Genomic DNA, 56,132 nt, shown 5'->3' with positions numbered 1-56,132 from the left:
CAGCCCGCCCCCGCCGCTCCGGCGCAGCCCGCCGCTCCGGCTCCCGCCGCGGCCTCCGGTGACGAGGGCGCGTACGTCACGCCGCTGGTCCGCAAGCTCGCGTCCGAGAACAACGTGGACCTGGGCTCGGTCAAGGGCACCGGCGTCGGTGGCCGTATCCGCAAGCAGGACGTCGTCGCCGCCGCGGAGGCCGCCAAGGCCGCCGCCGCGACTCCGGCCCCGGCCCCCGCCGCCGCCAAGGCCGCGCCGAAGCTGGAGGCGTCCCCGCTGCGCGGTCAGACGGTCAAGATGACCCGCATGCGCAAGGTCATCGGCGACAACATGATGAAGGCCCTGCACTCGCAGGCCCAGCTGACCTCGGTCGTCGAGGTCGACATCACCAAGCTGATGAAGCTGCGCAACCAGGCGAAGGCCGCGTTCGCCGCCCGTGAGGGCGTCAAGCTGTCCCCGATGCCGTTCTTCGTGAAGGCGGCGGCCCAGGCGCTGAAGGCCCACCCGGTCATCAACGCCCGGATCAACGAGGACGAGGGCACCATCACGTACTTCGACTCGGAGAACATCGGCATCGCCGTGGACGCCGAGAAGGGTCTGATGACCCCGGTCATCAAGGGTGCGGGCGACCTGAACATCGCCGGCATCTCCAAGAAGACCGCGGAGCTGGCGGGCAAGGCGCGCGGCGGCGGCCTGACGCCGGACGACATGTCGGGCGCCACCTTCACCATCAGCAACACCGGTTCGCGCGGCGCCCTGTTCGACACCGTCATCGTCCCGCCGAACCAGGCCGCCATCCTGGGCATCGGCGCGACGGTCCGCCGTCCCGTGGTCATCGACCACCCGGACCTCGGCGAGACCATCGCGGTGCGCGACATGACGTACCTCTCGCTCTCCTACGACCACCGTCTGGTGGACGGCGCGGACGCCGCCCGCTACCTGACCTCGGTCAAGGCGATCCTGGAGGCCGGTGAGTTCGAGGTCGAGCTCGGCCTCTGAACGCTCCCGCTGTAACCAGCCTCACCAGCGGCGCCCCCGTCCGGAACCCTTCCGGGCGGGGGCGCCGCCGTATTGTCTAACCACCACAGGGGGCCCACCGCCGCCGTGATGATGTAGGCAGCACCGGTCTGCCCTGAAGGAGCCCTCCATGACCCCGCCCGTCGTCCACTCGCTGCGCGAACAGATCCGCGAGCACATCGTGGAGGGGATCGTCAGCGGGCGCTGGAAGCCGGGCGAGCGGATCGTGGAGCGCCGCATCGCCACCGAGCTGGAGGTCAGCCAGACCCCCGTGCGCGAGGCGCTGCGCGAACTGGAGACGCTGCGGCTGATCGAGTCGGCCCCCAACAAGGGCGTCCGGGTCCGCAACCTCACCGCCGCCGACCTGGAGGAGAGCTACCCGGTCCGGGCCGGCCTGGAGCAGATCGCGGCCGAGCTGGCGGCGCCGGTGCTCGGCCGGGACTGTTCGGCCCTGGAACCCCATGTGGCCGCCCTGTACGAGGCGGACCGGCTGGCCGACGGCGAGGCCCAGGTGCGGCACACGGTCGGCTTCCACCGGGAGCTGGTGCGGGCCGCCGGGAACGCGGTGCTGCTGCACACCTGGGAGGGGCTGGGCATCGAGGTGTTCACGGCCCTGTCGATCCGCTGGCTGGGCACCGTGCAGAAGTCGTACGCGGAGGAGCACCAGGCGCTCATCGACGCCTTCCTCGCCGGGGATCCGCACATCGGTGCCCTGGTGAAGGCGCACGTCCTGGGGTGCGCCCCGGCCCCCGAGCACTCCGGGGCGGCCGCTCCCACCGCGTAGCCCCGCTCCCCCGGCCCCGCTTCGGGAGGGCTCACGGCTCGATCATCTGCCGGGGGGTCTGCTCTTCCGTGCAGGTCAGCGCCCCTTTTGCATGCATTTTCGCGTCACTCCGTGCCCCCTTTCGAGGCACCCCATGCCACTTTTCTTCGTATCGAGAAGTTTTACCGTCAATCCTTTGATCGATCATCGATCAGCGCCTTACAGTTCACTTCGCGGGCCCACCGGCCCCATCGCCCTGTCCTGCCAGCCAGGGCCTTCTCCACCCCCCTCCTCTCCGGAAGGCGGCGATCATGACCGACCCCGTAGGAAAGCTTCCGAGCGAGCTCGACCAGCTCCCGGACCGTGACCCCGAGGAGACCGCCGAGTGGGCGGCCTCCCTGGACGCCGTCACCAAGGCCGCCGGCCCGCACCGCGCCGCGTACCTCATGCGCCGGTCGCTGCAGCACGCCGAGGGCGCCGGTCTCGCGCTGCCCAAGCTGCTGGAGACCGACTACGTCAACACCATCCCGACCGCCGCCGAGCCCGCGTTCGACGGCGACCTGGAGATGGAGTCGCGGATCACCGCGTGGAACCGCTGGAACGCGGCCGCGATGGTCACCCGGGGCGCCCGGTACGGGGTCGGCGGCCACATCGCCACCTTCGCCTCGGCGGCCTGGCTCTACGAGACCGGCTTCAACCACTTCTTCCGCGGCAAGGAGGGGGACGGCTCCGGCGACCAGCTCTACATCCAGGGCCACGCCTCCCCCGGCATCTACGCCCGTGCCTTCCTGGACGGCCGGCTCACCGAGCAGCACCTCGACAACTTCCGCCAGGAGTCCGGTGGCGAGGGCCTGCCCTCCTACCCGCACCCGCGGCGGCTGCCCTGGCTGTGGGAGTTCCCCACCGTGTCGATGGGCCTCGGCCCGCTCTCGGCGATCTACCAGGCGCGCTTCAACCGCTATCTGGCCAACCGGAACATCAAGGACACGGCCGGCTCGCACGTCTGGGCGTTCCTGGGCGACGGCGAGATGGACGAGCCCGAGTCGACGGCGGCCCTCGCGCTGGCCTCCCGTGAGCAGCTCGACAACCTGACCTTCGTCATCAACTGCAACCTGCAGCGCCTCGACGGCCCGGTCCGCGCCAACTTCCGCGTGGTCCAGGAGCTGGAGGCGCAGTTCCGCGGGGCCGGCTGGAACGTCGTCAAGACGCTCTGGGGCAACGCCTGGGACGAGCTGTTCCAGCTGGACACCCAGGGGGCGCTGCTGCGCCGCCTGCGCGAGGTCCCGGACGCGCAGTTCCAGACGTACGCCACCCGCGACGTCGCCTACATCCGCGAGCACTTCTTCGGCGCCGAGCCCGCGCTCGTCGAGCTGGCGAAGCTGCTGACCGACGCGAAGATCGCCGAGTGCTTCTACACCTCGCGCGGCGGCCACGAGGCCCGCAAGGTCTACGCGGCGTACAAGGCGGCGGTCGAGCACAAGGGCGCCCCGACCGTGATCCTGGCCCAGACGGTCAAGGGCTACACGCTCGGCAAGGGCTTCGAGTCCAAGAACGCCAACCACCAGATGAAGAAGCTGTCGGTCGACGAGTTCAAGGGCATGCGCGAGCTGCTCGGCCTCCCGATCCCCGACAGCGCCTTCCAGGACGGCCTGGTCCCCTACGGCCACCCCGGCGCCGACTCCCCCGAGGTCCGCTACCTCCAGGAGCGCCGCGCCGCCCTCGGCGGCCCCGCCCCGGCCCGCCGGATGCACGCCTCCGCGCCGCTGCCGCAGCCCGAGGAGCGCGCGTTCAAGGCCCTGTACAAGGGGTCCGGCAAGCAGGAGATGGCCACCACCATGGCGTTCGTCCGCCTGGTGAAGGAGCTGATGCGGGACAAGGAGACCGGCAGGCGCTGGGTGCCGATCGTCCCGGACGAGGCCCGTACCTTCGGTATGGAGTCCCTCTTCCCGTCGGCCGGCATCTACTCGCCGCTGGGCCAGACGTACGAGCCGGTCGACCGCGACCAGCTGATGTACTACAAGGAGGCCAAGGACGGCCAGATCCTCAACGAGGGGATCACCGAGGCCGGGGCCATGGCCGACTTCATCGCCGCCGCCACGTCGTACGCGACGCACGGCGAGACGATGATCCCGTTCTACATCTTCTACTCGATGTTCGGGTGGCAGCGGACCGGCGACCAGATGTGGCAGCTCGCCGACCAGCTGGGCAAGGGCTTCATCGTCGGCGCCACGGCGGGCCGCACGACCCTGACGGGCGAGGGCCTCCAGCACGCGGACGGCCACTCGCACCTGATCGCGGCCACCAACCCGGCCTCGCTCAACTACGACCCGGCGTTCGCGTACGAGGTCGCGGTGATCGTCAAGGACGGTCTGCGGAGGATGTACGGCCACGCCGCTCCCGGCGAGGACCCGGACGTCTTCTACTACCTGACGGTCTACAACGAGCCGAAGCCCCAGCCCGCGATGCCCGAGGGCGTCGAGGAGGGCATCGTCAAGGGCCTGTACCGCTTCAAGGAGGGCACGCCCGCGAAGGCGGACGCGCCGCGCCTGCAGCTGCTGGCCTCCGGTACGGCGATCCACTGGGCCCTGGAGGCCCAGGAGCTGCTGGCCGCCGACTGGGGCGTCACGGCCGACGTCTGGTCCGCCACCTCGTGGGGCGAGCTGCGCCGCGACGCGCTGGCGGCGGACGAGGCGCTGCTCCACGGCGAGCAGCGGGTGCCGTACGTGACCCAGGCGCTCTCCGGCGCGCCGGGCCCGGTGCTCGCGGTCAGCGACTGGATGCGCCAGGTCCCGGACCAGATCAGCCAGTGGGTGGAGCAGGACTGGTCCTCGCTCGGCACGGACGGCTTCGGCCTCTCCGACACCCGCGACGCGGCCCGCCGCCACTTCGGCGTCGACGCCCCGTCGATCGTGGTGGCCTCGCTGGCCCAGCTCGCCAGGCGCGGCGAGGTCCCGGCCTCGGCGGTCAAGGAGGCCCGGGAGCGGTACGGCCTCTGAGCCCCGTTCCTCCGCCATGCCGAAGCCCCCGGTCACCGGGCGGGCGCGTCCGACAGCGCGCCTGCCCGGCGGCCGGGGGTCTTCCGTACCCGCTGCCGCGACAATGGGCCCATGCGTGCTGCCCGGCTGATCAAGATGGTGCTGCTCCTGCAGGCCCGCCCCGCGATGACCGCCGCCGAGCTGGCGGCCGAGCTGGAGGTGTCGGAGCGTACGGTCACCCGGGACGCGCAGGCCCTCTCCGACGCGGGGGTGCCGGTGTACGCGGAGCGCGGCCGGGCCGGCGGCTACCGGCTCGTCGGCGGGTACCGCACCCGGCTGACGGGGCTGGCCCGGGACGAGGCGGAGGCCCTGTTCCTCTCGGGGCTGCCCGCCGCCCTGCGTGAGATGGGGCTGGAGGACGCGGCGTCGGCGGCCCGGCTCAAGGTGTCGGCGGCGCTCCTGCCCTCCCTGCGGGACGCCTCCACCTCCGCCGCCCGCCGCTTCCACCTGGACGCGCCGTCCTGGTACCACGAGCCGGAGACCCCCGAGCTGCTGCCCGCCGTCGCCGACGCGGTCTGGGACGACCGATTGCTGCGGGTCCGCTACCGCCGGGGCGGGGGCCGTGAGCGGGAGCGTACGGAGGTGGCGCGGCAGCTGGCTCCCTACGGCCTCGTCCTCAAGGCGGGCGTCTGGTACCTCTGCGCGCGGGCCGGCGAGGACTTCCGGGTCTACCGGATCGACCGCTTCACCGCCGTGGAGCCGGCCGGGGAACGCTTCGAGCGCGACGATTCCTTCGACCTGCCCGGGTTCTGGGAGGAGCGCGCCGCCGCGTTCGCCCGCTCCCTGCTGCGCACGGAGGTGACCGTACGGGTGTCCGAGCGCGGGGCGCGGATGCTCGCGTACACCGGTGACCGGGCGGCGGCCGTGGCGGCGCTCGCGGAGGCGTCCGCACCGGACCGGGAGGGGTGGCGCACGCTCACGCTGCCGGTGGAGTCCCCGGACGTGGCCTACGGCCAGCTGCTCGCGCTGGGCCCCGAGTTGGAGGTCCTGGCCCCCGAGGAGCTGCGGGCCCGGTTCGCGGAAGCGGCCGAACGCCTGCGCGAGCTGTATCGCTGAAAGGCTTCAATTCGACGGCTGCGCGTGCGGGAGCACCCGGCAGGCTGGATGCTGTACCCGTGATGGACGAAACGGAATTCTGGGAGATCATCGACAGCACCCGCGAGGCCGCCGAAGGCGACCCCGAGGACCACGCGGAGCTGCTCGTGGAACGGCTGACGCAGCTCGACCCCGAATCCGTGCTGGACTTCGCCCGGCACTTCGAGGCCCGCTACAACCGGGCCTACCGCTGGGACCTGTGGGGCGCGGCGGCCGTGCTGCTGGGCGGGGCGAGCGACGACGCCTTCGACTGGTTCCGCTGCTGGCTGATCGGCCAGGGCCGGGAGGTCTTCGAGGGGGCCCTGCACGATCCGGACGACCTGGCGGAGCTGCTGGAGGAGTTCGACGAGGAGGTCGACGGGGACGGGGAGGAGCTGGGGTACGCGGCGGACGAGGCGTACGAGCAGCTCACCGGCGTGGTCGCGCCGGAGCTGGGGCTGGCGCCGCAGCCCGCCGAGCCGCTGGGCGCCCCGGTCGACTTCGAGGACGAGGAGGCGCTCGCCGCCCGCTTCCCCGAGCTGTGGGACCGCTTCGGGCCCCGCTGACCGGGGCCCGGCCCCCACCCGGGCCCCGCCGGTTCCGCGTCCTGTCAGGCGGGGTCGAGCGAGCGGCCCATGCAGACGTCGTCCACGTACCGCCCGTTCAGGAAGAACTCCCCGGGGAAGACCCCTTCGACGGCGAAGCCCTCGGAGGCGTACAGCGCGCGGGCGGGCTCGTTGTGTGCGAGGACCCGCAGGGTGATCCGGTTGGCGCCCTGGCGGCGGGCCTCGTCGAACGCGGCGCGCAGCAGGAGCCGCCCCGCCCCGGCCCCGCGCGCCCAGTTCGCCACGGCGAGCCCCCGTATCTGGCGGACGTGGGCGTTGGAGGCCAGCGGGGTGGCCGGAGCGAGGCGCAGGTACCCGGCGACGCGGGGGGCGCCCCCCGCCGACTCCGCCGACTCCGCCGCCTCCGCCACGAGGAATTCCTCCGGCGGGTGCCACTCCCCGAAGAAGGGCTCGTAGGGCGGTACGGGCGGGGGTACGACCGCGTGCAGGGACGACCAGGTGGACCGGTCGAGCTCGGCGAGTTCGGCCTCGTCGGCGGGCGTGGCGGGGCGGACGGAAAGGAGGGAGAGTGCGGCCATGGGAGCACTGTGCCACGCGGCGCCCCCCGTGTTCGAGCCATTTCATGGGGCAGGATGAGCCCATGCCGAGCTCCCGTATCGCCGTCAGCGGATCGTCCGGACTCATCGGAGCGGCGCTGGTGCGCTCGCTGCGCGCCGACGGGCACGAGGTGGCCCGCCTGGTGCGGCGGCCCGCGAGAACCGGCGACGAGGTCGAGTGGGATCCCCGGCGGGGTTACGTGGACGCGGCGGGGCTGGTCGGCTGCGACGCCGTGGTGCACCTGGCCGGGGCGGGGGTGGGCGACCACCGCTGGACCGACGCCTACAAGCGGGAGATCCGGGACAGCCGGGTCCTGGGGACCGCCGCCGTCGCCGAGGCCGTCGCTTCGCTCGACACCCCGCCCCGGGTGCTGCTCTCGGGGTCCGCCATCGGCTTCTACGGCGACACCGGGAGCTCCCCGGTGGACGAGAGCGCGCCGCCCGGCGACGGGTTCCTGCCCTCGGTCTGCGAGGAGTGGGAGGCGGCCACGGCCGCCGCCGAGGAAGCGGGGGTGCGTACCGTGCACGCCCGGACCGGCCTGGTCGTCGGCCGCGAGGGCGGGGCGTGGGGGCGGCTCTTCCCCCTCTTCAGGGCGGGGCTGGGCGGGAAGCTGGGCAACGGCCGCCAGTACTGGAGCTTCATCGCGCTGCACGACCAGGTGGCGGCGCTGCGCCACATCCTGGACACCGAGTCGCTGACCGGCCCGGTGAACCTGACGGGGCCGAAGCCGGTCACCAACGCCGAGGTGACCGCCGCGATGGGCCGGGTGCTGCGCCGTCCGACCCTGCTGCCCGCGCCGGCGCCCGCGCTGCGGCTGGTGCTCGGGGAGTTCGCCGAGGACGTGCTGGGCAGCCAGCGCGTGATCCCGGCGAAGCTGCTGGACTCCGGGTTCTCGTTCGCCTTCCCCGGTATCGACGGGGCGATCCGCGCCGCGCTGGACTGAACCGCTCCCCCCGCCGGGCGAGCCGCGCGAGGCCCGGGGCCCGGCCGGCCGGGGCCCGGGCGGGCGGCCCTCGGGCGGGGGCGTGCGACCCCGTGCCCCGGTGCTCCCCGGCGCGCATCTGACCCGGTATCAGCCATCCTCCTAGCCTCGATGCGAACTCCGGCTTTCCGGGGGCCCGTTGGGGGGAATAACCCCCCACCAGTCGCACCGACTCGGGGAGGGGCACGTGCGCAGCACGGCATACCACGCAGACGTGATCATCATCGGGGCCGGCATCGCCGGTCTGTCGGCGGCCCACCTGCTGATCAGGGCGGGGCTCGGCGTCAGTGTCCTGGAGGCCGAACCCCGGGTGGGCGGCCGGCTCGCCACCGACGAGGTGGACGGGTTCCGGCTCGACCGCCTCGGCCCCCTGCTCAGCGGCTCCTGGCCCGAACTGACCGGCACTCCGGGGCTCGGCCCCCTGGAGCTGCGGGAGTTCGCGCCGGGGGTCCTGGTCCACTCCGAGGGCCGCCGCCAGCTCACCGGCGACATACGGAGCGCAAGGGGCGCACTCAAGGCAGCACGCACCCGATCGAGCGCCCCTTGGCCCCATCGCGCCCCCCGCACGCCGGGCCTGTCCCGCGCGGCCCGCGCCTCCCGCACGGCCCTGGCCCCCCGGGCCCCGTGGGCTTCCCGGGCTTCGGGGGCCTCCGGGGCCGTCGGCGCTCCCGACGCTTACGGGTCGGTGCGGAGCGCGAACGGCCGGGAGCCCTGCGCTCCGGCGCGCGGCGGCGGCCGGGGCGGGGCGGTGACGGGTGCGATCGACCGGGCCCGGCTGGGTGCGGCCCTGTCCCGGCTGGCGGCCACCGACGAGGCCCGGCTGCTGGCCCGCCCGGAGCGGACGGTCGCCGACGCCCTGCCCGGTGTCGGGCTGCCCGCCCGCACGGTGGAGGGCGTCCTGCGCCCCTTGCTCACGGCGCTGCTCAGCGACCCCGCGCTCACCACGTCGAGCAGGTGCGCCGATCTCGCGCTGCGGGACTACGCGCGCGGCGGGCTCTGCGTACCGGCCGGGGGTTCGGCCGTGCTGCCGCAGCTGCTGGCGGCCTCCCTGCCTCCGGGAACGGTGCGTACGGGCGTCCATGTGACGGCCGTGGGCACCACATCCGTACGGACCAAGGAGCACGGCGAGCTGGGGTGCCGTTCCCTGCTGCTGGCGACCGGGGCGGGGGCGGCGGCCGAGCTGCTGCCCGGTCTGCGGGTGCCGGCCTTCCACCCGGTGACGGTCCTGCACCACACCGCGCCCGCCCCGCCGCCCACGGGCCGGTCGCTGGTGCTGGACGGCGACCGGTCGGGACCGGTGGCGCACACCGCCGTGATGAGCGAGGTCGACCCCTCGCGGGCCCCGGAGGGCCGGACGCTGATCACCTCGACGGTGCTCGGGGCCCCGCCCCCCGACCTGGACCGCTCGGTGCGGGCGCACCTGGCGGCGCTGTACGGGGCGCCGACGGACCGCTGGGAGCTGCTGGCGGCCCGCCACGACCCCGAGGCGGTGCCCGCGATGGAGGCCCCGCACGATCCGCGCCGGCCGGTGCGGGTGCTGGCCGGGCTGTACGTGTGCGGCGACCACCGCGACACCAGCACGGTGCAGGGCGCGCTGCACTCGGGCCGCCGGGCGGCGGACGCCCTCCTCGCCGACCTGGCCCTCCCGGGCGCCCGTGAGGGGAGCCCCCGCCTGCCGGAGGCCGCATGAGCCCCGGCGAGGGCGTGCGCTCCCGCCGGACCCGTCGGGGCACGCGGAGGCCGCCGGGGCGGTCCGGAGGCCACGTGCGACCCGGGGGCCGTGCGAGGAGCGGGCGGGGGTCAGCCGAGGGCGGCGACCCGGTCGCGGTAGCCGCGGACGGCGACCGCGTCCCGGTAGGGCTCCAGGCTGCGTTCAAAGGCGCGTACGTACTCCGCGGCGCGTACCGAGCGCATCTCGGCCGCCTGCCGGGCCGCCTCCGCGCCCAGCAGGCACGCCTGCTCCAGCTCGCCGAGGCCGAGCCGGGCCGAGGCGAGGACCACCCGGCAGAACAGCCTGCTGCGGGCGTACGCCGGGGCGCGCAACTGGAGCGACCGCTCGGCGTGCTGGGCGGCGGCCCGCCACTGCTGGAGGTCGCGGTGGCAGTGGCCCAGCTCGTCCGCGAGCTGGGCCTCGTCGAAGGTGCGGGCCCAGTGCGGCGTCTCGTCGCCGGGGCGCGCGGTCTCCAGGGCGTGCTCGGCCCGGCTCAGGGCGGCGGTGCAGGAGCGGGCCTCCCCCAGCACCCCGTGTCCGCGCGCCTCGACCGCGTGCAGCAGCGCCTGGACCAGCGGCGGGGCGGCCGAGCCGATGCCCTGCTGGGCCACCCGGGCGAGCTGGACGGCCTCCCTGCCGTGCCCCAGGTAGACCGCTTGGCGGCTCATCGTGATCAGCACGTAGGCGCCGTAGCCCCGGTCCCCCGCGGCCTGGGCCAGCCGCAGCGCCTGGACGAAGTACCGCTGGGCGAGGCCGTGGGCGGCGATGTCGTACGAGGTCCAGCCGGCCAGCCGGGTCAGCTCCGCGACCGCGGCGAACAGCCGCCTCCCGGTGGTCTCGTCGTACGTGCCCCGGAGCATCGGCTCCGCCTCGTGCTCCAGGTACCGCACGAGGGCCTGCCGGGCGTGGCCGCCGCCGTACGCGTGGTCGAGGGTGTGGAACAGCTCGCCGACCGAGCGGAGCGCGGCCACGTCCCCGGCGCCGACCCGCTGCCCGGCGCCGCGGTCCGTCCGACGCTGGCGCGGCACCACCGGCAGCGCCGCGGCCCCCGCGTGCCCTCCGGCGGGCGGATGCGCGCCGCCCGGGCGGGTGGCGGCCGGGCCGGGCGGTGCGGGCCGCTGGTGTCCGGCGGACGGGCGCGCCGGGCTCCGGGCCTCGGGGCCCCGAGGCCCGTCCGGGCGGCCCTGCGTGGCGGCCCCGCCCTCTCCCCCGGCCCGGCGGGCGGCCCCGCCGTCCCGGGCCACCCACTCGTCGGCCCGGCCGATCAGCCAGTCGCGGCTGGGCACGACGAGCCCGGCCGGGGTGAAGGCGATCCTGCGCAGCTCGGTGTGGGTGCCGGAGTCCTTGCGCCAGAGGCCGCTGACGATGTCGATCGCCTCGGTCGGGGTGGCCGCGAACTCCAGCCCCGCGTAGACGGGGGCGCAGGCGTCCAGTCCGAGGTCCTGCGCGGTGAGCCGCCGCCCGAGCCGCCGGGTGAAGACCTCGGCGATCAGCGCGGGGGTGGTGCCGCGCGGCTGCTGGCCCCGGAGCCATCGCGTGACCGAGGTCTTGTCGTACCGCAGGTCCAGGCCGTGTTCGAGGCCGAGCTGATCGACGCGGCGGGCCAGGCCGGCGTGGGAGAAACCGGCTTCCGCGATGAGCGAGGCGAGTCGGCGGTTGGGCGTGCGCTGCGGGGGTCGTTCCGACATCAGCTGTACGGTCTCCTGCCTTCGGGGCCGACCGGGCAGCCCTCATGGGAACGGCGCGAATGTAACGGCCCCCGGAACGGTCGCGGCCACCCTTTGCTCCACGTTCATCCGATCGTGTGAGGATTCCGGTCGGAGCTGACGGAAAAGCCCGGGGCGCGGAAGCGCGGGAGGCGGCCGTTCCACCTGGCGGGGAGCCGTTCGGGTGACGGCCGTACAGTGGATGCGGGCGCGATCAGTGCAGGGCGCCGTCGCGCCGGGGACACCCCTCCGGGCGGACGGGGCCCGCGTAGGGAGGCATCGGTGAGCGAGCTGCGGTTCGTCCGTCTGGGCTTCGGCGAACAGGCCGTCGAATACACGGAGGCTTGGCAGAAGCAGCGTGAGGTGCACACGGACCGGTTCGAGGACCGGGTGCCGGACACCTGCCTGCTCCTGGAGCACCCGCCCGTCTACACCGCGGGACGCCGTACGGCCGACAGCGAGCGTCCGCTGGACGGTACGCCGGTGATCGACGTCGACCGCGGCGGGAAGATCACCTGGCACGGTCCGGGCCAACTCGTCGGCTACCCGATCCAGAAGCTGCCGCGCCCGGTCGACGTCGTCGCACATGTGCGCCGGCTGGAGGAGGCCCTGATCCGCACGGCCGCCGACTTCGGCGTGGAGACCACCCGGGTCGAGGGCCGCAGCGGCGTCTGGGTGCTCGGCGACCCGGTCGAGCGGCGCCAGGCGCTGGGCGGGCTCTCGCTGGACTTCGACCCGCGGCTCCAGGACGAGGAGTTCGACCCGCGGCTGAACGGCCCGGAGTACGCCCCGTCCAACGCCGGCCAGCGCCGCGAGGACCGCAAGCTCGCCGCGATCGGCATCCGGGTCGCCAAGGGCGTCACCATGCACGGCTTCGCACTGAACGTGAACCCGGACAACACCTGGTTCGACCGGATCGTGCCGTGCGGCATCCGGGACGCGGGGGTCACCTCGCTCTCCAACGAGCTGGGCCGGGAGATCACGATCGAGGAGGTGCTGCCGGTCGTCGAGAAGCACCTGCGGGACGTCCTGGAGAACGCGGACCTCGCACCGCGCGAGGTCGGGCGGCCGGAGCCCGCCGCCCCGGCTCCGGCGTAGCGCCCGGGGCCGTACGGAGCGGCCGCGCGTACGGCCGGGGGAACCGGCCGTCGCCGCCCACCGGGAATAGGCCCCGCCGGCCGCAGGTTGGCCGGACGTAGGGCCGTTTGATGTAGGGGCGTACCCTGGGGTCCGCCGAAGAATCGAAAGCGAATACCGCGCGAGTACCTCGCGAATCCCACGCGAAGCCCGCGGATCCGACGCAGCAGAAAACAAAGGGGAGCCGGAGTGTCCGCTGTCGCACCCGACGGGCGCAAGATGCTGCGCCTGGAGGTCCGAAACAGCCAGACCCCCATCGAGCGCAAGCCCGAGTGGATCAAAACGCGGGCGAAGATGGGCCCCGAGTACAAGCAGCTGCAGCAGCTGGTGAAGGGCGAGGGGCTGCACACGGTCTGCCAGGAGGCGGGCTGCCCCAACATCTTCGAGTGCTGGGAGGACCGGGAGGCCACCTTCCTCATCGGCGGCGACCAGTGCACCCGCCGCTGCGACTTCTGCCAGATCGACACGGGCAAGCCGCAGGCGCTGGACCGTGACGAGCCCCGCCGGGTCGGCGAGTCCGTCGTCACCATGGACCTGAACTACGCCACCATCACCGGCGTCGCCCGCGACGACCTGGAGGACGGCGGCGCCTGGCTGTACGCCGAAACGGTCCGCCAGATCCACACCCTCACCGCGGAGCGGGAGGCGGGCGCGACCAAGGTCGAGCTGCTGATCCCCGACTTCAACGCGGAGCCCGAGCAGCTCGCGGAGGTCTTCTCCTCGCGCCCCGAGGTGCTCGCGCACAATGTGGAGACGGTGCCGCGCATCTTCAAGCGCATCCGCCCCGGCTTCCGCTACGAGCGTTCCCTGGAGGTCATCACGCGGGCCCGCGAGGCCGGCCTGGTGACCAAGTCCAACCTGATCCTCGGCATGGGCGAGACCCGCGAGGAGGTCAGCGAGGCCCTCCAGGACCTGTACGACGCGGGGTGCGAGCTCATCACCATCACGCAGTACCTGCGCCCCTCCGTCCGGCACCACCCCGTGGAGCGCTGGGTGAAGCCGCACGAGTTCGTCGAGCTGAAGGACGAGGCCGACGCGATCGGCTACTCCGGTGTGATGTCGGGCCCGCTGGTGCGGTCCTCGTACCGCGCGGGGCGGCTGTTCCAGCAGGCGATGGACGCGCGCGACGCCTCCGGCAGCGCCGGGGCCGGGGCGGCCCAGGCCGCACCGGCCGTGTGAATCCGCTCACGAGCGGCCCCCTCGCGGCCCGTGCGCGCCGAAGCGGTCCGGACGCTCCCCGCAGGTCGGGGACGCGTACGGACCGCTTCGACGTGCACTCCGCCGGAAACAAGGCTTCATTGGTGTTTGACCGTCCGGTCACGCACTGGTAACACCGAACAGTGACCCTGGGTACGCAGGCGGCCGCACCGCCCCAGCCGCCCCGGTCGCCGCTTCCCGCACTCATCCGCGCCCCGCAGGCGCATCCGTTCCGAGGGGGAACACCACGATGCAGGCCGCACCGGTCCGCGCCCACGCCCTTCCGTCCGTCACCACCGCCCTGCGCGCCGTCGAGTCGCTGCTGCTGAGCGGCGGCCAGCGCACGGCCCGCCGCAACGCCTGGACGGCCGTCCTGGAGGACCGCCGCCGCGCCCAGGACCGGGTGGAGGCCGAGTACGTCCTGGACGCCGTGGCCGACCACCGTTCCTAGGCCGCCCACCCGCCACGTAAACTTCGATACATGGCGAGGAAGGCAAAAACTGAAGGCGCGGACAGCGCCGAGAACGCGGGGCGGCTCAAGCAGATCGCCCTGACCTACAAGATGACCAGGCGGACCGACAGCAAGATCGGTCTCATCGTCGCGGGTGTCGGAATCGTCACGTTCGGTGTCCTCCTCGGCATCGGCTTCGCGATCGGACACCCGGTCTATCTGGGCATCCTGGGCTTCGTGCTGGCCGTCCTCGCGATGGCGATCGTCTTCGGCCGCCGGGCCGAGCGGGCGGCGTTCGGGCAGATGGAGGGGCAGCCCGGAGCCGCTGCCGCCGTCCTGGACCGGATCGGACGCGGCTGGACCACCACTCCGGCGGTGGCGATGAACCGCAGCCAGGACGTCGTCCACCGGGCGGTCGGCAAGGCCGGCATCGTCCTGGTGGCCGAGGGCAACCCGAACCGGGTGAAGGGCCTCCTGGCGTCCGAGAAGAAGAAGATGGCCCGGATCGTGGTGGACGTGCCGGTGCACGACATCATCGTCGGCAACGGCGAGGGCCAGGTGCCGCTGAAGAAGGTCCGCACCAAGATGCTGAAGCTCCCCCGCGTCCTGACCGGCCCGCAGGTGACCACCACCAACGACCGGCTGCGCGCGATGGGCGACCTGATGAGCAACATGCCGCTGCCGAAGGGCCCGATGCCCAAGGGCATGCGGATGCCGCGCGGCGGAAAGATGCGCTGACCGCGCCTGCGAGCGTGAGAAACGGGGCGGCCCGGGGACCGATCGTCGGTCCCCGGGCCGCCCCGTTCGCCGTTCCTCCCCCGCCGCGGACACCGCATCCGGAGCGGTACGTCACCCGCAGCGCCGGGACGTCACATACGGACCCGAGGTGTCACATACGGCCCCGGGGCGTCACATACGGACCTGTACGGCGCGGGACAGCCGGTCGTGCAGGCCGCGGCCGTCGCGGTCCCAGACGAGCGCGGGGATGGCGAGGGCGAGCAGGACGGTCCGTACGGCGACCCGGCCGAAGCCGAGGCGTCCGCCGCCCTCGGCGACGACCCGGATGCCCAGGAGCCGCTTGCCGGGGGTGCAGCCGATGGTGCCGACGGTGAGCAGGCTCATCACGAGGAAGATCCCGAGAGCCCAGTTCCCCGCGGCCTGCTGGTCACCGCGAGCGAACAGTCCGTATGCGATCAGCATGCAGAGCGTCCAGTCGATGAAGAGGGCTCCGAAGCGCCGGCCGAGCGGTGCGATCGCCCCGGGCCCCTCTTCGGGCAGCCCCAGCCCCTTGCCCCGGTAGCCGAAGTCGGCGCCCATCTCCTCGGCGGCCGCGCGGGGCCCCGAGAGCCACGATCCGATTGCTTGCCTGTTGTCCACCCGTCCACGGTACTGCGGCCGCGTTTGCCCCCGGCCGGGCGGGGGCATCGGAAACAGTCGCGGAGATGCCGCACGCGATCACCCCGGTTAACTTGGGCGAAACAAATGGGTCACGCTCGGGAAATCACGTCTGCCTAGGGTCGGGACCAGCGTGTGCCACCCGCACTGGCCGCACAACGAGCTACAACCCCGCCCCTCCCGGGTCGGGAGTAGGAGGAGTTGGATGTTCCAGAACGCCGACGAAGTGCAGAAGTACGTAGCGGACAACGACGTCAAGTTCATCGATGTCCGGTTCTGCGACCTTCCCGGGGTGATGCAGCACTTCACCATCCCGGCAGCGACGTTCGACCCGGCCGAGGAACTGGCCTTCGACGGTTCGTCGATCCGCGGCTTCCAGGCCATCCACGAGTCGGACATGGCGCTGCGCGCGGACCTGTCGACGGCTCGGGTGGACCCCTTCCGCCGCGACAAGACCGTCAACATCAACTTCTTCATCCACGACCCGATCACGGGCGAGCAGTACAGCCGCGACCCGCGCAACATCGCCAAGAAGGCCGAGGCGTACCTCACCTCGACCGGCATCGCGGACACCGCGTACTTCGGCCCGGAGGCCGAGTTCTACGTCTTCGACAACGTCCGCTTCCAGACGTCGGCGAACGAGAGCTTCTACCACATCGACTCCGAGGCCGGCGCCTGGAACACCGGTGCGGTCGAGAACAACCGCGGCTACAAGGTCCGCTACAAGGGCGGCTACTTCCCGGTCCCGCCGGTGGACCACTTCGCCGACCTGCGGGCCGAGATCTCCCTGGAGCTGGACCGCAACGGCCTCCAGGTCGAGCGCCAGCACCACGAGGTCGGCACCGCCGGCCAGGCCGAGATCAACTACAAGTTCAACACGCTGCTCGCCGCGGCCGACGACCTGATGCTCTTCAAGTACATCGTGAAGAACGTCGCCTGGCGCAACGGCAAGACCGCGACCTTCATGCCCAAGCCGATCTTCGGCGACAACGGCTCGGGCATGCACGTGCACCAGTCGCTGTGGCAGGGCGGCTCCCCGCTCTTCTACGACGAGCAGGGGTACGCCGGCCTCTCGGACATGGCGCGCCACTACATCGGCGGCATCCTGAAGCACGCCCCGTCGCTGCTGGCCTTCACCAACCCGACGGTGAACTCCTACCACCGCCTGGTGCCCGGCTTCGAGGCCCCGGTCAACATGGTGTACTCGCAGCGCAACCGCTCCGCCGCGATGCGCATCCCGATCACCGGCTCGAACCCGAAGGCCAAGCGGGTCGAGTTCCGCGCCCCGGACCCGTCCTCCAACCCGTACCTCGCGTTCTCCGCGCTGCTGATGGCGGGGCTGGACGGCGTGAAGAACAAGATCGAGCCGGCCGAGCCGATCGACAAGGACCTCTACGAGCTGGCTCCCGAGGAGCACGCCAACGTCCAGCAGGTCCCGACCTCCCTCCCGGCCGTGCTCGACGCCCTGGAGGCGGACAACGAGTACCTCCAGGCGGGCGGCGTCTTCACGTCGGACCTGATCGAGACCTGGATCGACTACAAGCGCACGCACGAGATCGCCCCGATCCAGCTGCGCCCGCACCCGCACGAGTTCGAGCTGTACTTCGACCTCTAGAACGGCTTCCGGGCCTCCGCGCCCGCCCCACCGAGGGCCGCCGGTCTCCAGCTGGAGACCGGCGGCCCTCGGCCGTACGGTCAGCCGCTCTGCCGCTCGCTCCAGAAGGCGCGGGCCTTGCGCAGGAGCCCCTTGGCGTCGTCCCCGTGGAGTGCCGCGCCGTCCAGCCGTCGGAACGCCTCCCGGTAGAGGCCGACCTCGGACGGCTCGGTCACGTCCAAGCCCGAGGAGACCAGCTCGACGTGGACCTCTTCGCCGTGCAGGTGGAAGGCGTGGACGGGGAGCATGTCCACGCGCGCGGCGGCGGGAACGATCCCGAGGGCGAGCGAGGGCAGCTCCATGTCGCGGAGGATCCGGTCGATCTGCTCCACCATGACCTCGGCCCCGCCGATGTTCGTGTAGAGCGCCTGCTCGCCGAGGACGACGTCGTAGCGGTGCTCGCCGTCGTGGAGGACCTGCTGCCGCCGCATCCGCTTGGCCACGCCGGCCGGAACATCGTCCGGGACGCCCAGGAAATCGACGACCTGTCCGAGGATCACCGTGGCGTACGCCTCCGTCTGGAGCGTCCCCCAGATCATGTTCGGGACGTAAGCCTGCCCGTGGGACGTCTCCTGGTACCAGCGGATCACCTCGTCCTGCACGGCCTCGGTGCCTGCGGCCAGGCGCTCCTGCCAGGGCGTGGAACGGCTCGCTGCCTGGCTGTCCATGCGTCCTCCCAGCGGTCGACACGTCGAGAGGACATCGTCGGGGGCTGCCGTCCCAGAGATCCGGTGATCGCGGTATCGCGGCCGGTTCGCCTGGCCGGGCGGCCGGAAGTCGACCTCACCGCAGCGAGGGCCGTGCCCGTCCCGCCCAGTACTCGTCCGCCGTGATGCCCAGCAGGACCACGTCGTGGTACGCGCCGGCGAAGTACTCGTGCTGGCGCAGGCGGCCCTCCTCGACGAAGCCGAGCTTGCGGTAGAGGGCCAGGGAGGCGTCGTTGAAGGCGTAGACCTCCACCTCGCATTTGTGGTGGCGCTGTTCGGCGAACATGTAGGTGAGGACCAGCTCCGTGGCCTCGGCCGCGTAGCCCTGGCGGCGGTGTTCGCGGGAGACCTCGATGCCGGTGCGGAAGCGGCCGGCGCGGGCGTCCGTCTCGCCCACCGTGACCGCGCCGACGAAGGCGTGCTCGAAGCGGGTCTCGATGACCAGCCGGTACGAGGCCGGGTCCGGGGTGCGGGCGGCGCGTTCGGCGGTCCAGGCGCGGAAGCTCTCGTCCGAGCGCGGGGGTTCGACCACGTCGGCGTTGCGGGCGTCCACGGTGTGCAGGGCCAGGGCCCGGAAGCCCTCCCAGTCCTGGGGTTCGACGCCTCGCAGCCGTATCCGCTCGCCGGTCCACAGGTCGGTCATCTCGCTCCAGCCAGGTCGGTACGGACAGATCGATGGGTCAGGCTACGCGGGCGGCGATCGCCCTCGCGCAGGCCAGGGCCTCCATGTGCGTGGTGTCCACCTCCAGGTCGTAGACCACGCCCCGGTGGACCGCCTCCGCCTGGGCGGCGGCCATGCCCCTGGGGCGGTCCCCGCGGGCGATTCCGCGGGCCTCGGCCACCTCGCTCCCACAGCGGATGCCCACCCACAGCACGTCCAGACCCGCGAGCGCCCGCCGCCAGGGTTCCTGGGAGGACGGGCCGCCGAGGAACACGTCGTCGACGATCACCCGGGCGCCCGCCCGGGCCATCGCGGCGACACCCTCGCGCCAGGCCGCCTCCAGCCTCCGGAACTCCCGGCCGACGGTCACACCGCCGTCCGGGGCGAACGCGATGCCCGCGTCCGTGGTGCGCAGGGACGGGGGCAGGGAGTCGACGAAGGCGTCGATCGCGGCGGCGAGCCACGGGTCCGGCAGCTCCGCCTGGAGGCACCGGACGATGCCGGACTTGCCGGAGCTGGAGCCGCCGTTCACCACGATCACCTGGGTCGTCACCCGGTCACAGTAGAGGCAACCCGTGCGGTGTTCGAGGCGTTTTCGGGTCGGCGGGCGCCGCGTCCGGCCAGTCGGCAGCCCAGGCAGTCCGGATGCCCCTGCCGGGCCGCGGTGTCCCGTACCCGCCAGGGCCACTCGCTCTCGGGGCGGGGACCGCTCGGTTTGCCCCAGCCGGCGAGGTGGAGGAGCCAGGTCAGGACCGCCGCGCCGAGCGTGACGCCGGCCCCGGCGAGAGCCAGGGGTACGGAGACCGCGACCACGGCGACGCCGGTGAGCGCCAGGCCTGTGACCGCCGCCCCCGTACCCGCCCAGCCGGCGACGGTATGGCCCAGGTCGACGTGGCCGTGTGCACTCATGACTCTCCCCGGGACGCGGACAGTAGGCTGAACGAAAGACGATTTATCTGACGAGCTAAGTTACTTAGATAGTAAGGGAATTTCTGCGTGGACGGCAAGTCGCGACAGGACGCCTCCCCGGCACGGCCGCACGCCACCCCGGAGCAGGCGCATGCCCGGATGGACCGGCTGATGGCGTTGGGGATCGTCGCCCAGCACGACATCGCGGGCCGGCTCGGGCTCAACATCACCGATCTGACCTGTCTGGGGTTCGTCCTGGAGGCCGAGGGCGCGGGGACGGCGGCGACCGCCGGGGAGCTGGCGCGGCGTGCCAACCTCACCACCGGCGCCATCACGGGCGTCATCACCCGGCTGGAGCGCGCCGGGTACGTACGTCGGCAGAGCGACCCGGCCGACCGCAGACGCGTCAGGGTGGCCGCCGAACCGGCCGCCGCCGCCCGTCTCTTCGAGGTGTACGGCCCCAACTACCAGCGGTTCGCCGCCCTGTTCGCGGAGTACGGGCCCGACGAGATCGCCGTGCTCGCCGACTGGTTCGAGCGGGCCACCGAGCTCATGGCCACCTCGCTGGACGAGGTGCGCGGCGGTTCCGGGCCCGCCTAGGCGGGCCTGATCGCGGCGAGTTGGGCGAGCAGCAGGATCAGGCGGTAGACGGCGCGTTCGGCGGCCTGGGCGCAGGCGACGAACTCCTTGAGGACGCCGATCTGCTCGGCCCGGCTGCTCTCCGTGGCGGCCACCGCCCGGCGGCGCTCCTCGACGCGCTCCGCCGAGCGCTGGGTGGCACGCTGGGCCAGGGCGGTCAGACCGCCGCCCGGGGCCACGCCCGCGAGGGAGACGGCCGACGTCCACAGATCGGCAGCCATGGCGATGCCCTTCCGTCCGTTCCCCTGTCCGGTCGGGGCCATGGTGCCGTACGGGCCGGTCCGGCGGCCGAGCGCCCCCGGACCGTCGGTTCGGCGGTCCGGGGGCGGCGTCGGCCTGCGGCAGGGCTCGGTCAGCGGCCGTAGCGGATCAGGGCGCGGACCATGCGGCAGGTGGTGTCGGACGGCGGGTGGATGTCCAGGCGCTCGGCGGCGATCCGTATCCGGCGGTTGTTGGCGCTGGAGGGCTGGTAGACCCCGCTGTCGAGCAGGGCGATGGCCAGGCGCATGGCCTTCAGCCTGCGGTTGTGCGAGACGTACCACTCACGGGGGCGGCCCGCGGGCAGTCGCTTCTTCGGCAGCGGAGTGGGAAGCAGCGGGTGGAAGGGCATCGGGAGCTGTCGGTCGCGCGGCTCGGTCGTGACTGCGGCACCAGTCATCGGCATCCTCCTGGCAGCGTGGTGGAACCCTCACGAACTCCCTCCATTTTACTGCCCCCCACTGACAATCGCCCCTGTTCAGAGGCGCTTTCGACCACCCCTCGCGTAACGTGGGCCCCATGGAGATCTGGATCAATCCCGCCTGTTCCAAGTGCCGCAGCGCGGTGACCCTGCTGGACGCCGAGGGGGCCGACTACACGGTCCGCCGCTACCTGGAGGACGTGCCCTCGCCGCAGGAGATCCGGGAGGTGCTGGGCCGGCTCGGTCTCGAGCCGTGGGACATCACGCGGACGCAGGAGGGGGCGGCGAAGGAGCTGGGGCTGAAGGAGTGGCCCCGGGACGCGGGCTCCCGTGACCGGTGGATCGCCGCTCTGTCCGAGCACCCCGAGCTGATCCAGCGCCCGATCATCACCGCCGAGGACGGCACGGCCGTGGTGGCGCGCAGCGAGGAAGCGGTACGGGGGGCGCTGGGGCGGTAGAGCGGTGGTCCCGGGGCCGTCAATCCGCCGGGAACGCGTCCGGAGCCGGTGCTGGGGCCGGGAGCGGGGGCGGGCCGGGCGGGGCGCCGTCACTCCGCCGGGGACGTGCCCGGCAGCGTCGCCAGGAACGCGTCCAGACGGTGGTTGACCTCGGCCGCCGCCGGGGCGTGCAGCGGCAGCGTGTGGTGGGTCGCGCCGGGGACCGTGTACGTCGTCGCGTCCGGCAGTGAGCGGTCGGCCGCCCGCGCCGTACGGGCGGGATCGAGGGCGCGGCCGCGCTCGGCGAGCAGGACGAGCGTCGGCACGGTGAGCTCCCGCAGAGCCGACGGCCGGGGGCGCGGGCCGGTGACCGGGCGCACGGACGGGAAGCGGGCGCCCTCCGCGTACAGGCGCACCCAGTCCGCGTCCAGCGCCGCCCCGGCCGTCTCCCAGGCCAGGAACGCGCGGGCTCGCGAGGGGGTCGGGCGCAGCAGCGACGGCAGGGCGCGCAGGAGGTACGCCGGGCGGAAACCCGAGAAGCACTGCGTGGGGTCCACGAGCACCAGGCCGGCCAAGCGCCGGGGGCCCGCGTGGAGGGCGTGGTGGAGCGCGATCCACGCCCCGTAGGAGTGACCGGCGAGCACGGGCCGCCCACCCTCCGCCTGGGGGCACAGCGCCTCCAGCACCGTGTCCAGCCACGCCGCCAGATCCGCCACCGTGCGGATCGGGCGCTCCCCCGGCGTACTGCGGCCCGGTTGGCCGACGAGGTCGACCGCGTGTACGCGACGCGTCCGGCCGAGGTGGGACGCCTGCGCGTACCAGACGGCGGAGGTCGCTCCCCCGCCGGGCAGCAGCACCACGGGCGGGGCGGCGGCGTCGGCGGGCCCGTGGCTGGTGATGTGCGTGGCGCCGTAGGGGGTGGTGACGTTCGAGGTCGTCGTCCCCGGGGGCCAGCGCTCGGCCAGAAACGCGGCGTAGCCGGTGAGGAACGGGGCGGAGGGACCGGCGGCGTCCGGAGGCTCCGCGGACTCGGTGCGGTGGGACGGCGGCATGGCGGGGCCTCTCCTCGGCGTCTGGGCGGCCTTCCCCGCGATATTATCTCGCTGAGCGAGATAATGGGGTGGCGATGAGCACGACCGAACGCCGGGAAAGCGGCGAGCCGGAGGCGCGAGCCGGGATGATCCATCTGCTGCGTAAGGTGACGGTCGAATTCGGCCTGCGGCAGGCGGAGTTCGCCGAACTCCACGGGATGCACACCACCGACGTGCGGGCTCTGATCAGCCTCCTGGACGCCGAGCGGGCGGGAACGGACGCGACCGCCGGCTGGCTCGGGGCGCAGCTCGGGCTGCATTCGGCGGGTACGACGGCGGTCGTGGACCGGCTGGTGCGGCTGGGCCATGTGACGCGCGGGCGCGACCCGCGTGACGGGCGACGCGTGCTCCTGACGGTGGACGAGCGGGCGGTGGAGCTCGGGCAGGCGTTCTTCGGGCCCTTCCTCGGGGCCACCGATGCGGTGCTGCGCGAGTTCGACGCCCGGGAGGCGGACGCCGTACGGCGCTTCCTGACGGCGGCGTACGAGGCGGTGCGGCGCCCGCCGGGGGACGCCGCCCGCTCCGGCGCCGCCCGCTCCGGGTCGGGCGCTCCGCTCCTCGGTCCCGGCGCCGGTCCTGACGGGCAGGGCGAGGGATGACCACTTCCCGACAGGGCCCGGCCGTACCGGAGTCCGTCGTCGACTTCGTCGTCACGGGTACGGCCGGCGGCGCCGACGCCACGAGCACGCCCGCCGAGGTCACCGCGCTGCTGGGGGACGGGTTCGTCGAAAGTCGTACCGGGCGGCAGTTGCTGCGGTGTTACGACCTGGTCGAGTTCGCCTGGGAACGGGACGCGGGCGGCGGGGAGGCGGACGGGGGCCCCTGGCGGGGGTTGTACGTCACCGTGCAGGCGCACCGGCTCGACGCGCCGCCGCCCCTCGACGCCCTCGCCACGGCTCTGGACCGGGTCGGCTTCCCTCTCGTGGAGGTCGCGCCGGACGGGGTCGGGTGCCGTCGTCTCGTACGGGCGGACAGCCGGGTGGGGGTGCTCGTGGACGAGACGACCGGCGAGGTGGTGAAGTTGTCGGCGCCTGCCTGGTTCGCTCCCGGCCCCCGGGGCGAACCCTCCCCGCTGCCCCCGAGGACCGTACGCGACCTGCTCCGGCACCTGACCGGGCTCGGTGCGCCGGAGCGGGAGGACTGGGCGCGGCGACGGCTGCCGCAGGAGGCGGACGAGGCGGCGCGCTGGTGGTGGTCCCTGTGGGTCGCGGGCCGACAGCGGCTCGGCCCCGGGAGCGGGCAGGAGGGCGGTCCCGCTCTGTCCGCGGCGCGGGAGACCGCGCTCTGGCTGCTCGGGAAGTGCGAGGACGCCGGGGTCCTCGACCGTACGGAGAGCGCCTGCGAGATCGCCCGGTACGGCCTGCTCGACCCGGACGCCGCCGTACGGGCCTGTCTGGACGCCATCCCGGTCTCCCGGGCGGAGGCGGCGACCCGGAGGACGACGCCGTACGCGCGGGACCATCTGGCGGCCGTCAACGCCTCCCGGTCCGCCAAGCGGCTCTCCCTGGCGGCCGGCGCCCTGCTGCCCCGGGTCCGGGATCCGGAGCTGTGCGCGGAGGTACGGGCCTGGCTGGAGCTCCGGCCCCTGCTGATGTGAGCCGGAGCGGCCGGCGGCGCGCGTCCGGGGGCGCCTCCGCGGCGTCCGGGCCGCCCGCGCCCCGCCGTCCCGGACAGTCGGCGCCCCCCCCCGGGGGGCGCGCCCCCGCTGCCCCGGAAGGTCCGCGCTCCCACCGCCCCGGATGGTGGCGGGGTCGCCGACCCGGACGGATGGGGGTGTCACCCCGGACGGGGGCACGGTTGCGCCGGACGGTGGCGGTCGTGGGGCGGTGCGGTCGTTCGCCTTGATCTCCCCCGTCGTCATGGGTACGAATCCAGGACGACGGCGACCGGGTACGAGGTGTGTTTCTCCGATGGGTTCATGGGCCGATTCCGCCGAGGTCCTGGGCAGCGACCTGCCCCTGGAGCTCTCCGGCGCCGCCAACCGCCGGGCCGTCCTGGCGGCCGCCCTCCGCGACGCCGTGCGCGGCGGACGGCTCGCCCCGGGCGCCCGGCTGCCGCCCTACCGTTCCCTCGCCGCCGACCTGGGTATCGCCCGCAACACCGTGGCCGACGCCTACGCGGAGCTGGTCGCGGAGGGGTGGCTCGCCGCCCGCCAGGGGTCGGGCACCCGGGTCGCCGAGCGGGTCGCCCCGGACGTCCCCGCCCACCGGACGCGCGCCCCCGAGCCCGCCGCCCGGCCGGTCCACGACCTGGTCCAGGGGCGGCCGGACCCCTCGGCCTTCCCGCGCACCGCCTGGCTGGCCTCGGCGCGCCGGGCGCTGGCCGCCGCCCCCGACGACGCCTTCGGGCCCGGCGATCCGCACGGGCGGCCCGAGCTGCGGCGGGCTCTGGCCGGTCGCCTGGCCCGGGTGCGCGGGGTGCGCACCGCTCCCGAGCGCATCGTCCTGTGCTCGGGAGCCGCACACGGGCTGCGGCTGCTCGCCCAGGTGGTGGGCGGACCCTGGGCGGCGGAGGAGTACGGCCTGCCCTTCCACCGCGGCCTCCTCGCCTCCCACGGCGTCGGCACCCGGCCGCTCGGCGTCGACGCCGACGGCGCCCGGGTCGACGGGCTGACCCGTCGCGACCGGGCCGTGCTCCTCACACCCGCCCACCAGTTCCCCACCGGCGGACCGCTGCACGCCGCGCGGCGTGCCGCCGTCGTCGACTGGGCGCGGGCCGCCGACGGGCTCGTCGTCGAGGACGACTACGACGGGGAGTTCCGCTACGACCGACAGCCCGTGGGGGCCGTTCAGGGGCTCGATCCGGAGCATGTGGTGCTCCTGGGGTCGGTGAGCAAGAGCCTCTCCCCCACCCTGCGGATCGGGTGGATGGTGCTGCCCCAGCGGCTGGTGGGGCCGGTCGTCGCGGCGAAGGGCGACCGCGAGCAGTTCTCCAGCGCCACCGAGCAGCTGACGCTCGCGGACTTCGTCGAGTCGGGCGCGTACGACCGGCAGGTGCGGCGGATACGGCAGCTCCACCGCCGCCGCCGGGACCGGTTGGCGGCGGCCCTGGAGCGGCGCGCCCCGCACGTCCGGATCACCGGGATCGCGGCGGGGCTCCACGCGGTGCTGGAGCTGCCGCCGGGCACCGAGCGGGCGACGGTCCGGGCGGCGGCCCGGCAGGGGCTCGCGGTGGAGGGCCTGGGCGACTACCTGCACCCCGGCGCGGAGGGCGCCCCTCACGCGGGCGGCGCAGGAGCCACCGTCCGCGACGGCCTGGTCGTGGGGTACGCGACGCCCTCCGAGAGCGGCTACCCGGAGGCGTTGGAGGCTCTGTGCCGGTCGCTGCCGCCGGCCGACCCGTCCTCCGACGCCTCGGTCATCCCCCGGCCTGCGTCTCCGCCGCCACCAGCAGCTCCGTGAGGTGAAGGCCGAAGCGGGCGTCGCAGGCGTGCGGCACCCCCGTACGCACCGCTTCGGCCAGAGCGTCCACCGCGCCCCGGAACGCGGCCTCCGCGCCGTCCCAGCCGGGGATCGAGGCCGTGCCCCGCTCGCCCCGGAACTCGATCTCGACGCCCGCCGCGCCGGGCGGGGCGCTCAGCCCGAGGGTGACCGTGCTGGACGCGCCGGAGGCGTGGCGCAGGATCAGGTGCGTGGTGTCGGCCGGCCCCCGGGCGGCGGTCAGGTGCTCGACGTCGCCCAGCACCGGGATCAGCACGGAGAGCGCGTGCGGGCCGACGTCCCACAGTCCGCCCTTCTCGCGCCGCCACGGGGAGTCGGCGTACTCGCTGGCCGAACCTTCCGCGTAGAGCGAGCCGAGCCACTGGGCGCGTGCCGTGAACCAGCCTTCCACCGCGGCCTGTTCGGCGATCCAGGCCGCGGTTTCGGGGGCGAACCGGAGCGTGCAGAACACGACGGACGCCACCCCGGCCTTCCCGGCCGCGTCGGCGACCGCGCGGGCGCCCTCGACCGTCGTGGCGACCGGCTTGTCCATCAGCAGGTGGCGGCCCGCCTCCGCCGCCCGGACCGCCAGCGGGGCCTGGACATCGGGCGGCAGCGCGAAGGCCACGGCGTCGCTCGCCTCCAGAAGCGCGTCGATGCCCTCCTCCCCCGTGTACGCGCGGGCGCCGTGGACGGCGGCGAGGGCGTCGGCGGCCTCGGCCCTGCGGCCCCACACCCCGCTCAGCTCGACGCCGGGGTGGGCGGCGAGCGCGGGGGCCTGGGTGTTGCGGGCCCAGGGGCCGGTTCCGAGGAGGCCGATGCGTAGAGGGGCGGCGGTGGCGCCGACAGCTGAGTCCATGGGGCCAGTCTGCCCGGTGGTCCGGGCGGCCGGGCGGAGGGGCCGGGGGCGCCTGGGCGGCGGGGCGGCCGGTCCGGGGCCTCCGGCCGCCCGCCGGGACGCGCCCGACGCGCCCGCGGCCTCGTGCCGGGGCTCACCGGGACGGAATGCGGTGGCGCGGAGCGGGGGTCCCCCGTTACGTTTTCCGAGCCGGCCGCGGGACTCCGGCCGCGACTTCCGGGACCTGCCTATGAAGCAACGATTTCGCTGTTCGCGCCTCCATTCCCCGGCCGGCGTCTCCTTTTCTGTTTCGTCTCCGACAAGGTGGGTCATGGGGAGAGTTCGCCCCTGGGGGAAGCCGTGAACACGCCCCGGACCATGAGCGCGCCCGAGCCCGTGGCGGGCCTCGCTCCCGAGCCCGTCGCGGGTGCCGCCACCGGCCCCGCCGCCGACCTCGTCGCCGCCGAGGACGTCCTCCTGTTCGTGAACGCGGCCATCACCGCGACCGGGCAGCGAGAGTTTCACTCGGACGCCGACGAGCAGCGGCTCTCCCTGGACTTCCTGCACACCTACGTACGGGTCAACTACCGCCGGGTGTACGCCGCTTCGCGGGCCCTGGACATCAACCACCACAACGCCGCGCTCATCGTGCGCGGGCTGCTGGAGACCGCGGGCGAGGCGAGCCCCGAGGAGCGGCGCACCGAGGGGCGGCTGATCGCCGCCCGGTTGGCGCTGCTGCCGCCGCCCCGCGTCTACCGCCTCTTCGGCGAGCTGCGCCGCGCCAAGGTCAACAACCGGCGTACGCGGGCGATCATGCGGGACTGGCTGGCGGCGCGGCCGGATCTGGGCCATGACGCGGTGAAGTACCGGGCCGGGCTGAAGACGGCCGTCCGGCACATCCACCTGCCCTGCCCGGACGGGTCCGGACCGCTGGCCGAGATCGGGGCGTTCCTGTTCCGGCCGGGCCGGCTGCACCGGTACGAACACCGGATGCTGGACGCCTGGCGGCGCGCCCACTACGAGCAAGGGGCCGTGTCCGAGCTGCCGTTCACCGTCGCGGAGGGGTTCGCCGGCCGGCACGGGATGAAGCACGAGGTGTTCCTGAAGCGGGCCGCGCCCCGGATGACCCGGCTGGAGCGGCTGCGCACCCAGGAGCGGCAGGCGGCGGTACAGCGGCCCGGCTCCCCCGGGGTGGACGTGGATCTGACCGTGATGCCGCTGACCCGGCTCGCTCTGTATGTGCTGTCGCTCGGCTTCGAGCAGCGTGCCGAACGCCGGGCCGAGCTGACCGGCGCCCTGCGCGCGGCGGCCCGGCGGGCGGCGGGCGCGCACGCGGGGAGCTGGGGGCGGGTGCACGCGGTGCTGGACGACAGCTTCTCCTCGTCCGGGTCGGGGCAGAAGCGGCGCCGGCCGCTCGCCGTGGCGCTGGCCTGCCACCATCTGCTGGAGGTGCTGGCCGCCCCGGGGGCGTACCGGGGGCTGTGGACCTCGGGGGCGCGCGACGCCCTGCTCGTCCGGCCGTGGGGGCCGACCCCGCTGGGCATGCGGATTCTGGACGCACTGGAGCCCGGGGAGCGTCGTGACGACCGGGCGGGCCCCCGCGCGCCTTCCGCGCCGGGCGGGGCGGCCCCGGACCGGCTGGTGATCGTCTCGGACGGCTGGGACAACGCTCCGGCGGGCCTGGCGGGCGAGGTGCTCCGGGTCTGGCGGAACCGGCTGGATCCGGCGCGCAGGACGGCGGTCGTGCACGTCAACCCCGTATACGACACGGCCGGGTTCGACGTGCGGCGGCTGGCGGCCGGAGTGGCCACGGCGGGGATCCGGGACGCGGAGGACCTGCCCGCCCTGGTGGAGATCGCCCGGTTCGCGGAGGGTCGCACGGGGCCCGAGGAGCTGTACGCGTATCTGGACCGGCAGGTGGCCCGGTTCACCGGAGAGGGAGGGGACGCGTGAACCGGCTGGAGCTGACCGGGCTCGCCGTCCGGCCCGCGCAGGTGTGGGGCGGTGTCCGGCTCGTCCCGCTGGTGCGCGAGGCGCTGGTGGCGGGGCTGCGGCTGCACCGCGAGGTGTACGAGGGGCTGGGCGCGGGGATCGTCGAGCTGGGCCCGCGGGAGCGCTACCTCTCGTACATCCCGCACGGTCTGGTCGCGGACTGGTCGGGCGAGGACGACGCCGCCGCGCGGGCGGGAGGACGGCGGTCGGCCGCGTACGGCACCCAGTTCGGCGGGCGCGACGCACCCCGCGCCGTACCGCTGCCGCCGGTGCCGCACCACCGGATGGCCAAGCGGCGGCCCGGCGACCGGCTGCGGTTCCTGCCGCTGCACCTGGCGCTGGAGGGGTACCTCGCGCTGCACTTCGGCGGGCCCTCGACCGCCTGGGAGGAGTGGTCGCGCGCCGCCCTGCGCGCCGGGCTGTCGCCGCGAGCGGAGGACGCGTACCTCGGGCTGTCCGTGCGCGGGCTCGGGGACGCGTTGCGGATCTTCGAGATCCACCCGGACCAGTGCGGGGTGATGGTGTACGTCTCGGACGCGCTCGCCGCCTCCTTCGTCGTCCCGCACCCGGACGACTACCGCCTCCTGCACGCCTCGCTGGTGGAGGACCTCTACGGGGAGCTGGTGCACCAGTACGCGCTGTACGGGCCCCCGGTGGCGGAGGTTCCGGTGCGGATCGGGGGCGAGGAGCACATCGGCGGGCTCGGTGAGCTGCGGGCGGCGGCGCTGGCGCGGCAGCGGGAGTGGGAGGAGGCGCACGACACCCTGTTCGCGCGGGAGCTGCTGGACGCCTCGTACACGTTCGACCGGGTGTACCGGATGAAGTCGTTCACCCTGTGGCGGTTCCTGCCGCCGTTCGTCCGGGACGGGGGCGGCCAGCACATCGGGGAGACGATCACCGACCACAAGGGGCAGGTCGCCTACCTCAAGACGTTCCGGCTCTCCGACGCGCAGATCCGGCGGGGCCATCTGCTGCGGACCCTGGCCGGGGCGGACTGGGAGCCGGGCCGGGCGGCCGCCGCGCTGGGGGCGAGCCGGGAGGAGCTGGTGCGCCGGATACGGGGGGCCGGGTTGGGGGCCCTGCTCAAGGGGGGTGTCTGAGCGCGGCCGACGCCCCCGTGCCGCGGCCGGGCTCCTGGGGCCGGCGTCGTGGCCCCGCGCCCGCCCTGGCCCCGCGCCCCGCGCCGCGGCCGTCTCCGGGGGCCGTCGCGGCGCCGGTGTCCCGCGGCGGCCGGGCTGCCTGCGTACCCTCCGCACCTGCCGGAACCGGCGGGAAACCTCGGTAACACGGGGTTCACACCCGGGCAACGGACGGGAAACCGCCTCTTGCCAAGCTGCGCCGCCAAGACCGCTGCACCCGCGAAGGATGGCGACCGTGACGTTCAAGGCTGAGTACATCTGGATCGACGGCACCGAGCCGACCGCCAAGCTGCGCTCCAAGACGAAGATCATGGACGGAACGCCGTCCGGCGACGTGGCGGACCTGCCCCTCTGGGGCTTCGACGGCTCCAGCACCAACCAGGCCGAGGGCCACGCCTCCGACCGGGTGCTCAAGCCCGTCTTCACCTGTCCGGACCCGATCCGCGGCGGCGACGACGTCCTCGTCCTGTGCGAGGTCTTCGACATCGGCATGACGCCCCACGCGTCCAACACACGGGCCGCGCTGCGCCCGGTCGCCGAGCGGTTCGCGGACCAGGCGCCGGTCTTCGGCATCGAGCAGGAGTACACCTTCTTCGACGGCCACCGGCCGCTCGGTTTCCCCGAGGGCGGCTTCCCGGCCGCGCAGGGCGGCTACTACTGCGGCGTCGGCGCGGACGAGATCTTCGGCCGCGAGATCGTGGAGAAGCACCTCGACACCTGTCTGGCGGCGGGACTCGGCATCTCCGGCATCAACGCCGAGGTCATGCCCGGCCAGTGGGAGTTCCAGGTGGGTCCGCTCCCTCCGCTGGAGGTCTCCGACCAGCTGTGGGTGGCCCGTTGGCTGCTGTACCGCACCGCCGAGGAGTTCGGCGTCTCCGCGACGCTGGACCCGAAGCCGGTCAAGGGCGACTGGAACGGCGCGGGCGCGCACACCAACTTCTCCACCCGGGCGATGCGCGAGGGCTATGACGCGGTCATCACCGCGTGCGAGTCGCTGGGAGAGGGGTCCAAGCCGATGGACCACGTGAAGAACTACGGCGCGGGCATCGACGACCGCCTCACCGGCCTGCACGAGACCGCCCCGTGGAACGAGTACAGCTACGGCGTCTCCGACCGCGGCGCCTCGGTCCGCATCCCGTGGCAGGTCGAGCAGGACGGCAAGGGGTACATCGAGGACCGCCGCCCGAACGCCAACGTCGACCCGTACGTCGTCACCCGGCTGATCGTCGACACCTGCTGCACCGCGTTGGAGAAGGCCGGCCGGCTCTGATCCCGCCGCCGCTCGACGCACAGAGGAGGGGCCAGGCTTTGGCCAACGGAGTCTGCGTGGCGGGCCCCTCCTGCGTCGTGCCCCGGGACGGGTGGGCGTACGGCCGAACGGGCGGGCGTACGGGCGGGCGTGAGGAACGTAACGCCCAGGGCCCGTATCGACGGGTGAGAGGAGTCTGATGCGGTGCCGCGATCTCTGCTTCAATGGGGGCATGGCCAGCTTCCAGCACATCGCGTCGGGTCGCAGCGACCTCGAACCGTTCTGGCCGTCCCGTCAGCACCATGACTTCGACCGGGTGTGTTGCCGCGCGTGGAACGCGCAGGCCCACTAAAGCCGCTCACCCCGGCCTTCGGTCCGCGCGTACGACGTAAGTCCGTCCCTGACGACTCCTCGCGCGAAAGAGCTGACCCTCATGGCGAACACTCGTACCTTCTCCGCCGCGTCCGCCGCCACCGCGGCGTCCCCGGCCCCCGCTGCGACCCGCTCCACCGCCCGTTCCCTCCCCTCCCCTCCCAACCGGCACCGGCTGCGCGCGGTCGACCGCGACGAGGTCGTGGCGCCGGCCGAGGCGGCCGGGTTCCTCCCGCCGGGGGCCACCTGGCTGCCCGCCCCTCCGCACACCCTGCCCGCCCTGCCCGGCCGGCCGCCGATGGTCGGCTACCTGGTGCTGGTGCCGGCCGACCAGCAGCCCGCGCTCGCGGGGGCGGTCGCCGCCTCGCACCTTCTGCCGGGCGGCCTTCCGTCCCCGCAGCGCCCCGCGCCCGGGGAGAGCGGTCAGGCCGCCTCCGACGGTGCCCCGGCCGGCCCGGTCCGGATCGACACCTCCCGGCGTACGGCCTGGGTCGACGGCGCCGCCCTCGACCTCACGTACCTGGAGTTCGAGCTGCTGGCCCACCTGGTGGCGCACCCCCACCGGGTGCACACCCGCGACCAGTTGGTGACGACGGTGTGGGGCTACGGACATGTGGGCGACGGGCGGACCGTCGACGTTCATGTCGCGCGGCTGCGCCGCAAGCTCGGTGCGGAGCACCGCCGTTCGATCCAGACGGTCCGGCGGGTGGGGTACAAGTACACGCCCTGACCGGCCCGTCGCATCACGGCACCCGCAGTACGCGCGGCCGGCGGCCCGGGAGCACGGTTCCTCGTCGACCGTGCTCCGGGGCCGCCCCCGTGCGCCCGTGCGCGTGGGCCCTCAGCCCCGTACGGCGGTGTGCGCCGGCTCGGCCGGCTCCTCGCGCTCCAGGCTCGGCAGCCGTGAGAGCCCGCGCGGCGTACGCCAGTTGCGCTCGCCGAGCAGCAGCATCACGGAGGGCAGCAGCACCATCCGTACGATCGTGGCGTCCAACAGCACCGCGACGGCGAGGCCGACGCCCATCTGCTGCATGTCCTGCATGGACAGGGTGCCGAACACGGCGAACACCGCGACCATGATGGCCGCCGCCCCGGTGACCGCCCCCGCCGTGCGGCGCAGGCCGGTCTCGATGGCCGACCGGTTGCCCAGGCCGCTGCCGCGCGCCTCGCGGATCCGGGAGACGACGAAGACGTGGTAGTCCATGGAGAGGCCGAACAGGACGACGAGGACGAACAGCGGCATCCACGCCTCGATCGCGCCGACCCCCTCCGAGCCGATGAGCGACGCGCCCCAGCCGTGCTGGAAGACGGCGGTCATCACGCCGTAGGAGGCGGCCACCGACAGGAGGTTGAGGACGATGGAGGTGACGGCGATGACGTAGCTGCGGAAGCAGAACAGCATCAGCAGGAAGGTCACCGCCGTGATGAAGGCGAAGACCGGGACGATGCCGCGCCGGAGCTGGTCGTTGAAGTCGACCGAGCCGGCGGTCTCCCCCGTGACGTGGGCCTTCGCCCCGGTGGAGTCGAACGCGGCGGGCAGCCGCTTCTCGCGCAGTTCGGCGAGGTCGGCGGCGCCGTGCGGGAGGGGGACCTCGAACTCGGCGACGTTCCGGGCGCGGTGGACGGTGACGTTCTCGAAACCGCCGAGGGCCTTGCCGACCTCCGGGGCGGTGATGTCGGGCGCGGTCACCACGACGAGGGCGGGGGCGGGGCCGCCGGGGAAGCTCTCGGTGATCCGGCTGTGGGCGATCGAGAGCTGCGCGTCGGAGCCGAACTGCTTCTCCAGGCCGAGGGATTCGGTCTTCATGCCGAGGGCGGGCGCGGCGAGGGCGAGCAGCAGGACGACGGCGGCGACGGCGAACGCGCGGGGCCGGGCGAGGACGGGGCCGAGCACCCGGCCGGTGATGCGCCCGCTGCCCGTGTTTCCGCGCCGGGCACGGCGGTTCAGCAGGGGGATGCGGCCGGCGTCGACACGGTCGCCGAGCCAGGAGAGCAGGGCGGGCAGGACGGTGACCGAGCCGAGCACGGCGATGAACACGACGATGATCGTGGCGAGCGCGAAGCCCTTGAACAGCAGGAGACCGGAGAGGAACATGCCGCCCATCGCCACCATGACGGTGAGGCCGGAGACGAGGACCGCCCGGCCGCTGGTGGCGGCGGCGATGCGCAGGGCGGTCTCGGCGTCGCGTCCGGCGGCGCGTTCGTCGCGTTCGCGGCGCAGGTAGAAGAGGCAGTAGTCGACGCCGACGGCGAAGCCCATCAGGAACATCACCGAGTACGTGGTCTGGAACAGGTGCAGTTGGTGGCTGGCGATCGACAGGAGGCCGAAGGCGGCCATGCACGCGGTGAGGGCGAGTCCGACCGGGAGGAGGGCGGCGACGATCGCGCCGAAGGCGACGAGGAGGATGCCGAGGGCCAGCGGTACGGCGGTGAACTCGGCCTTCTTGAAGTCCTCGGCCAGCAGGTCGCCGAGCCACTTGCCCGCGCTGGCCTCGCCGAACTGGTGGATCTCGACGTCCGGGTGGGCTTCGCCCACGGCGGCGACCGCGTCCAGGACGGGTTGGACCCGGTCGGGCGAGGTGGCGGCGTCGCCCTTCATCTCGAAGGAGATCAGCGCGTCCTCGCCGTCGCCGGACGGGACGGGCGGGGCGATGTTCCGCGTCTCGCCGGTCGCCCGCAGGGCGGTGGCGAGCGCTTCGGCGGCCGGCTTCCAGTCGCCCGCGGCGGGGGCGGAGACCATGACGAGTTCGCCGGCGGGCTTGTCGAGTCCGGCGTCGAGGAGGATCTGCTCGGCGCGGGCGGACTCCCCGGCCCCGTTCTCCGCGTTGGTCATCTCGACCATGCCGGTGGCTCCGCCGACGCCCGTGGCGAGCACGACGAAGAGCAGCCAGCCCAGGACGGCGGTCTTTCGGTGGTGGATGCTCCACACGCCGATGCGTGCGGCGAGGTTGCGCCTCATGTGGTCTCTCCCCCGGAGGTAAGCGTCAGGTAAGCGGTTCGAGCGCTTCGAATCTAGGAACCGGGGGCGGCCCGCCCCAGCCGTCAAAGCCCCCGGAGGCGGAGGCGTGGGGGGCGGGTGCGGGGGTGGTGCCAGGTACACCCCCTCCGGGTGGCGGACCGGCTGACGCCGTGGGCCCGGGCCGGGTGAGACTGGCCTCCGGAGCGGGCGCGGGCCGTGCTCCGGTGGGGAACGCGTCCGGGCGAGGCCCGGTCGCGGCGTGGGAGTGGGGCCGGGAGAACCGTTCCGGCCGCGGTGAGGGGAGAAGGATCGCGATGAAGGTGTTCTCGGGCCGGTTGCGGGAGGCGTCGCTGGCGGCGGGGCGGGGGCTGTTCCTGTCCGTGGCCGGTCTGGCGGGGTCCGTCACCCTGTTCGTGTTCGCGGTGCTCTCGATCGCCTTCATCCTGTTGGGCGTCGGCGTGTTCACCACCCCGAACGTGGTGGAGGCGGTGCGCAAGCACGCCGACCGGCGTCGGCTGTGGGCGGCGACCTGGTCCGGTGTACGGATTCCGGTCCCGTACCGGCCGCTCCCGAAGGATCTGCGGCCGGGCGTCACCGGTCAGGTGGAGCGCACGACGCTCCTGCTGAAGGACCCGGCGACCTGGCGGGACCTGCTGTGGCTGCTGATGGACATGACGGCCGGGGCGCTCCTGGCCGTGGTCTCCGCCGGGCTGATGCTCTACCCGGTCGAGGGGCTCGTTCTGGCGGCGGGGCTGTGGCGGGTGTTCCGGGACGATCCGTACTGGTACGGGTTCGTGCCGGTGGACAGCCAGCTGACCGGGCTGGCCGCCCTCGGCCTGGGCGTCGTCCTCTTCCACCTCGGGATGCGGGCCTCCGTACCGGTGCTGCGGGCCCACTTCCTGCTCGCCCGTACGCTGCTGGGCCCGGCGCGCGACGAGGAGCTGGCCCAGCGCGTCGAGCGGCTGACCGAGACCCGGCACGAGGCCGTGGACACGGCCGCCTCCGAACTGCGCCGCATCGAACGGGACCTGCACGACGGGGCGCAGGCGCGGCTGGTCGCGATGGGCATGAACCTGGGCACGATCGAGGCGTTGGTCGAGAAGGACCCGGCGCAGGCGAAGAAGATGCTGAAGACGGCCCGGGAGTCGTCGGCGGAGGCGCTGACCGAACTGCGCGATCTGGTCCGGGGCATCCACCCGCCGGTCCTCGCCGAGCGCGGTCTGGGCGACGCGGTGCGGGCGCTGGCGCTGCGGCTGCCCGTCGCCACCGAGGTGACGGTGGAGCTGCCGGGGCGGGCGGACGCCCCGGTGGAGTCGGCGGCGTACTTCGCGGTCAGCGAGGCCCTGACGAACGCGGCCAAGCACGCGGAGGCCGAGCGGGTCCACGTGGACCTGCACCACGCGGAGGGGATGCTCCGGATCTCGGTGACGGACGACGGCAGGGGCGGTGCGGTCGTCGGATCGGGCTCGGGGCTGAGCGGAGTCGAACGGCGACTGGGTACATTCGACGGCGTCCTGGCCGTCAGCAGCCCCGCGGGCGGTCCCACCATGGTGACCATGGAGATCCCTTGCGCGTTGTCCTAGCCGAAGACCTCTTCCTGCTGCGCGACGGTCTGGTGCGCATGCTGGAGGCGTACGACTTCGAGGTGGTCGCGGCGGTGGAGACCGGGCCCGAACTGACCAGGGCGTTGGCAGAGTCGGAGCCGGACGTGGCCGTCGTCGACGTCCGGCTCCCGCCGTCGCACACGGACGAGGGCCTCCAGTGCGCCCTGGCCGCCCGCCGGGTCCGGCCGGGGCTGCCGGTGCTGGTGCTCTCGCAGCACGTGGAGCAGTTGTACGCGCGGGAGTTGCTGGCGGACGGCAACGGCGGCGTGGGCTACCTGCTGAAGGACCGGGTCTTCGACGCGGACCAGTTCATCGACGCCGTGCGCCGGGTGGCGGCGGGCGGCACGGCGATGGACCCGCAGGTCATCTCCCAGCTCCTGACCCGTCGTTCGCGCGACGAGCCGATGGGCGGTCTGACCCCGCGCGAGCGGGAGGTGATGGAGCTGGTGGCGCAGGGCCGCTCCAACGCCGCCGTCGCCGCGCAGCTGGTGATCACGGAGCGGGCGGTGGCCAAGCACACCTCGAACATCTTCGGCAAGCTCGGTCTACCCCCGTCGGACGACGACAACCGCCGGGTGCTGGCGGTGCTGGCGTATCTGGACAGGGGCTGACCCCGGCCTCCTCCCGAGCCGGGCGGGCCGGTGGGCCGGGGCGCCGGTGGGCCGGGGTGCCGTTCAGCCCGTGAACCAGCCCGCCGCGTCCAGCCGGAACGCGCCGCCCGGGGCCATCGTGCGCAGGTCCTCCTCCAGGGCCGCCAGCCGCTCCTCGCCGAGCGTCCGGGCCCACTCCGCCCGCAGCCGGTCGAAGCCCTCGGCGGAGCGGGCCAGCAGGTCCACGCCGTGCGGGGTGAGGAGGATCAGGGTGCGCCGACCGTCGGCGGGGTCCGGGGCGCGCTCGACGTAGCCGAGCGCCTCCAGTTTCTCGACCGTCTTCCCGGCCGCCTGCTTGGAGACGCCGAGCCGCCGTCCGATCTCACCGATGGCCGCGCCGTCGCGCCCCACCGCCTGGAGGGCGAAGCCGTACGCGGGGCGGGTGTCGGGGTGCCCGTGCTCGGCCAGGTCCCGGTGCAGGGCGTCGATGATCGAGCGGAACCCCCCGAAGAGGAGCAGGGGCAGCGTGAAGCCGTTGCGCGATTCGACAACCTGGTTTACCTTTTTTTCGTCAACCATGTTGTCGATTCTAGCTGCCCTGAACAGGGAGGCCCCCTCATGCCCTTTCCCGACCTCACCCCCCGGACCGCCCCGCCCGGTTCACGCCGCGCCATGGAGGCGGTGACGGAGCGGCTGGGCTACCGGCCCGCCGCCGTCGCCCGGCTCGCCGCCTCGCCGCACGCCCTGGACGGCTTCCTGAAGCTCAGTGCGATCTTCGAGTCCTGCACCCTGGACCCGCTCTCCCGCGAGGCCCTGATCATGACCGTGGCCACCCGCAACGACTGCCACGTCTGCGTCGCGATGCACACCGCGAAGCTGGCCTCCCTGGACGCCGACCCGGCGCTGATCGCCGCCCTGCGCGCCCCCGGGAGCCCCGCGCTGCCCGACGAACGCCTGGACGCCGTACGGCGGTTCACGCTGGAGGTGATCACCTCGGCGGGAGCGGTGGACGACACGGCCCTGCGGGACTTCCTGGCGTACGGCTACACCGAGCAGAACGCCCTCGAAGTGGTGCTGGGCATCGGGGCGTACACCCTGTCGACCCTGGCCAACCGGCTCACGGGGGCCCCGGTGGACGCCCAACTGGCCGCGTTCGCCTGAGGGGCGGGGCCGCCTCCCGCGTCGGACCTGCCGTCACGGGAGGCGGACCCGAGCGCCCCGCCGCTCCCGTTCCGCCGTCTCCGTCCCGCCCCGCGCCCCGGGGTCGGGCTCAGGGGTGGGCTACGGCGAGACTCATGAGATAGGCCTCCTCGACTTCGCCGCCGGGGAACAGGGCCTCCAGCGACGTCCGTTCACGGTCGAAGAATCCGCGGACCGCTGCCGGGTCACCGATCAGGAAGTCGGAGTGGGTGGCCAGGTTGGCGATATGGGCGTCGATCGGTACGCGACGGCTCCACGGCACCTGACGTGTGCGGAAGTCGAGCCCGTCGGGCAGCGTGGCCCGGAAGCGGGCCCGGTGGGACGGGACAGCGGGTATCTCCGCCCCGAAGAAGACCCGCATACGGTTCTCCTGGTCGACGAGCCAGTCCACGGACGGGTCGCCGTCGTTCCACCACAGCGCGAGCGCCCCGCCCCGCCGCAGCACCCGGCGGGCCTCGGGGACCGAGCGGGCGGGGTCGGTCCAGTGCCAGGCCTGGGCGTAGGTGATCAGATCCATCGAGCCGGTGCGCAGCGGCAGGTTGTTCCCGTCGCCCCGGACCAGCGGCACGTCCGGAAGGCTCCGGCGGAACTGCCCGGCCATCCCGTCGCCCGGCTCCACCGCGGTGACGCGGGCCCCGCGCTCGTACAGCCGTGCCGTGCCGAGCCCCGTACCCGCCCCGACGTCCGCGACCCGGGCGCCCGCGAGTGACAGCCCGGCCAACTCCTCGACGGCGTCGAACAGGGCGGGCGGGTAGGAGGGGCGGTGCGCGTCGTAGGCGGCGGCGACAGCGTCAAAGGAACGGGCCTGCACAGGTTGCGTCATACGGGCAATCATGGCCCGGCCGGCGGCGACGGGTCCGGTCTTTCGCGGCGGCGCGGTCCCGGGTCTCCTGGACGGAGCGCCGGAGCACCGGAGCGGGCACGGAAATCCGTGCACGCCCCCTGGTCCCACCAGGTACCCGTCAGTACATTGACACCATGTCTAACACGCAGCCAGCGGCGGTCGCGTCGGAGCGGACGCACCTCAAGGCCCGCAAGGTGTCCTTCGCCTGGGAGAAGACCCCTCTGCACTGGGTGCCGGGCGACCCGTTCACCACGCACACCATCAACGTGCTCCACCTGCTGCTCCCCGCCGGGGAGCGCTGGTTCATCCACGTGTACCGGCAGATACTCCCGTACATCCGCGACGACCGGCTCCGCGAGGACGTCATCGGATTCATCGGGCAGGAGGCCGTGCACGCGCAGGCGCACGACGACGTCCTGCCGCATCTGCGGGAGTTGGGGCTCGACCCGACCCCGTACACGGCGCAGGTCGACTGGTTCTTCGAGAAGCTGCTCGGGGACCGGACCCTGCCGCCGGGGCGCGCGTCGAGGTGGTGGCTGATGGAACGGGTGGCGCTGATCGCCGCGATCGAGCACTACACCGCGTTCCTCGGCGACTGGATACTCAACGCCGAGGCGCTGGACCGCCGGGGCGCCGACCCGACCATGATGGACCTGCTGCGCTGGCACGGGGCGGAGGAGGTCGAGCACCGATCGGTGGCCTTCGACGTCTTCATGCACGTGGACGGGGGCTACCGACGACGGGTGCGCACCTGGGCGACGGCGATCTCGGCGCTGGTGTTCATGTGGCAGCGCGGCATCCGCTTCTTCATGGAGAACGACCCGACGCTGCCGGAGGGCAAGGCGTCGCTCAAAGCGTTCCACGCCCGCGGGAAGCAGGGCACGCTGCCGGGCACGGGGGCGATCCTGCGGTCCGCCCCCACCTATCTCAGCCGGTCCTACCACCCCTCCCAGGAGGGCAGTACGGCCCAGGCCGTGGAGTACCTGACCCGCTCCCCCGCCGCGCTCGCCGCCGAGGCCGAGACCGCGAAGGGGGCCTGACCCGTGGCCCCGCCCCGCCTCCGTACCGTCGCCCTGGTCTCCGGCACGGCCCTGCTCGCCCGGCGGGCGCTGAAGCGCCGGATCGCCCGGTCTCCGCTGTGGCCGCTGCCCGCCCTGCCCGAGCCGATATCGGGCCACTCCCAGCGGCGCGCGACGGCGGCCCGCCGACTGCTGGTCACCGACCGGTCCGAGGTCGCCGACGGCGTCGTCCAACTCCGGCTGGAGGGGCCCGGCCTGCCGCCCTGGACACCGGGGGCCCATCTGGACGTGGTGCTGCCGTCCGGCCGGGTGCGGCAGTACTCGCTGTGCGGCGACCCGGAGGACACCGGGGCGTACACGGTGGCGATCCGGCTCGTGGCGGACGGCCGGGGCGGTTCGCGGGAGGTGCACGAACAGCTCCGGGAGGGGCGGGAGGTCGAGGTGCGCGGGCCGCGCAACCGCTTCCCGCTGACCGGGGCCCCGGCGCACCTCTTCGTCGTCGGCGGCATCGGCATCACCCCGGTCCTGCCGATGCTGCGGTCGCTGGCCGCTTCGGGGGCCGACTGGCGGTTGCTGTACGGGGGGCGGACGCGGGCCTCGATGCCGTTCCTGGAGGAGATCGGGAAGCTCGGCGCGGACGGGGGCCGGGTCACGGTGGTCGCCCAGGACGAGGCCGGGCACCCGGACGTGGCGGGGGCGTTCGCCGCTCTCGCCCCGGGCACCGCGGTCTACTGCTGCGGACCCGAGCCCCTGATGGACGCCGTCGCCGCCGCGCTCCCCGAGGGCTGCGCGCTGCACCTGGAGCGGTTCTCGGCCGCCACGGCGGATGCGTCGGGGGCCGGAGCCGGGCCGTTCGAGGTGGAGCTGCGGCGCAGTGGGCGTACGGTGCCGGTGGCCGCGGGGCAGTCGGTGCTGGACGCGGTCCGCACGGCCGCGCCCCATGTCGCGTACTCCTGTGAACAAGGGTTCTGCGGGACCTGCCGGCAGCGGGTGCTGGAGGGCGAGATCGACCATCGGGACGACCTGCTGACCGAGGGCGAGCGGGACGGCTCGATGCTGATCTGCGTCTCACGCTGCCGGGGCGGACGGCTGGTGCTGGACCTGTAGGGGATGCCCCGTCGGCCGGGGCCGGGACCGTGCTCCCCCGCCCGGCGGTCAGAACGCCGCACGGGGCCGGTGGGGCATATGCGGGCGCCCCGGATAGGCTGTCGGACATGACGACCGGGGTGCGGCGCAGGATGGGCGTCGACGAGCGCAGGCGGCAACTGATCGGCGTCGCGCTGGACTTGTTCAGCCGCCGATCGCCCGAGGAGGTGTCGATCGATGAGATCGCCGCCGCCGCGGGCATCTCCCGTCCCCTGGTCTACCACTACTTCCCCGGCAAGCAGAGCCTGTACGAGGCGGCACTGCGGCGGGCCGCCGACGAGTTGGCGGCCCGCTTCCTGGAGCCTCTCGAAGGCCCCCTGGGAGCACGCCTGTTGCGGGTGATGGGGCGCTTCTTCGACTTCGTCGACGAGCACGGCCCCGGCTTCTCGGCGCTGATGCGCGGCGGGCCCGCCGTGGGGTCGTCGACGGCGAACGCGATGATCGACGGGGTGCGGCAGGCCGCGTACGAGCAGATCATCACGCACCTCGGCGTGAGCGAGCCGCCCGCCCGGCTGGAGCTGGTGGTCCGCTCCTGGGTCTCCCTCGCCGAGTCGACGGCCCTGATCTGGCTGGACGGGCGGCGCGTTCCGCGCGCCGAGCTGGAGCTGCAGCTGGTGCACGACTTCGCCGCGCTCGCCGCCGTGAGCGCCGCGTACGACCAGGAGATGGCCGGCATCGTGCTGCGGGTGCTGTCGCAGGAGCCGGAGGACGGGCCGTTCGGGGAGCTGCTGGCGCGGCTCTCGGCGTTCGCCCCGGACGTACCCGCCGTACCGGCGCAGCGGCTGCCGCGCTGAGGCCGACGCCCCCGTCAGGCGGGCAGGCCGTTGCGGTGGGAGACGCGGCGGGCGGCGGCCAGCAGGGCGTGGATCTGCGGGCCCGCCTGGTCGATCTCGGTGACCGGGCGGGGGAACGGCAGCCGTACGTCCTCGTGGGTGTGCGGGTGTTCGAGCCGCAGGGTGACCCCGTAGCGGTCCATCGCCAGCGGCACGGCCCGCGTCATCCCGCGCTCGGGGCGGGGGCGGACGAGGCGCAGGAGCAGTGGGACGAGTTCGGCGTGGTCGGCGACCAGGTGGGTCAGCATGCCCGCCTCGCACGCGGCGATCGGATCGGTCTCCACCTCCTCCAGCTCCTCCAGGGTGACGAAGGTGCGCCCTTCCGCGTCCTCCAGGACGGCCTGCCCGAAATCCATGCAGGTGGACCGCTCGGCGCCGTCGCCGTACGGGGCGGCGAGGAGCCCGGTGACGGTGACGCGGGCGCGCAGCCGGTCGCGTACCGGGACGGGGGCGATGTCCGTGAACTCCAGGCGGGCCGGGACGCGTTCGGCGCTCGGCGCACGGCCGCCGCCGTCCGGGGCGTGCAGGTGGATGTGGCCCATCGCGGTCGCGCCGTCCAGACGGCGCACCTCGGTGTGCAGGCCGTCGCTGACCACCGTCATGGAGTGGGCGACGGTCAGGATCGACCGGACGCGTTCGGCGCGGGAGGGCCGCGTGGCGCGGGGGCGAGCAGGACGCATCCGAGGTCTCCAAGGGGATCGGCGACACCTGAGCAGTTACTTAGGTATGCCTAACCTTACTAGCTGTGCGCGGGTGCGGGTAGCCCGGGCGCGCGAGGAAACCCCCGGCCGGGCGCGGCGACCAGGGGTGCACGAAACGTGCCCCACCGGCACGGGCGGGGGCGCGTACGGCAGTCCGGAGCGCGGGAGGCCCGTTCAGAGCGGGAGATCGGTGCGCAGGGCCGCCGCGAGGCCGACTTCCGCGTTGTCCGACCGGCCCCGCTCGAACGCCCGCCGGTACGCCTCGTCCCCGACGGCCGCCCGCGCCCGGCGCTCGCAGGTCTCGCGGACCGGCCCCAGCTCGGGCGTGCCGCGCTGGGGATGGCCGACCATGCGCCAGTACGCGTGCCCGGTGCCGTAGATGCGGGCGGCGTGCGCGCCCGCGCCCTGGGCGGCGACGGCGGCGGCCAGGATGTCCAGGCCCAGCGCGACGCCGAAGCTGTCGCGGAGCCGGTGCTTGCCCGCGAGCATCGACCGGGCGTGCGCGGCGGAGGCGGCCGGGCGGTCCTGGAGCAGGGCGATCAGGGCGAGTTGGTAGTCCGCGTAGGAACGGGTCCAGTACTCGCCGGCGCGCTCGCAGGCCCGGCGCAGCGCACCGGCCGCCGCCTCGGACTCGGCGAGCCGGCCGAGCGCGGTGAGCGCGAAGACGGTGATGAGGCGGCAGCGCAGCCGGTGGGCGGAGTCCGCGGGGACGCTGTCGGCCATCCGCAGGACCCGCGTCGCCGCCTCCAGGGCGGCCGCCGGCTCTCCCGTCATCAACCGGGTGAGGCCGCAGAGGTACGTCGCGCCGAGCATGCCCTCCTCGTCCCGGTCGTACAGGGCGACGGTCGTGCAGAGCGCGCCGTACTTCTCGGCGGTCGCGAAGTCCCCCTGGAGCAGTGCGGCGACGCCGAGGACCCACTGGAGCCTGGTCCGGCGGGGCCCGTCGACCGGGCCCGCGTCCAGGGCGCGCTGCGCGTAGTCGCGGGCCTCGGTGAGATGGCCGCAGCAGGCCCAGAAGAAGCCGACCCGTCCCGCCATCTCCTGGGCCCCGGCGACGTCGTGGACGAGCAGGTGCTCCAGGGCGGCGCACAGGTCGAGGTGGGCGTCGGACACCTTGTGGTACCAGGACACCTGGTCCGGACCGGTCCACCCCTCGTGGGCGCGGCGGGCGAGGCCGAGGAAGCCGGCGGCGTGCCGGTCGGCGGCGGCGCGGGCCTCCCCCAGCTCGGTGAGCCACATCCGGCCGTACTCGCGCAGGGTGTCCAGCATCCGGTAGCGGTCGCCGTCGCGCTGGACGACGGACTGGGCGACGAGCCCCTGGAGCGCCCGGTCCACCCCGTCCCCGGTGAGCGGGCCCCCGGCGCAGACCTCGCGGGCGACGGCCGCGTCGAAGTCGGCGCGCAGCGGGGTGAGGCGGGCCCACAGGAGGCGTTCCAGCGGGGTGCACAGCTCGTGCGACCAGCCGATGGCGGTGCGCAGGGTGCGGTGGCGGCGGGGCCACGCCGTCGCGTCGGCGAGGAGGTCGAACCGGGAGACCCCGGTGGCGGGGGCGGAGGAGGCGGAGGAGGAGGCGGAGGCGGGGGGTGCGGGCGTTGCCGGGCCGTCGCCGTCCGGGGCCCCGGCCGGGCCGGGCCCCCCGGACGCGCCCCCCGTTCCGAGGGCGCCGCCGGGAGCGTCGAAGCGGCTGCCGATCCGGGCGGCGAGCTGGGTCACGCTGTGCCGGCCCATGCCCGCCACGGCCAGTTCGATGGCGAGCGGGATGCCTTCGAGGCGGCGGCAGATCCCGGCGGCGGCCGCCTCGTCGCCGGGGGCGTCGAGCCCGGCCCGGGGGTCGGCGGCGCGCAGCCGGTCGGCGAAGAGCTGGAGGGCGTCGGGCGCGCCGTCGACCGGGAGCGGCGGCACGGCGAGGACGTGCTCGCCCCGAGTGCCGAGCGGCTGCCGGCTGGTGACCAGGACGGTCAGCCCCGGCGAGGTGGTCAGGACCTCCGCCAGCAGGTGGGAGCAGGGGGCGCGGAGGTGTTCGGCGGAGTCGAGGACCAGCAGGAGGTGTTTGTCCTCGAGCCATTCGCAGAGCGCCTCGACGGGCATCCGCAGGCTGTGGTCGGCGAGTCCCACCGCGTCCGAGACGGTGGGGAGCAGCAGCCCGGGGTCGGGGAGCGGGGAGAGGTCGGCCCACCAGGCCCCGTCCGCGTAACGGCCGGCAGCGGCGCGGGCGGCCCGGAGCGCGAGCCGGGTCTTGCCGACGCCGCCGGGGCCGATCAGGGTGGTCATCCGGTGCGTGGTCAACGCGGTGTGCAGCCGGGCCAGTTCGGCCCGCCTCCCGACGAAGCTGCTCGTCTCCTCGGGGAGGTGTCCCACCGTGGTCATCGTCACCGTCCGCGCGCTGGTTCAGGATGCGCCGGTGGGCCGACCGCCCCGGGAGGGGCCCCGCCACGCGCACCGGGCCGGCCCCGCCGCCCCGGGTGGGGCGGGCGGGACCGGCCCGGTGGGCCGGGGCGGCAGTCGCGGCTCCGTCGCCGACGTCTGCCGTCACCGTAGTGCGGTGGGACCTCAACGCAGGGTGAAGACGGCCGCCGTGCGTCCCGGAACGGTGAAAGTGGCTGATTTCCTGTCGTACCTGGCTCGTTTGACGGTAGAGTCCGCGCCCTCGGCCTGGACCGGGTGCAGCGCGTACGTCTTCCCCTTCGGCGCGGCCAGCCGCTGTTCGACCGGGTCCGGCGCCGCGTTGAGGACGACGACCAGGGTGCCGAGGCGCATCGTGATCACGCCGGGGGTCTCGTCCTCGCCGGAGAGCGGGAAGGAGAGCGCGGACTGGACCTGGTCCGCGGTGGTCAGGGAGAACTCCTTCTCGGTGGAGCGGATGGTGAGCAGGTCGCGGTAGGCGGCCGAGGCCCCGTCGATCTGGGCGCACTGCGGGGCGATGGTCCCGGTGGCGGCCAGGAGCGGTTTCGCGTACGGCCACTTGTCCCGGTTGTCGGCGGCGGGCGGGAGGCCCCGGCCGAAGCCGTTGCCGTCGCGGCAGTCCCAGTGCAGGGCGTTGAACCAGTCGCCGCTGTCGTAGGAGTTGCGGTCCAGGGACTTGGAGCGCAGCAGGTCGGTGCCCGCCTGGGAGAGCGAGGGCCCCTGGGAGAGGGCGGAGGCGGCCATCGCGACCACCTGGGCCCTGGCCCGCTCGGCGGCCGGGGTGCCGGCCGGGAGTTTGAAGGCGAGGGCGTCGAAGAGGGTCTCGTTGTCGTGGGCGTCGGAGTAGGCGAGGGCGTCGCCGGGCGCGGCCGCGTAACCGGCGGGCGCCCCGTTGTAGTCGACGCCGGAGCCCTTGACCGTGCGCCCGGAGCTGTCGGTGAAGGTGTAGTCCGCGAGGTTGCCGGTGAGGCCGACCTTGATCAGGTCCTGGTAGTGGAGCAGCCGGGCCTTCTGCTCGGCGCGGGTGCCGTTGGCGGGCGAGGCGTTGGGGTCGGTGTAGAGGCCGGAGGCGAAGCCCTGGACGCCGGGGTCCTCGTCGAAGGGGCCGCCGCCGCGCACGGCGTCGCGGGCCCGGTCGGAGAAGGTGGCGATGCCGGTGCCGGCCATGTTCTTCTGGGTGGCCTGGACGAAGCGGGCGTCGTCGGCGATCTCGCCGAAGTTCCAGCCCTCCCCGTACAGGATGATCTTCTTCCCGTCGACGCCGTCCTTCGCGGGGGTGAGGGAGTCGAGCGCCTTGCGGACGGCGAGGATGTTGTCCTTGGGGTGGTGGCCCATCAGGTCGAAGCGGAAGCCGTCGACCTTGTACTCCTTCGCCCAGGTGACGACGGAGTCCACGACGAGCTTGCCCATCATGGTGTTCTCGGGGGCGGTGTTGGCGCAGCAGGTGGAGGTGGCGACGGTGCCGTCCTCCAGGAGGCGCTGGTAGTAGCCGGGCACGATCCTGTCGAGGACCGACTTGTCGTCCTGTCCGGAGGCGACGGTGTGGTTGTAGACGACGTCCATGACGGTGCGCAGTCCGGCCCGGTTGAGGCCCTGGACCATCTGCCGGAACTCGACCGTGCGCGCGGTGCCGTCCGGGTCGGAGGCGTAGGAGCCCTCGGGGACGGTGTAGTGCAGCGGGTCGTAGCCCCAGTTGAAGCCGTCCTGGGCGGCGGCCCTGCCCACGCACTCCTGCTGCTTCTCGGAGTCGGGGGCGTGGGCGGCGAGGTCGCAGCCGGGCTTCGCCTGGTCCTTCTTCTTCTCCGGGACGGTCCCGATGTCGAAGACGGGCAGCAGGTGGACGTAGTTGGCGCCGGAGTCGGCGAGCTTCTGGAGGTGCCGCATGCCCTTCGAGCGGGTGTCGGTGAAGGCCCGGTACTCACCGGGGTGCTTCGCCGTGCGGTCCGTGATGGAGAAGTCGCGGACGTGCAGCTCCTGGATGCGGGCGTCCCGCAGCGGGGTGGCGGCGGGCTTCCTCAGGCCGGTCCAGCCGGGCGGTGCGAGCTTCGGGTCGGTGAGGTCGACGACGAGGCTGCGGGCGGAGTCGGCGGTCAGGGCGGTGGAGTAGGGGTCGGTGACCTTGTTGGTGACGACCTTCTGGACGGTGGGGGCCCACACGGTCACGGCGTACCGGTAGGGCTTGCCCTGCCAGCTCCTCTTTCCGGTGACCGACCAGACGCCGGTGCGGTCGTCGCGCCGCATCGGGACGGTGCGGCCGTCGAGTTCGAGGGCGACGGTCCGGGCGGTGGGAGCCCACACGGAGAGCGTCGGCGCCGACTTCCGGAAGACCGGGCCGAGCTCGGCGGAGGCCGCCTTCTCCCCGTACAGGTCGTCCAGGACGCCCGCGGTCTGGACGCCGGTGGCGGCGAGCAGGGCGCCGTTGGCGGCGCGCTGGGTGGCGACGATCTGGCCGCGCAGGGATTCCCGGACGCGGTCGCGGTCCCGGGCGTCCACGGTGAACGCCGGATAGTCCTTCAGATGCGGGTGGTTCGCCTTCTGCGCGTCGCTCAGCGCGGCCGGCGCGAGCCGCAGCCACTGTCCCTCGTCGGAGAGCGCCCCGTCGACGACGGAGATCCCGCCCTTCTCGGCGTACACGAGCTGCTGGCTGGTGGCGTCGGTGGTCTTCACCTTCCAGACCACGGTGTTCGCGTCGATCCACTGCGCCTCGGCCTTCGACAGGTCGGGGGCCGCGCCGCCGCCGGTCTGCGGGAGGAGGTAGCCGGGCCTGCCGCCGAGCATCCAGACCTCGTGGCCGTAGGTGGCGAGGTCGAGGGACTGGTCGCTGGGCAGGTCCTTCTCGTCGCCCTTGTGCAGGATGTAGCTGAGTGTGGCGGCCCCGTCCACGAGCGGCACCTCGAAGGTGACCCCGTAGGCGTCCTTCCTCACGGGCATGAGGGGCTTCGCCCAGTCGGTGGGCTCCTTCGCCCCGGCCCAGGTGTGCAGTCCCCAGCCGTCGTAGTCCCCGTCCGGGCGGTGGTAGTGGAGGACCGCCTTGGCGGTGTCCTGCGGCGGGGCCTCGGGGGCCTCGGCCCTCTGGCCGTCCTCGCCCTGCTCGATCCAGACCTGTCCGGTCGCGCCGAGGTCGATGGTCCGCCGCGGCCCGTCCGCCGTGCCGTTCTTCTCGACGGTGTACGCGACGGAGTCGGCGCCCTTCTCCAGGTCGATCCAGGCGAACGCGCCGTAGGCGTCCCGCCCGATGAAGTCGGCCGTCTTCCCACCGGACTTGAGCTGCCAGCCGGCGTAGTCGCCGTCCGGGCGCTGGTAGTGGACGACGGCCCGGTCGCGCTCGACGGCGACGGGCTTCGGGGTCGGCGGGGCCTGACCGGCGGTGGTGGAGGCGAGGGCGCCGGAGGTGCGGCCCGTCCGGTCGACGACGACGGCCTTGTAGCGCAGCGGGGTGCCCGCCTTCACCGTCCCGTCGAGGTACTGGGTGACCTTGTACGGGGCGTGGTCGGCCGAACCGAGCGTCTGCCACTTCCCGTTGCCGACCTGAGCGGCGAAGACGACCCGGTTGAGCTGCCCGCCGTCCACGTCGGCGGCGATCTCGACGGTGCCGGCCGCGCCGGCGGCCGGGGCCCTCAGCGAGATCACCGGCTCGGCGGCGGGGGCGCCCACGGCCCGGTCCGCCTTCAGCACGACGCTGGAGAGGGCGGGCACGGTGACGGTGACCTTCTTGTCCCTGCCGCTGCGCACCACCTCCGAACCGCCGTACACGGTACGGAAGTCCATGCCGGCCGACTCGGTGGCGAGCTGGACCTCCTTCGGGGCCGTGCCGTTGTTGGAGGCGACGAGGTATTCGTACGGGCGCCGGGTGTCGATGCGCGAGGCGGCGTACACCGGGCCTTCCGCGAACCGTTCGATCTGGGTGCCGTCGCGCAGCGCCGGGTGCTCCTGGGAGAGCTTCGCCAGCGCGGCGATGGAGCGGTAGAGCGGGTGCCCGGTGTCGTACGCGTCAGAGGCGTGGGTGCGGTCGGTGCCGAGCTGGTCGTCGTCGAGGTAGTCGGCGGTCTTCGAGGCGAAGAGGGTCTGGCGGGAGTCCTTGTCGCCGCCCGCACCGGTGAAGCCCTGCTCGTCGCCGTAGTAGACGACCGGGTTGCCGCGGCCGAGGAACATCAGCTCGTTGGCGAGGCGGGCCCGCTTCAGCAGCTCCGCGTCGTCGGCGTCCGGGTTGTCCTGCTTGAGGAAGGTCCCGATGCGGCCCATGTCGTGGTTGCCGAGGAAGGTGACCTGCTCGTAGGCGTTGGCCTTGTCGGTGGTGTAGCGGTAGTCGTTCCCGTACACCGAGGCGAGTTTGTCGGCGGACGCGCCCCGGGAGGCGAACTGCCGGGCGGCGTCCTGGAAGGGGAAGTCCAGGGTGGAGTCCAGCCGCCCCCGGGTGACGTAGGGCGAGGTGATCTCGGTGTCGGCGGAGTAGACCTCGCCGAACATGAAGAAGTCGTCCCGGCCGCGCTTGGCGGCGTAGTCGTCGAGCGCGGTGGCCCACTGGGTCCAGAAGTCGAGGTCGACGTGTTTGACGGTGTCGATGCGGAAGCCGTCGATGTCGAAGTCGCGGACCCACTTCTGGTAGATCCTCGCCATGCCCTTCACGACCTCGGGGCGCTCGGTCCACAGGTCGTCGAGCCCGGAGAAGTCGCCGTACTCGTTGGACTCCCCGGCCCACGTCGAGTCGCCCCGGTTGTGGTACATGGTGGGGTCGTTGAGCCAGGACGGCACCTTCGCGGCGGCGCCGGGGGCCTGGACGGGGGTGTACGGGAAGGAGTCCCGGTCCACCTTCTCCACGCCGTCGCGGTCGTCGAAGGGGCGGCCGTCCCGGTCGAGGTAGGGGTAGGCGCCCTTCGGCTTGTAGCCGTAGGCCTTCTCGGCGTAATCGACCGTGTCGGCGGTGTGGTTGGTGATGACGTCGAAGAAGACCTTCATGCCCTTGGCGTGGGCCTTGTCGATCAGCTTCTCCAGATCGGCGTTGGTGCCGAAGTGCGGGTCGACCTGGGTGAAGTCGGTGATCCAGTAACCGTGGTAGCCGGCCGAGGCGTCCTTGCCGGCGCCCTGGACGGGCCGGTTCTTGAAGATCGGCGCCATCCAGATGGCGGTGGTGCCGAGGCCCTTGATGTAGTCGAGCTTCCGGGTCAGGCCCTTGAGGTCGCCGCCCTGGTAGAACCCCTTGTCGGCGGGGTCGTAGCCGTGCTCCAGCCGCGAACCGGTCAGCCCGCCGCGGTCGTTGGAGGTGTCGCCGTTGGCGAAGCGGTCGGGCAGCACGAAGTAGAACTGTTCGCGCGTGAGGTCGTGCCGGGCCGCCTCGCGGGCGAGCTTCGCGTCCGAGGGCGGCCGGGGGGACGCGGCGGCGGTGGCCGCCGGGACGACGGGCAGCAGCGCCGCGCACAGGACGGCCACCGCCCCTCGTCTCAGGGTGGTTCGGGTCACGGAGGGTGCTCCTCGGGGCGTGGTGGGTCGGTCGAGGGGGTGGATCGGCCGGTGGGCCGTGGGGCAGGCCGCGTGGCGAGGGGCGGTGCGGAGGCGGGCCGGTGGCAGCGCCACCGGCCCGCTGGGAGGGGCAGGGGTCAGCCGCGCCAGACGTCGGCGGTCAGCGCGACCTTGCCGGAGGCGGGGACGGTGGCGGTGCGGTTGGCGCCGCTCTCCCAGGTGACGTTGCCGGCGGCGTCCTTGCGGACGTACTTGTAGGCGAACGTGGTGCCGGCGGGCAGGTTCACGTCCAGCTTCCAGACGGGGTACGCGGCCGGGTCGAGCTTGGGCGCGTTCGCCGGGTTCCAGTGGCCGAGGGCGGCCCGGTCGCCGGTGACGTGGATGTTCTGGCCGGGCTGGGTGGTGGCGTTGACGCCGAAGGAGGCGCCGGAGGGGCCGTCGCCGGGGCCCGTGCCGCCGCCCGGACACGTGCGAGCGCCTGCGTGCAGGGCGACCGCGGTGCCGGCCGGGACGGTGGCGGTGAACTGACCGGAGCCGTTGACGGGGACGCCCTTGCCGGACTGGACGTCGCAGTAGTCGCCGGGGGGCAGCGAGGTCTGGAAGGTGCGGGTGAGCGCGGTGCCCTCGTGGTTGATGGCGACGTACGCCTTGGTCCCCCGGCCGAAGGCGATCTGGTCGCCGCCGTTGTCCCACCAGTTGGTCACGCCCTGCCCGCGTGCGGCGTTGCGGAGGCCGACCATGGAGGAGATCTCGCGCCAGGCGTGCTGGCACTTCCACCCGTCGCTGTGACAAGCGTTCACCTGGCCGCCGTTGGGCGGGCCGGCGTCGTGGTCGGCGAACTCGTAGCCGGAGTGGACGTCCGGGGAGCCGTAGGGCCAGGCGAGCATGAAGACGTTGGCCAGGGTGTAGGCGGAGCCGTTCTTGTAGGTGAGGGTGTCGCCGTTGCGCTCGGTGTCGTGGTTGTCGACGAAGACGGCGGACTTCCCGGACTCCATGAAGCCCCAGCTCTCGCCGAAGTTCTTCAGGTGGGCCAGGTTCTCGTTGAGGAAGACCTGCTTGAGGCTCCGCCCGTAACGGAACTCCTGCACGTCCCCGGTGCCGAGGTACTCGGAGGGCGAGACGGCCTCGCCCGCGCCGTGGATCGCCTCCTGCTTCCAGTACGCGTTCGGGTCGGTCAGCCGGGACTTGATGTTCGCCAGGTCGGCGGCGGGCATGTGCTTGGCGGCGTCGATGCGGAAGCCGTCCACGCCGAGGGAGAGCAGGTCGTTGAGGTATCCGGCGATCTTCCCGCGTACGTAGTCCTCGCCGGTGTCCAGGTCGGCGAGGCCGACCAGTTCGCAGTTCTGGACGTTGCCGCGGTCGTTGTAGTTGTTGATCTGGCCCCGGCAGTCGTCCATGTCGGCGCCGGAGTAGAGGCCCGGGTAGCCGTACTTGGTGTACGCGGAACCGCCGGTGCCGGTGCCGTTGCCGGCCGCCATGTGGTTGACGACGGCGTCGGCGACGACCTTCACGCCCGCCGAGTGACACGTGTTCACCATGGCGGAGAAGGCGGCCCGGTCGCCGAGGCGGCCGGCGATCTTGTAGCTGACGGGCTGGTAGGAGGTCCACCACTGGCCGCCCTGGATGTGCTCCTGGGGCGGGGAGACCTGGACGTAGCCGTAGCCCGCCGGACCGAGGGTGTCCGTGCAGGCCTTGGCTATGGAGGCGAACTTCCACGCGAACATCACGGCGGTGACGTCCTTGTCGCCCGGAGCGGCGGCCTGCGCGGGGGACGCGGCGCCGAATCCGGTGGGGATGACGAGGGCGGCGGCGCCGGCCACGAGGGCCAGCGCGGCAGACAGGGGCCTGCGTGCCATGTCTTTCCTCCTGCGGGTGGGGGAAACGCGGGTGACGGTGCAGCCTCAGTCGGCAACGCGCCCTGCCCTCAAGGCTCCTGAAGGTTCTTGCTGCAAGAATGCAACCTTGCCGCGCAGCAGACCGTACGAGGCCGCCCGTCACCGGTCAACCCTTTGGACACCTCCCGCTCACATCCGCGAAACAGTGCGGTTTTCTCCCTGCAAAGTCTTTCGCAAGATATTGCGGACCTGTTACGTTGCATCCGACTCCGGTCCGGCTGGCCGGGGGTTCCGGCCCGTTCGCACGGGTCCCGGACCCCACGCGCCCGGCCGGCCGGGCCGGTCACGACAAGAGAGGCACCCGGAGTCGCTACAACTCCCCGCCGGCCCTCCCTGGGCCGACTCCTGGTGCCTCTCCTGTGCGTGTACCCCGCGGCGTCCGCCTAGCCGCGGACCGCCGCCGTCGAGCCCCGTACCACCAGCTCCGGCTGGAAGACGTACTCCGTGCGCTGCACCGGGCTCCCGCCGATCTCCTCCAGCAGGGCGCCCACCGCGGCCGCCGCCATCGCCTGCACCGGCTGGCGCACCGTGGTCAGCGGCGGATCGGTGAACGCGATGAGCTGCGAGTCGTCGAAGCCGACGACCGACACGTCCCGGGGCACGTCGAGCCCCCTCCCCCGGGCGGCGCGGACCACGCCGAGGGCCATCAGGTCGCTGCCGCAGACGATGCCCGTGCACCCCGCGTCCAGCAGGGCGCCCGCCGCCACCTGGCCCCCCTCGACGCTGAACAGCGTGGAGCAGACCAGGAGTTCGGCCTCGGAGCGGCTCATGCCGAGCACCGGGCCGGCGGCTTCCAGGAACCCGTCGCGCTTGCGGCGGGAGGGGACGTAGCGCTGCGGGCCGATGGCCAGGCCGATCCGGCGGTGGCCGAGGTCGGCGAGGTGCTGGAGGGCCATCCGCACGGCGGCGTTGTCGTCGGGCGAGACGAACGGGGCGCTGATGCGCTCGTTGTACCCGTTGATCAGGACGAACGGTACGCCGCGCTCGGTGAGCGCGGCGTACCGCGCCGGGTCGGCGGAGGTGTCGGCGTGCAGCCCGGAGAGGAAGACGATGCCGCCGACGCCCCGCTCCACGAGCTGCTCGACCAGTTCGTCCTCGGTCGCGCCGCCCGGGAGCTGGGTGCAGAGGACGGGGGTGTAGCCGTGGCCGGCCAGCACCTGTTCGACGGATTGCGCGAACGCCGGGAAGATCGGGTTGGTGAGTTCGGGCGTCACCAGCCCGATCAGTCCGGCGCTGCGCTGCCGCAGCCGTACCGGGCGTTCGTAGCCCAGGATGTCGAGCGCCGCGAGCACCCGCTGGCGCGTGGAGTCCGCGACGCCCTGCTTCCCGTTCAGGACCCGGCTGACCGTCGCCTCGCTGACCCCCGCCTGTCCGGCGATGTCGGAGAGGCGCGGCGCCGTGCCGGCCCTGGGTGCGGGCAGTGTCACACCGTCCACCACACCGTGGTGTCGGCGGGCAGCTCGGCCTCGGCGCCGTCCACGGTGACCGGGGAGCTGGCGAGCAGCACCCGGCCGCGGGCGGCGACGCGGACCGGGGCGCCGGTGGTGTTGACGGTGCAGACGAAGCCGGGGCGGGCGAAGGCGAGGACGCCTTCGGGGGCGTCCAGCCACTCGACGTCCGTGCCCGCGCCGAGGCCCGGGTGGTCGCGGCGGGCGGCGATGGCGGCCCGGTACAGCTCCAGGGTGGAGCCCTCCACGCCGGTCTGCGCCTCGACGGACAGCTCGCCCCAGCCGGCGGGCTGCGGGAGCCAGCTGCCGCCGTCGCCGAAGCCGTACGAGGTGCCCTCGCGGGTCCACGGGATCGGGACGCGGCAGCCGTCGCGGAAGCCGTCCTGGCCCTCGGCGCGGAAGAACGAGGGGTCCTGGCGGGCCTCGTCGGGCAGGTCGGTGACGTCGGGCAGGCCCAGTTCCTCGCCCTGGTAGACGTAGGCGGAGCCGGGCAGGGCGAGCATCAGCAGGGAGGCGGCGCGGGCGCGGCGCAGGCCCAGCTCGCGGTCGCCGGGGGTGCGGATCTGGGTGCCGAGGCCCGGCGGGTTGGCGAACCGGGTGGCGTGCCGGGTGACGTCGTGGTTGGAGAGCACCCAGGTGGTGGGGGCGCCGACCGGGCGCATGGCGTCGAGCGAGGAGTCGATGACCTTGCGCAGCTCGGCGGCGTCCCAGGCGGTGGAGAGGTACTGGAAGTTGAACGCCTGGTGCATCTCGTCGGGTCGCACGTAGTTGGCGGTCCGCTCGACGGTCGGGGTCCACGCCTCGGCGACGGCGATCCGCCCGCCCGCCGCCCGCCGCCCTTCCGGGGAAGGCCCTCCGGCCCCCATCGTGTCGGGGTACTCGTCGAGGATGGTGCGCCAGCTGCGGTAGATCTCGTGCACGCCGTCCTGGTCGAAGAAGGGCATGACGTCGTTGCCGAGCAGCTTGAGCTGGTCGTGGGAGCCGAGGTCGGGCAGCCCCTCGGCCTTGACGAGGCCGTGGGCGACGTCCACGCGGAAGCCGTCGACGCCCATGTCGAGCCAGAAGCGCAGGATGGAGCGGAACTCGTCGGCGACGGCCGGGTGCTCCCAGTTGAAGTCGGGCTGCTCGGGGGCGAAGAGGTGGAGGTACCAGTCGCCGGGGGTGCCGTCCGGGTTGACCGTACGGGTCCAGGCGGGGCCGCCGAAGATGGACTCCCAGTCGTTGGGCGGGAGTTCGCCGTCGGCGCCCTTGCCGGGGCGGAAGTGGTAGCGCTCGCGCAGGGCGGAGCCGGGGCCCTCGGCCAGGGCCCGCTTGAACCACTCGTGCTGGTCGGAGGAGTGGTTGGGGACCAGGTCGACGATGATGCGCAGCCCCAGCCCGTGGGCCTCGCGGATCAGCGCGTCGGCGTCCAGCAGGTTGCCGAACATCGGGTCGATGGCCCGGTAGTCGGAGACGTCGTACCCGGCGTCGGCCTGCGGGGAGGCGTAGAAGGGGCTGAGCCAGACCGCGTCGACGCCCAGGTCCTTCAGGTGGGGGAGGCGGGCGGTGACACCGGCGAGGTCGCCCATGCCGTCGCCGTTGCCGTCGGCGAAGCTCCGCGGATAGACCTGGTAGATCACCGCGTCCTGCCACCAGCCGGTGCGGTGGCCCGGGGCGTCGTCAAACGTGCCGGTGGAGGGGGCAGCGAGGTGCTGGGTCATGTCGTCCCTGAGGTGTCTGGGTGGGAAGCGGCGCCGGTGACCGGGTCGGGGGTGCCGGCGCCGCCGTGACGAATGCGGTGGTGGGTACGGGTGCCGGCGCGGGCGGCCGGGGCCCTCTCAGCCCTTGACGGCTCCGGCGGACATGCCGGTGACCAGGTGCTTCTGGGCGAAGAGGAAGACCAGGGCGGCCGGGATGGCGATGAGCACGGAGGCCGCGGTCATGGGGCCCCACTGGGCTCCGTACTGGTTGACGAACTTCTGGAGCCCGCCGGCCAGCGTGAGGTTCTCGTCGCCGACCAGGAAGGCGGAGGCGTAGGCCACTTCGCCCCAGGCGGTGATGAAGGAGTAGAACGCGGTGACCGCGAGGCCCGGCTTGGCCAGCGGCAGGATCAGCCGGAAGAAGGTGCCGAACGGGGTGAGGCCGTCGACCTCGCCCGACTCGTCGATCTCGCGCGGGATGGTGTCGAAGAAGCCCTTCATCATCCAGGCGCAGAACGGCACCGAGATGGTGAGGTAGGTGATGACGAGCCCGGCGGGCTGGTTGAGCAGCCCCAGGCTCGACATGATGTTGTAGATCGGCACGATGAGGACGGCGACCGGGAACATCTGGGTGATCAGCAGCGTCCACATCAGCCCGCGCTTGCCGGGGAAGCGGAACCGGCTCACCGCGTATCCGGTGGTGGCGGCGGTGAAGACGCCGATCACGGTGGAGAGCGCGGAGATGATCACGGAGTTGGCGAACCAGTTGAGGAACTCGGTGTCGCGGATCAGGTTCGTGTAGTTGACGAACGTGGTCTCGCGGAAGAAGTCCGTGGTGGTCGCGTACTTGGCGGGCTTGAGCGAGGTCAGCAGGACCCACAGTACCGGGAAGACCGCGATCACCGAGGCGATGATCAGGGTGAGGTGCAGGCCGACGGAGGCGAGC

General features: G+C 73.5%; 47 protein-coding genes and 1 pseudogene (2 of these 48 only partly in view). 27 read left to right on the top strand and 21 right to left on the bottom strand.

What is annotated here, in order from left to right:
• From sucB to ACH4K1_RS09485, 5 genes are all read left to right on the top strand, one after another.
• Positions 1-990, top strand: partial view of a 2-oxoglutarate dehydrogenase, E2 component, dihydrolipoamide succinyltransferase gene (sucB, locus tag ACH4K1_RS09505; protein ID WP_398088067.1) — the 3' portion only. It extends 825 nt beyond the left edge of the window; the window shows 990 of its 1,815 coding nt (coding positions 826-1,815); its start codon lies beyond the left edge, outside the window; the stop codon is at positions 988-990.
• A gap of 148 nt (positions 991-1,138) precedes the next feature.
• Positions 1,139-1,792, top strand: a complete 654-nt coding sequence (locus ACH4K1_RS09500) for a GntR family transcriptional regulator (protein WP_228992980.1) — start codon at positions 1,139-1,141, stop codon at positions 1,790-1,792.
• A gap of 290 nt (positions 1,793-2,082) precedes the next feature.
• A complete protein-coding gene (gene aceE / locus ACH4K1_RS09495) occupies positions 2,083-4,767 on the top strand; it encodes a pyruvate dehydrogenase (acetyl-transferring), homodimeric type (protein WP_398088065.1) in 2,685 nt (894 codons plus the stop codon).
• Between the two features lie 111 nt (positions 4,768-4,878).
• Entirely contained in the window at positions 4,879-5,862 is a 984-nt protein-coding gene (locus tag ACH4K1_RS09490) for a helix-turn-helix transcriptional regulator (protein ID WP_398088063.1), read from the top strand.
• A gap of 62 nt (positions 5,863-5,924) precedes the next feature.
• Positions 5,925-6,446, top strand: coding sequence for a DUF4240 domain-containing protein (locus ACH4K1_RS09485; RefSeq protein ID WP_398088061.1), 522 nt, complete (start codon positions 5,925-5,927; stop codon positions 6,444-6,446).
• Between the two features lie 44 nt (positions 6,447-6,490).
• Here the strand turns inward: ACH4K1_RS09485 and ACH4K1_RS09480 are convergent, their stop codons facing one another.
• Positions 6,491-7,024, bottom strand: coding sequence for a GNAT family N-acetyltransferase (locus ACH4K1_RS09480; protein ID WP_398088059.1), 534 nt, complete (start codon positions 7,022-7,024; stop codon positions 6,491-6,493).
• Positions 7,025-7,086: 62 nt separating this feature from the next.
• Here ACH4K1_RS09480 and ACH4K1_RS09475 point away from each other — a divergent pair, with 62 nt between their 5' ends.
• Together ACH4K1_RS09475 and ACH4K1_RS09470 are read left to right on the top strand one after the other, a co-directional pair.
• Positions 7,087-7,986, top strand: a complete 900-nt coding sequence (locus tag ACH4K1_RS09475) for a TIGR01777 family oxidoreductase (RefSeq protein WP_398088057.1) — start codon at positions 7,087-7,089, stop codon at positions 7,984-7,986.
• A 226-nt stretch (positions 7,987-8,212) separates the two neighbouring features.
• Positions 8,213-9,715, top strand: coding sequence for an FAD-dependent oxidoreductase (locus ACH4K1_RS09470; protein WP_398088055.1), 1,503 nt, complete (start codon positions 8,213-8,215; stop codon positions 9,713-9,715).
• 110 nt (positions 9,716-9,825) lie between these two features.
• Here ACH4K1_RS09470 and ACH4K1_RS09465 read toward each other — a convergent pair whose 3' ends face one another.
• Positions 9,826-11,424 (bottom strand): regulator, encoded by a 1,599-nt coding sequence (locus ACH4K1_RS09465; protein ID WP_398088053.1) that lies wholly within the window; start codon positions 11,422-11,424, stop codon positions 9,826-9,828.
• Positions 11,425-11,724: 300 nt separating this feature from the next.
• Between ACH4K1_RS09465 and lipB the strand changes: the two genes are divergently transcribed.
• From lipB to ACH4K1_RS09445, 4 genes are all read left to right on the top strand, one after another.
• Positions 11,725-12,540: a lipoyl(octanoyl) transferase LipB gene (gene lipB / locus ACH4K1_RS09460; protein ID WP_398088051.1), complete on the top strand. Its 816-nt coding sequence runs from the start codon at positions 11,725-11,727 to the stop codon at positions 12,538-12,540.
• A 228-nt stretch (positions 12,541-12,768) separates the two neighbouring features.
• A complete protein-coding gene (gene lipA, locus ACH4K1_RS09455; protein ID WP_398088050.1) occupies positions 12,769-13,758 on the top strand; it encodes a lipoyl synthase in 990 nt (329 codons plus the stop codon).
• A 268-nt stretch (positions 13,759-14,026) separates the two neighbouring features.
• Positions 14,027-14,227 carry a hypothetical protein gene (locus ACH4K1_RS09450; RefSeq protein ID WP_398088048.1) on the top strand — a complete coding sequence of 67 codons (201 nt, stop codon included), beginning with the start codon at positions 14,027-14,029 and terminating at the stop codon, positions 14,225-14,227.
• A 30-nt stretch (positions 14,228-14,257) separates the two neighbouring features.
• Positions 14,258-14,965, top strand: a complete 708-nt coding sequence (locus tag ACH4K1_RS09445) for a DUF4191 domain-containing protein (RefSeq protein WP_073769429.1) — start codon at positions 14,258-14,260, stop codon at positions 14,963-14,965.
• A gap of 171 nt (positions 14,966-15,136) precedes the next feature.
• Here ACH4K1_RS09445 and ACH4K1_RS09440 read toward each other — a convergent pair whose 3' ends face one another.
• Positions 15,137-15,544 carry an RDD family protein gene (locus ACH4K1_RS09440; protein WP_398088407.1) on the bottom strand — a complete coding sequence of 136 codons (408 nt, stop codon included), beginning with the start codon at positions 15,542-15,544 and terminating at the stop codon, positions 15,137-15,139.
• 283 nt (positions 15,545-15,827) lie between these two features.
• Here ACH4K1_RS09440 and glnA point away from each other — a divergent pair, with 283 nt between their 5' ends.
• Positions 15,828-17,237 carry a type I glutamate--ammonia ligase gene (gene glnA, locus ACH4K1_RS09435; RefSeq protein ID WP_398088047.1) on the top strand — a complete coding sequence of 470 codons (1,410 nt, stop codon included), beginning with the start codon at positions 15,828-15,830 and terminating at the stop codon, positions 17,235-17,237.
• Positions 17,238-17,317: 80 nt separating this feature from the next.
• Here the strand turns inward: glnA and ACH4K1_RS09430 are convergent, their stop codons facing one another.
• The 4 genes from ACH4K1_RS09430 to ACH4K1_RS09415 all read right to left on the bottom strand — a co-directional run bounded on the left by ACH4K1_RS09430 (position 17,318) and on the right by ACH4K1_RS09415 (position 19,553).
• Entirely contained in the window at positions 17,318-17,944 is a 627-nt protein-coding gene (locus ACH4K1_RS09430) for a DUF5753 domain-containing protein (RefSeq protein ID WP_398088045.1), read from the bottom strand.
• Positions 17,945-18,059: 115 nt separating this feature from the next.
• On the bottom strand, positions 18,060-18,626 hold the full coding sequence (locus ACH4K1_RS09425; RefSeq protein ID WP_228992968.1) for a GNAT family N-acetyltransferase: 567 nt from the start codon (positions 18,624-18,626) through the stop codon (positions 18,060-18,062).
• Positions 18,627-18,663: 37 nt separating this feature from the next.
• Positions 18,664-19,197 carry a chloramphenicol phosphotransferase CPT gene (gene cpt, locus ACH4K1_RS09420; protein ID WP_398088044.1) on the bottom strand — a complete coding sequence of 178 codons (534 nt, stop codon included), beginning with the start codon at positions 19,195-19,197 and terminating at the stop codon, positions 18,664-18,666.
• Entirely contained in the window at positions 19,194-19,553 is a 360-nt protein-coding gene (locus tag ACH4K1_RS09415) for an HGxxPAAW family protein (RefSeq protein WP_398088042.1), read from the bottom strand. The genes cpt and ACH4K1_RS09415 overlap by 4 nt, the downstream gene beginning before the upstream one ends.
• Positions 19,554-19,640: 87 nt before the next feature.
• On the opposite strand from ACH4K1_RS09415, the gene ACH4K1_RS09410 reads away from it, so the two are divergent.
• Positions 19,641-20,153, top strand: coding sequence for a MarR family winged helix-turn-helix transcriptional regulator (locus ACH4K1_RS09410; protein ID WP_398088041.1), 513 nt, complete (start codon positions 19,641-19,643; stop codon positions 20,151-20,153).
• Between the two features lie 44 nt (positions 20,154-20,197).
• Here ACH4K1_RS09410 and ACH4K1_RS09405 read toward each other — a convergent pair.
• Both ACH4K1_RS09405 and ACH4K1_RS09400 read right to left on the bottom strand, forming a co-directional pair.
• A pseudogene (locus tag ACH4K1_RS09405) lies at positions 20,198-20,413 on the bottom strand (hypothetical protein); the annotation flags it as partial.
• 131 nt (positions 20,414-20,544) lie between these two features.
• Positions 20,545-20,850: a hypothetical protein gene (locus tag ACH4K1_RS09400; RefSeq protein WP_398088040.1), complete on the bottom strand. Its 306-nt coding sequence runs from the start codon at positions 20,848-20,850 to the stop codon at positions 20,545-20,547.
• Positions 20,851-20,969: 119 nt separating this feature from the next.
• Between ACH4K1_RS09400 and ACH4K1_RS09395 the strand changes: the two genes are divergently transcribed.
• Positions 20,970-21,329, top strand: a complete 360-nt coding sequence (locus ACH4K1_RS09395) for an ArsC/Spx/MgsR family protein (RefSeq protein WP_398088039.1) — start codon at positions 20,970-20,972, stop codon at positions 21,327-21,329.
• An 89-nt stretch (positions 21,330-21,418) separates the two neighbouring features.
• Here the strand turns inward: ACH4K1_RS09395 and ACH4K1_RS09390 are convergent, their stop codons facing one another.
• Positions 21,419-22,360, bottom strand: coding sequence for an alpha/beta fold hydrolase (locus tag ACH4K1_RS09390; RefSeq protein WP_398088037.1), 942 nt, complete (start codon positions 22,358-22,360; stop codon positions 21,419-21,421).
• A 74-nt stretch (positions 22,361-22,434) separates the two neighbouring features.
• On the opposite strand from ACH4K1_RS09390, the gene ACH4K1_RS09385 reads away from it, so the two are divergent.
• The 3 genes from ACH4K1_RS09385 (at position 22,435) to ACH4K1_RS09375 (ending at position 25,800) form a co-directional block, all read left to right on the top strand.
• Entirely contained in the window at positions 22,435-22,998 is a 564-nt protein-coding gene (locus ACH4K1_RS09385; RefSeq protein WP_398088035.1) for a MarR family transcriptional regulator, read from the top strand.
• Entirely contained in the window at positions 22,995-23,996 is a 1,002-nt protein-coding gene (locus tag ACH4K1_RS09380) for a hypothetical protein (protein ID WP_398088033.1), read from the top strand. Before ACH4K1_RS09385 ends, ACH4K1_RS09380 begins: the two co-directional genes overlap by 4 nt.
• Before the next feature lie 313 nt (positions 23,997-24,309).
• Complete coding sequence (locus ACH4K1_RS09375; protein ID WP_398088031.1) at positions 24,310-25,800, top strand: PLP-dependent aminotransferase family protein; 1,491 nt, start codon at positions 24,310-24,312, stop codon at positions 25,798-25,800.
• Here ACH4K1_RS09375 and ACH4K1_RS09370 read toward each other — a convergent pair.
• Positions 25,757-26,677 carry a Gfo/Idh/MocA family protein gene (locus ACH4K1_RS09370; protein WP_398088030.1) on the bottom strand — a complete coding sequence of 307 codons (921 nt, stop codon included), beginning with the start codon at positions 26,675-26,677 and terminating at the stop codon, positions 25,757-25,759. The two genes, ACH4K1_RS09375 and ACH4K1_RS09370, sit on opposite strands and share 44 nt — an antisense overlap.
• A gap of 357 nt (positions 26,678-27,034) precedes the next feature.
• Between ACH4K1_RS09370 and ACH4K1_RS09365 the strand changes: the two genes are divergently transcribed.
• The 4 genes from ACH4K1_RS09365 to ACH4K1_RS09350 all read left to right on the top strand — a co-directional run bounded on the left by ACH4K1_RS09365 (position 27,035) and on the right by ACH4K1_RS09350 (position 32,138).
• Positions 27,035-28,609 (top strand): hypothetical protein, encoded by a 1,575-nt coding sequence (locus tag ACH4K1_RS09365; RefSeq protein WP_398088029.1) that lies wholly within the window; start codon positions 27,035-27,037, stop codon positions 28,607-28,609.
• Positions 28,606-29,748 carry an ARPP-2 domain-containing protein gene (locus ACH4K1_RS09360; RefSeq protein WP_398088027.1) on the top strand — a complete coding sequence of 381 codons (1,143 nt, stop codon included), beginning with the start codon at positions 28,606-28,608 and terminating at the stop codon, positions 29,746-29,748. The genes ACH4K1_RS09365 and ACH4K1_RS09360 overlap by 4 nt, the downstream gene beginning before the upstream one ends.
• A 274-nt stretch (positions 29,749-30,022) precedes the next feature.
• Positions 30,023-31,057, top strand: a complete 1,035-nt coding sequence (glnII, locus tag ACH4K1_RS09355; protein ID WP_398088026.1) for a glutamine synthetase — start codon at positions 30,023-30,025, stop codon at positions 31,055-31,057.
• Positions 31,058-31,469: 412 nt separating this feature from the next.
• Positions 31,470-32,138, top strand: a complete 669-nt coding sequence (locus tag ACH4K1_RS09350; protein ID WP_398088024.1) for a winged helix-turn-helix domain-containing protein — start codon at positions 31,470-31,472, stop codon at positions 32,136-32,138.
• A 111-nt stretch (positions 32,139-32,249) separates the two neighbouring features.
• On the opposite strand, the gene ACH4K1_RS09345 is transcribed toward ACH4K1_RS09350, so the two are convergent.
• Entirely contained in the window at positions 32,250-34,367 is a 2,118-nt protein-coding gene (locus ACH4K1_RS09345; RefSeq protein WP_398088023.1) for an MMPL family transporter, read from the bottom strand.
• Between the two features lie 314 nt (positions 34,368-34,681).
• Here ACH4K1_RS09345 and ACH4K1_RS09340 point away from each other — a divergent pair, with 314 nt between their 5' ends.
• Entirely contained in the window at positions 34,682-35,950 is a 1,269-nt protein-coding gene (locus tag ACH4K1_RS09340; protein WP_398088021.1) for a sensor histidine kinase, read from the top strand.
• A complete protein-coding gene (locus tag ACH4K1_RS09335) occupies positions 35,935-36,582 on the top strand; it encodes a response regulator transcription factor (RefSeq protein WP_073769442.1) in 648 nt (215 codons plus the stop codon). Before ACH4K1_RS09340 ends, ACH4K1_RS09335 begins: the two co-directional genes overlap by 16 nt.
• A gap of 63 nt (positions 36,583-36,645) precedes the next feature.
• Here ACH4K1_RS09335 and ACH4K1_RS09330 read toward each other — a convergent pair whose 3' ends face one another.
• The gene (locus tag ACH4K1_RS09330) at positions 36,646-37,140 is read right to left on the bottom strand and encodes a MarR family winged helix-turn-helix transcriptional regulator (protein ID WP_398088019.1); all 495 of its coding nucleotides are present in this window, start codon (positions 37,138-37,140) and stop codon (positions 36,646-36,648) included.
• A gap of 39 nt (positions 37,141-37,179) precedes the next feature.
• Here ACH4K1_RS09330 and ACH4K1_RS09325 point away from each other — a divergent pair, with 39 nt between their 5' ends.
• The gene (locus ACH4K1_RS09325) at positions 37,180-37,722 is read left to right on the top strand and encodes a carboxymuconolactone decarboxylase family protein (RefSeq protein ID WP_398088018.1); all 543 of its coding nucleotides are present in this window, start codon (positions 37,180-37,182) and stop codon (positions 37,720-37,722) included.
• 109 nt (positions 37,723-37,831) lie between these two features.
• On the opposite strand, the gene ACH4K1_RS09320 is transcribed toward ACH4K1_RS09325, so the two are convergent.
• Positions 37,832-38,584 carry a class I SAM-dependent methyltransferase gene (locus tag ACH4K1_RS09320; RefSeq protein ID WP_398088017.1) on the bottom strand — a complete coding sequence of 251 codons (753 nt, stop codon included), beginning with the start codon at positions 38,582-38,584 and terminating at the stop codon, positions 37,832-37,834.
• A 155-nt stretch (positions 38,585-38,739) separates the two neighbouring features.
• On the opposite strand from ACH4K1_RS09320, the gene ACH4K1_RS09315 reads away from it, so the two are divergent.
• From ACH4K1_RS09315 to ACH4K1_RS09305, 3 genes are all read left to right on the top strand, one after another.
• Positions 38,740-39,645 (top strand): metal-dependent hydrolase, encoded by a 906-nt coding sequence (locus ACH4K1_RS09315; protein WP_398088015.1) that lies wholly within the window; start codon positions 38,740-38,742, stop codon positions 39,643-39,645.
• 3 nt (positions 39,646-39,648) lie between these two features.
• Positions 39,649-40,731 carry a PDR/VanB family oxidoreductase gene (locus ACH4K1_RS09310; RefSeq protein ID WP_398088014.1) on the top strand — a complete coding sequence of 361 codons (1,083 nt, stop codon included), beginning with the start codon at positions 39,649-39,651 and terminating at the stop codon, positions 40,729-40,731.
• 107 nt (positions 40,732-40,838) lie between these two features.
• Positions 40,839-41,564 carry a TetR/AcrR family transcriptional regulator gene (locus tag ACH4K1_RS09305; protein WP_228992951.1) on the top strand — a complete coding sequence of 242 codons (726 nt, stop codon included), beginning with the start codon at positions 40,839-40,841 and terminating at the stop codon, positions 41,562-41,564.
• A gap of 14 nt (positions 41,565-41,578) precedes the next feature.
• Here the strand turns inward: ACH4K1_RS09305 and ACH4K1_RS09300 are convergent, their stop codons facing one another.
• From ACH4K1_RS09300 to ACH4K1_RS09270, 7 genes are all read right to left on the bottom strand, one after another.
• Entirely contained in the window at positions 41,579-42,283 is a 705-nt protein-coding gene (locus tag ACH4K1_RS09300) for a DUF2470 domain-containing protein (protein WP_398088012.1), read from the bottom strand.
• Positions 42,284-42,478: 195 nt separating this feature from the next.
• Entirely contained in the window at positions 42,479-44,671 is a 2,193-nt protein-coding gene (locus ACH4K1_RS09295) for an ATP-binding protein (protein ID WP_398088010.1), read from the bottom strand.
• A 183-nt stretch (positions 44,672-44,854) separates the two neighbouring features.
• On the bottom strand, positions 44,855-50,164 hold the full coding sequence (gene pulA / locus ACH4K1_RS09290) for a pullulanase-type alpha-1,6-glucosidase (RefSeq protein ID WP_398088008.1): 5,310 nt from the start codon (positions 50,162-50,164) through the stop codon (positions 44,855-44,857).
• 137 nt (positions 50,165-50,301) lie between these two features.
• Positions 50,302-52,020: a carbohydrate-binding module family 20 domain-containing protein gene (locus ACH4K1_RS09285; RefSeq protein WP_398088006.1), complete on the bottom strand. Its 1,719-nt coding sequence runs from the start codon at positions 52,018-52,020 to the stop codon at positions 50,302-50,304.
• Between the two features lie 422 nt (positions 52,021-52,442).
• Entirely contained in the window at positions 52,443-53,498 is a 1,056-nt protein-coding gene (locus ACH4K1_RS09280) for a LacI family DNA-binding transcriptional regulator (protein ID WP_398088004.1), read from the bottom strand.
• Complete coding sequence (locus tag ACH4K1_RS09275) at positions 53,483-55,207, bottom strand: glycoside hydrolase family 13 protein (RefSeq protein ID WP_398088002.1); 1,725 nt, start codon at positions 55,205-55,207, stop codon at positions 53,483-53,485. The genes ACH4K1_RS09280 and ACH4K1_RS09275 overlap by 16 nt, the downstream gene beginning before the upstream one ends.
• Before the next feature lie 117 nt (positions 55,208-55,324).
• Positions 55,325-56,132: the 3' portion of a sugar ABC transporter permease gene (locus ACH4K1_RS09270; RefSeq protein WP_398088000.1), read on the bottom strand. 71 nt of this gene lie beyond the right edge of the window; 808 of the gene's 879 nt are visible here — the last part of the coding sequence; the start codon falls outside the window, past its right edge — the gene reads right to left on this strand; its stop codon occupies positions 55,325-55,327.

It is taken from the genome of Streptomyces sp. NPDC017448, assembly GCF_044330565.1.
In the GTDB taxonomy this organism is placed as follows: domain Bacteria; phylum Actinomycetota; class Actinomycetes; order Streptomycetales; family Streptomycetaceae; genus Streptomyces.
Note: the sequence above shows the minus strand (reverse complement) of the source record. Positions and strands in the feature narration are given on the sequence as shown.

Bases quoted from the DNA above. Each gene is read 5' to 3' on its own strand.
- ACH4K1_RS09500 (WP_228992980.1), top strand. From the start codon at position 1,139: ATGACCCCGCCCGTCGTCCACTCGCTGCGCGAACAGATCCGCGAGCAC.
- aceE (WP_398088065.1), top strand. From the start codon at position 2,083: ATGACCGACCCCGTAGGAAAGCTTCCGAGCGAGCTCGACCAGCTCCCG.
- ACH4K1_RS09490 (WP_398088063.1), top strand. From the start codon at position 4,879: ATGCGTGCTGCCCGGCTGATCAAGATGGTGCTGCTCCTGCAGGCCCGC.
- ACH4K1_RS09485 (WP_398088061.1), top strand. From the start codon at position 5,925: ATGGACGAAACGGAATTCTGGGAGATCATCGACAGCACCCGCGAGGCC.
- ACH4K1_RS09480 (WP_398088059.1), bottom strand. From the start codon at position 7,024: ATGGCCGCACTCTCCCTCCTTTCCGTCCGCCCCGCCACGCCCGCCGAC.
- ACH4K1_RS09475 (WP_398088057.1), top strand. From the start codon at position 7,087: ATGCCGAGCTCCCGTATCGCCGTCAGCGGATCGTCCGGACTCATCGGA.
- ACH4K1_RS09465 (WP_398088053.1), bottom strand. From the start codon at position 11,424: ATGTCGGAACGACCCCCGCAGCGCACGCCCAACCGCCGACTCGCCTCG.
- ACH4K1_RS09450 (WP_398088048.1), top strand. From the start codon at position 14,027: ATGCAGGCCGCACCGGTCCGCGCCCACGCCCTTCCGTCCGTCACCACC.
- ACH4K1_RS09445 (WP_073769429.1), top strand. From the start codon at position 14,258: ATGGCGAGGAAGGCAAAAACTGAAGGCGCGGACAGCGCCGAGAACGCG.
- ACH4K1_RS09440 (WP_398088407.1), bottom strand. From the start codon at position 15,544: ATGGGCGCCGACTTCGGCTACCGGGGCAAGGGGCTGGGGCTGCCCGAA.
- glnA (WP_398088047.1), top strand. From the start codon at position 15,828: ATGTTCCAGAACGCCGACGAAGTGCAGAAGTACGTAGCGGACAACGAC.
- ACH4K1_RS09430 (WP_398088045.1), bottom strand. From the start codon at position 17,944: ATGGACAGCCAGGCAGCGAGCCGTTCCACGCCCTGGCAGGAGCGCCTG.
- ACH4K1_RS09425 (WP_228992968.1), bottom strand. From the start codon at position 18,626: ATGACCGACCTGTGGACCGGCGAGCGGATACGGCTGCGAGGCGTCGAA.
- ACH4K1_RS09415 (WP_398088042.1), bottom strand. From the start codon at position 19,553: ATGAGTGCACACGGCCACGTCGACCTGGGCCATACCGTCGCCGGCTGG.
- ACH4K1_RS09400 (WP_398088040.1), bottom strand. From the start codon at position 20,850: ATGACTGGTGCCGCAGTCACGACCGAGCCGCGCGACCGACAGCTCCCG.
- ACH4K1_RS09395 (WP_398088039.1), top strand. From the start codon at position 20,970: ATGGAGATCTGGATCAATCCCGCCTGTTCCAAGTGCCGCAGCGCGGTG.
- ACH4K1_RS09390 (WP_398088037.1), bottom strand. From the start codon at position 22,360: ATGCCGCCGTCCCACCGCACCGAGTCCGCGGAGCCTCCGGACGCCGCC.
- ACH4K1_RS09385 (WP_398088035.1), top strand. From the start codon at position 22,435: ATGAGCACGACCGAACGCCGGGAAAGCGGCGAGCCGGAGGCGCGAGCC.
- ACH4K1_RS09380 (WP_398088033.1), top strand. From the start codon at position 22,995: ATGACCACTTCCCGACAGGGCCCGGCCGTACCGGAGTCCGTCGTCGAC.
- ACH4K1_RS09375 (WP_398088031.1), top strand. From the start codon at position 24,310: ATGGGTTCATGGGCCGATTCCGCCGAGGTCCTGGGCAGCGACCTGCCC.
- ACH4K1_RS09370 (WP_398088030.1), bottom strand. From the start codon at position 26,677: ATGGACTCAGCTGTCGGCGCCACCGCCGCCCCTCTACGCATCGGCCTC.
- ACH4K1_RS09365 (WP_398088029.1), top strand. From the start codon at position 27,035: ATGAGCGCGCCCGAGCCCGTGGCGGGCCTCGCTCCCGAGCCCGTCGCG.
- ACH4K1_RS09350 (WP_398088024.1), top strand. From the start codon at position 31,470: ATGGCGAACACTCGTACCTTCTCCGCCGCGTCCGCCGCCACCGCGGCG.
- ACH4K1_RS09345 (WP_398088023.1), bottom strand. From the start codon at position 34,367: ATGAGGCGCAACCTCGCCGCACGCATCGGCGTGTGGAGCATCCACCAC.
- ACH4K1_RS09340 (WP_398088021.1), top strand. From the start codon at position 34,682: ATGAAGGTGTTCTCGGGCCGGTTGCGGGAGGCGTCGCTGGCGGCGGGG.
- ACH4K1_RS09330 (WP_398088019.1), bottom strand. From the start codon at position 37,140: ATGGTTGACGAAAAAAAGGTAAACCAGGTTGTCGAATCGCGCAACGGC.
- ACH4K1_RS09325 (WP_398088018.1), top strand. From the start codon at position 37,180: ATGCCCTTTCCCGACCTCACCCCCCGGACCGCCCCGCCCGGTTCACGC.
- ACH4K1_RS09320 (WP_398088017.1), bottom strand. From the start codon at position 38,584: ATGACGCAACCTGTGCAGGCCCGTTCCTTTGACGCTGTCGCCGCCGCC.
- ACH4K1_RS09315 (WP_398088015.1), top strand. From the start codon at position 38,740: ATGTCTAACACGCAGCCAGCGGCGGTCGCGTCGGAGCGGACGCACCTC.
- ACH4K1_RS09305 (WP_228992951.1), top strand. From the start codon at position 40,839: ATGACGACCGGGGTGCGGCGCAGGATGGGCGTCGACGAGCGCAGGCGG.
- ACH4K1_RS09300 (WP_398088012.1), bottom strand. From the start codon at position 42,283: ATGCGTCCTGCTCGCCCCCGCGCCACGCGGCCCTCCCGCGCCGAACGC.
- ACH4K1_RS09295 (WP_398088010.1), bottom strand. From the start codon at position 44,671: ATGACCACGGTGGGACACCTCCCCGAGGAGACGAGCAGCTTCGTCGGG.
- ACH4K1_RS09285 (WP_398088006.1), bottom strand. From the start codon at position 52,020: ATGGCACGCAGGCCCCTGTCTGCCGCGCTGGCCCTCGTGGCCGGCGCC.
- ACH4K1_RS09275 (WP_398088002.1), bottom strand. From the start codon at position 55,207: ATGACCCAGCACCTCGCTGCCCCCTCCACCGGCACGTTTGACGACGCC.